Origin of the sequence: Rhodococcus sp. Leaf278 (assembly GCF_001426085.1) — a bacterium.
Classification (GTDB): Bacteria; Actinomycetota; Actinomycetes; order Mycobacteriales; family Mycobacteriaceae; genus Rhodococcoides.
The window spans coordinates 1-43,263 of record NZ_LMRR01000019.1; the positions used below are offsets into that span (position 1 = coordinate 1).

At 62.0% G+C, this 43,263-nt stretch carries 36 protein-coding genes, 1 tRNA gene, 1 rRNA gene and 1 pseudogene; 6 read left to right on the forward strand and 33 right to left on the reverse strand.

Going from position 1 to position 43,263, the window contains the following annotated elements:
* Together ASG84_RS16555 and ASG84_RS16565 are read right to left on the reverse strand one after the other, a co-directional pair.
* Positions 1 to 546: ParA family protein (locus ASG84_RS16555; protein ID WP_057478141.1), on the reverse strand; the 546-nt coding region annotated here is incomplete at its 3' end.
* Between the two features lie 1,170 nt (positions 547 to 1,716).
* The gene (locus tag ASG84_RS16565) at positions 1,717 to 1,914 is read right to left on the reverse strand and encodes an excisionase family DNA-binding protein (RefSeq protein ID WP_032368532.1); all 198 of its coding nucleotides are present in this window, start codon (positions 1,912 to 1,914) and stop codon (positions 1,717 to 1,719) included.
* 139 nt (positions 1,915 to 2,053) lie between these two features.
* Between ASG84_RS16565 and ASG84_RS16570 the strand changes: the two genes are divergently transcribed.
* A complete protein-coding gene (locus ASG84_RS16570; RefSeq protein ID WP_057478143.1) occupies positions 2,054 to 2,692 on the forward strand; it encodes a helix-turn-helix domain-containing protein in 639 nt (212 codons plus the stop codon).
* 31 nt (positions 2,693 to 2,723) lie between these two features.
* Positions 2,724 to 3,887, forward strand: coding sequence for a tyrosine-type recombinase/integrase (locus ASG84_RS16575; RefSeq protein ID WP_235581697.1), 1,164 nt, complete (start codon positions 2,724 to 2,726; stop codon positions 3,885 to 3,887).
* 364 nt (positions 3,888 to 4,251) lie between these two features.
* Here ASG84_RS16575 and ASG84_RS16580 read toward each other — a convergent pair whose 3' ends face one another.
* The 3 genes from ASG84_RS16580 to ASG84_RS16590 are packed head-to-tail and all read right to left on the reverse strand — an operon-like array spanning position 4,252 to position 6,854.
* On the reverse strand, positions 4,252 to 5,316 hold the full coding sequence (locus ASG84_RS16580; RefSeq protein ID WP_156399560.1) for a hypothetical protein: 1,065 nt from the start codon (positions 5,314 to 5,316) through the stop codon (positions 4,252 to 4,254).
* A 37-nt stretch (positions 5,317 to 5,353) separates the two neighbouring features.
* Complete coding sequence (locus tag ASG84_RS16585) at positions 5,354 to 6,082, reverse strand: hypothetical protein (protein ID WP_057478146.1); 729 nt, start codon at positions 6,080 to 6,082, stop codon at positions 5,354 to 5,356.
* The gene (locus ASG84_RS16590; RefSeq protein WP_156399561.1) at positions 6,069 to 6,854 is read right to left on the reverse strand and encodes a hypothetical protein; all 786 of its coding nucleotides are present in this window, start codon (positions 6,852 to 6,854) and stop codon (positions 6,069 to 6,071) included. Before ASG84_RS16590 ends, ASG84_RS16585 begins: the two co-directional genes overlap by 14 nt.
* 566 nt (positions 6,855 to 7,420) lie before the next feature.
* Here ASG84_RS16590 and ASG84_RS16595 point away from each other — a divergent pair.
* The gene (locus ASG84_RS16595) at positions 7,421 to 7,783 is read left to right on the forward strand and encodes a hypothetical protein (protein ID WP_057478148.1); all 363 of its coding nucleotides are present in this window, start codon (positions 7,421 to 7,423) and stop codon (positions 7,781 to 7,783) included.
* A gap of 227 nt (positions 7,784 to 8,010) precedes the next feature.
* Positions 8,011 to 9,255 (forward strand): DUF2087 domain-containing protein, encoded by a 1,245-nt coding sequence (locus tag ASG84_RS27035; RefSeq protein ID WP_162248353.1) that lies wholly within the window; start codon positions 8,011 to 8,013, stop codon positions 9,253 to 9,255.
* A 95-nt stretch (positions 9,256 to 9,350) separates the two neighbouring features.
* Here the strand turns inward: ASG84_RS27035 and ASG84_RS16605 are convergent, their stop codons facing one another.
* The 7 genes from ASG84_RS16605 to ASG84_RS16635 form a co-directional block, all read right to left on the reverse strand.
* The gene (locus ASG84_RS16605) at positions 9,351 to 10,205 is read right to left on the reverse strand and encodes a hypothetical protein (RefSeq protein WP_057478150.1); all 855 of its coding nucleotides are present in this window, start codon (positions 10,203 to 10,205) and stop codon (positions 9,351 to 9,353) included.
* Between the two features lie 332 nt (positions 10,206 to 10,537).
* A complete protein-coding gene (locus ASG84_RS16610; protein WP_156399562.1) occupies positions 10,538 to 11,374 on the reverse strand; it encodes a class I SAM-dependent methyltransferase in 837 nt (278 codons plus the stop codon).
* Entirely contained in the window at positions 11,371 to 12,108 is a 738-nt protein-coding gene (locus ASG84_RS16615; protein WP_156399563.1) for a hypothetical protein, read from the reverse strand. Before ASG84_RS16615 ends, ASG84_RS16610 begins: the two co-directional genes overlap by 4 nt.
* The gene (locus ASG84_RS16620; protein ID WP_057478153.1) at positions 12,101 to 13,282 is read right to left on the reverse strand and encodes an MFS transporter; all 1,182 of its coding nucleotides are present in this window, start codon (positions 13,280 to 13,282) and stop codon (positions 12,101 to 12,103) included. The genes ASG84_RS16615 and ASG84_RS16620 overlap by 8 nt, the downstream gene beginning before the upstream one ends.
* Before the next feature lie 85 nt (positions 13,283 to 13,367).
* Complete coding sequence (locus tag ASG84_RS16625) at positions 13,368 to 14,534, reverse strand: hypothetical protein (protein ID WP_156399564.1); 1,167 nt, start codon at positions 14,532 to 14,534, stop codon at positions 13,368 to 13,370.
* 69 nt (positions 14,535 to 14,603) lie between these two features.
* Positions 14,604 to 14,855, reverse strand: coding sequence for a hypothetical protein (locus ASG84_RS16630; RefSeq protein ID WP_156399565.1), 252 nt, complete (start codon positions 14,853 to 14,855; stop codon positions 14,604 to 14,606).
* Positions 14,852 to 15,292 (reverse strand): hypothetical protein, encoded by a 441-nt coding sequence (locus ASG84_RS16635; protein ID WP_156399566.1) that lies wholly within the window; start codon positions 15,290 to 15,292, stop codon positions 14,852 to 14,854. Before ASG84_RS16635 ends, ASG84_RS16630 begins: the two co-directional genes overlap by 4 nt.
* A gap of 204 nt (positions 15,293 to 15,496) precedes the next feature.
* Between ASG84_RS16635 and ASG84_RS16640 the strand changes: the two genes are divergently transcribed.
* Complete coding sequence (locus ASG84_RS16640; protein ID WP_057478157.1) at positions 15,497 to 21,748, forward strand: hypothetical protein; 6,252 nt, start codon at positions 15,497 to 15,499, stop codon at positions 21,746 to 21,748.
* A 13-nt stretch (positions 21,749 to 21,761) separates the two neighbouring features.
* Positions 21,762 to 22,388, forward strand: coding sequence for a hypothetical protein (locus tag ASG84_RS16645; RefSeq protein WP_057478158.1), 627 nt, complete (start codon positions 21,762 to 21,764; stop codon positions 22,386 to 22,388).
* A 136-nt stretch (positions 22,389 to 22,524) separates the two neighbouring features.
* Here ASG84_RS16645 and ASG84_RS16650 read toward each other — a convergent pair whose 3' ends face one another.
* From ASG84_RS16650 to rrf, 21 genes and pseudogenes are all read right to left on the reverse strand, one after another.
* The gene (locus ASG84_RS16650; protein WP_057478159.1) at positions 22,525 to 23,949 is read right to left on the reverse strand and encodes a serine/threonine-protein kinase; all 1,425 of its coding nucleotides are present in this window, start codon (positions 23,947 to 23,949) and stop codon (positions 22,525 to 22,527) included.
* Between the two features lie 151 nt (positions 23,950 to 24,100).
* Positions 24,101 to 25,226, reverse strand: a pseudogene (locus ASG84_RS28780) (integrase).
* Positions 25,227 to 25,676: 450 nt separating this feature from the next.
* A tRNA-Pro gene (locus tag ASG84_RS16660) sits at positions 25,677 to 25,750 on the reverse strand.
* 85 nt (positions 25,751 to 25,835) lie between these two features.
* Positions 25,836 to 27,284, reverse strand: coding sequence for a ribosome biogenesis GTPase Der (der, locus tag ASG84_RS16665; RefSeq protein ID WP_057478160.1), 1,449 nt, complete (start codon positions 27,282 to 27,284; stop codon positions 25,836 to 25,838).
* On the reverse strand, positions 27,281 to 27,964 hold the full coding sequence (gene cmk, locus ASG84_RS16670; RefSeq protein ID WP_057478161.1) for a (d)CMP kinase: 684 nt from the start codon (positions 27,962 to 27,964) through the stop codon (positions 27,281 to 27,283). Before cmk ends, der begins: the two co-directional genes overlap by 4 nt.
* Positions 27,964 to 29,127 (reverse strand): pseudouridine synthase, encoded by a 1,164-nt coding sequence (locus ASG84_RS27040; protein WP_082521045.1) that lies wholly within the window; start codon positions 29,125 to 29,127, stop codon positions 27,964 to 27,966. The genes cmk and ASG84_RS27040 overlap by 1 nt, the downstream gene beginning before the upstream one ends.
* Before the next feature lie 12 nt (positions 29,128 to 29,139).
* Positions 29,140 to 29,823, reverse strand: coding sequence for an SMC-Scp complex subunit ScpB (scpB, locus tag ASG84_RS16680; protein WP_057478162.1), 684 nt, complete (start codon positions 29,821 to 29,823; stop codon positions 29,140 to 29,142).
* On the reverse strand, positions 29,820 to 30,656 hold the full coding sequence (locus ASG84_RS16685) for a segregation and condensation protein A (protein ID WP_057478163.1): 837 nt from the start codon (positions 30,654 to 30,656) through the stop codon (positions 29,820 to 29,822). Before ASG84_RS16685 ends, scpB begins: the two co-directional genes overlap by 4 nt.
* Positions 30,653 to 31,615, reverse strand: coding sequence for a ParA family protein (locus ASG84_RS16690; protein WP_235581699.1), 963 nt, complete (start codon positions 31,613 to 31,615; stop codon positions 30,653 to 30,655). Before ASG84_RS16690 ends, ASG84_RS16685 begins: the two co-directional genes overlap by 4 nt.
* A gap of 110 nt (positions 31,616 to 31,725) precedes the next feature.
* Positions 31,726 to 32,640: a site-specific tyrosine recombinase XerD gene (xerD, locus tag ASG84_RS16695; RefSeq protein ID WP_057478164.1), complete on the reverse strand. Its 915-nt coding sequence runs from the start codon at positions 32,638 to 32,640 to the stop codon at positions 31,726 to 31,728.
* 5 nt (positions 32,641 to 32,645) lie between these two features.
* A complete protein-coding gene (locus tag ASG84_RS16700) occupies positions 32,646 to 33,278 on the reverse strand; it encodes an NUDIX domain-containing protein (RefSeq protein WP_057478165.1) in 633 nt (210 codons plus the stop codon).
* Positions 33,275 to 35,008 (reverse strand): CTP synthase, encoded by a 1,734-nt coding sequence (locus ASG84_RS16705; RefSeq protein WP_057478166.1) that lies wholly within the window; start codon positions 35,006 to 35,008, stop codon positions 33,275 to 33,277. The genes ASG84_RS16700 and ASG84_RS16705 overlap by 4 nt, the downstream gene beginning before the upstream one ends.
* A 139-nt stretch (positions 35,009 to 35,147) precedes the next feature.
* Positions 35,148 to 36,095 (reverse strand): copper transporter, encoded by a 948-nt coding sequence (locus ASG84_RS16710; RefSeq protein WP_057478173.1) that lies wholly within the window; start codon positions 36,093 to 36,095, stop codon positions 35,148 to 35,150.
* Entirely contained in the window at positions 36,092 to 37,276 is a 1,185-nt protein-coding gene (gene steA, locus ASG84_RS16715) for a putative cytokinetic ring protein SteA (protein ID WP_057478167.1), read from the reverse strand. Before steA ends, ASG84_RS16710 begins: the two co-directional genes overlap by 4 nt.
* A gap of 84 nt (positions 37,277 to 37,360) precedes the next feature.
* On the reverse strand, positions 37,361 to 39,130 hold the full coding sequence (gene recN, locus ASG84_RS16720; RefSeq protein ID WP_057478174.1) for a DNA repair protein RecN: 1,770 nt from the start codon (positions 39,128 to 39,130) through the stop codon (positions 37,361 to 37,363).
* Between the two features lie 2 nt (positions 39,131 to 39,132).
* Complete coding sequence (locus ASG84_RS16725; protein ID WP_057478168.1) at positions 39,133 to 40,098, reverse strand: NAD kinase; 966 nt, start codon at positions 40,096 to 40,098, stop codon at positions 39,133 to 39,135.
* Positions 40,095 to 40,916 (reverse strand): TlyA family RNA methyltransferase, encoded by an 822-nt coding sequence (locus tag ASG84_RS16730; protein ID WP_057478169.1) that lies wholly within the window; start codon positions 40,914 to 40,916, stop codon positions 40,095 to 40,097. The genes ASG84_RS16725 and ASG84_RS16730 overlap by 4 nt, the downstream gene beginning before the upstream one ends.
* Position 40,917: 1 nt before the next feature.
* On the reverse strand, positions 40,918 to 41,160 hold the full coding sequence (locus ASG84_RS16735) for a hypothetical protein (RefSeq protein WP_057478170.1): 243 nt from the start codon (positions 41,158 to 41,160) through the stop codon (positions 40,918 to 40,920).
* Positions 41,161 to 41,224: 64 nt separating this feature from the next.
* Positions 41,225 to 42,214, reverse strand: coding sequence for an HAD-IIA family hydrolase (locus ASG84_RS16740; RefSeq protein ID WP_057478171.1), 990 nt, complete (start codon positions 42,212 to 42,214; stop codon positions 41,225 to 41,227).
* The gene (locus tag ASG84_RS27045; protein ID WP_082322671.1) at positions 42,211 to 43,092 is read right to left on the reverse strand and encodes a hypothetical protein; all 882 of its coding nucleotides are present in this window, start codon (positions 43,090 to 43,092) and stop codon (positions 42,211 to 42,213) included. Before ASG84_RS27045 ends, ASG84_RS16740 begins: the two co-directional genes overlap by 4 nt.
* A gap of 74 nt (positions 43,093 to 43,166) precedes the next feature.
* Positions 43,167 to 43,263: ribosomal RNA gene (gene rrf / locus ASG84_RS16750) — 5S ribosomal RNA — on the reverse strand; the annotation flags it as partial.

The window sequence follows — 43,263 nt, forward strand, 5'->3', positions numbered from 1 at the left end:
CGGGTTGTAGCTGCGCTTGACTGCATCGATGGTGCGCAGCAATCGCGCGAGTCCATTGGCTGAGAACAGCGCGGACTGAGTCACGACGACGGCGGCGCGCGCTGCAACAAGGGCGTTGATAGTGAGCAGATCGAGGCTAGGTGGGCAATCGATGAGGATCACGTCGTACACGCCTCGTACGACGTCGATTGCGTCGCGAAGCCGCCGTTCTCGGCCGGCACCGGCGACGACCAATTGATCTCGGACATAGGCCAGGGACTCGTTCCCCGGCGATGTGGGTAGGAGGTCTACGCCAGGCCAGATGGTGGGGACGACAGCATCGGCGATGGTCGCGTTCGACAACTCGGCGAGTACGTCGGCAACACCGACATCGTCGCTCTCTAGCTCGGTCCTGGTCAGGACTGTGCTGGCGTTGCCCTGCGGATCCACGTCGACAACGAGTGCTCGCTTCCCGTCTTGGGCAACGGCGTAGGCGAGGTGAAAGACGGTGGTGGTCTTACCCACTCCGCCCTTCTGGTTGCAGAACGCAAAGATGTCAGCGGGCATCGTGGGTCTCACTTTCCATGGATGAATGGGACGAACTGGGGGTATAGCGGAAATGGGATGTCATGCACGCCTTGGAACCGAGGGATGTGTCGTGCCCCGTAGAAGTGTTGGATGTATCGCAAGGAAGGGGCTCGATTCGCGAGTCGCGCCCCAAAGGCGAAAGGCATGCCACAGTGGTATGAGAAGCGTTTACTACCAATACATCCCGGGTGTGAGTGACATCCCTTGTGTGTGTGGGAGGTGAAACCACCGCAGGACGTATGACATCCGTCGCCCGCGAGTCATCTGAGGCACTCTTTGCGGGTAATTCAGGTATGGGACTGGCGGGCAACGCCGCCGAACCGCTAGCGGGAGCGGCCTGCACCGGCGGGCTGATGCGCTCGTGTCCAAGGAACCAAGTGTTTTGCCCTGGTTGCATCTTCGAGAATTTTGCGTCCACAACGGATACGAGCAAGAGCGCGGCAAGGATTGAAAAATCGAGGTCTGAATGACGGTTCGCCATGCCAGGCAACTCAGTGATGTCAGCATTGCAGATGGGTCGAGAACTCAACTGGTACCTCCATAGTGGTGACGTATGAAAGACAAGGGACTTCGTTCATTCCCTCCGGACCCCCCATGGCCCCTGAGCCAATTTCCGCACCCGCGTTGTCCGCTCCACGCCCGATAGCCCCGCGCCTCGATGGGCGCGCGGCTAATCGGTATCGCCACCCGTTCGATGATCAGTCGAGCCGGTGGTGCCTCGGGGCCGGTCTCCGAGGATTTACAAAGGGTGCACAGGCCGGCGGCAGGCTGGTGTTACGTCGGGCTCTGCCAGAAAACGACGCTGCGACAGCAACTGCGGGCGGACTTCAACGACACGCTGGACCCAACCTGGGGTATGGCGTGACGCAGAGAATCCTGTAAACAGTTCGTACGCAGATGGATTCACCGAGACATGGGTGAATCCAGCCTCCACTCATCCCCGCTTTGCGTCGACAACATCTCGAAGCAGAGCGCGGGCATGAGTGCGGCAAAACGCCTTGTGAGGCGCGTCAGGACCGATTAGCATCCGTGGGAGAAACTCCTTCCTGCAAGGTGGGGATTTCGAGGACGCCCTCGGCACCGGTGCTCGTAACACCGGAACTCGCCGGGGGCGTCTCTAGTTCGTACGGGTCTGCGGTGAGAGGCATGTCAGGCAACGCCCGAGCTGACGCGTGCCGCCTCCTCCAGTCCGACGATGTATTCGTCAATGGCCGTGTCGGGAATCAGACGGCGCTTACCGACCTTGACGCTGCGAATCTCACCGGCCGCAAGCTTGTTGAACAGGTTGGAGCGTCCGAGACCCGTCCGAGCCATCGCTTCCTGGACCGAATACAACCGTCGAGACATGGTGTTTCCTTTCCGCATTCTGTGTGACGAAGCCACAATCGCGCACTCGATCGAGTCCCATCCATGTGGTTCCACCACAACGTAGCAATTCCGTAGCGTTGCCACAACACATACGGAAAATCGGCTAGACTGCGTTCTTATGACACAGGATTGGGCTGAACGGCTAGTAGCCCGCGTCGCCGGTGAAGTTCGGCGACTCCGAGGCAAGGACCACTCTGGGCTTTCAGCAGCGAAACTTGCCGACCGGACATTCGACATCGGCTACGGCATCTCCCGTTCAGTGGTAGCCGACCTGGAGACTGGGAGAAAGAAGAGCATCGACGTGGCCGAACTATTGGTTCTCGCAGCGGCTCTTGGGGTGTCACCAGTGCAACTCGTATTCCCCGACCTTCCAAAAGGTTCAGTCGAAGTACTCCCCGGCCTTGATCAAGAGTCACACGACGCGCTTCGCTGGTTCAGCGGCGAGGCTGGCCTGATGAAACCGTCGAATGGTTGGGCCGACTCTGAGAGCCAGGAACCCGTCGAGGTATGGGCTCGTGAGCAGTTCGACCCAAAGAACGACCGGGTTGGCATCACGCGTGAGTGGCTTCAAGCACTGCACTCGATGCGCCGTGCGCGGGTTCAGCTGCGAAATGGCTTGTCCAAGAAAGAGTCTGCAGAGCACATCGAGACTATGCAGATGGCTTACGAGGATGCGCGAAGACGTTCGGAGGAGCTATTTCGTGAGATGACGGACTTGGACATGGACACCGCGAGCGAACCCGATGAGTACAGCTAGGAACCGCCTTCCGGCCGGAATCAAAAAGGTGATGGTTCTGGATCGGGCGACCAAGCAGAAGGTCGTCCGGTATCAAGTGACCGTCAACGCCGGCGTCGATCCGAACACCGGTAACCGGCGGCAGATTCGACGACGCTTCCGCACGGAAAAAGAAGCGCGTCTTGCGCTGTCGGAAACTCAAGTTGCCGTCGACCAAGGAGCTTTCGTTCCGCGGACCGACGTCACCCTCCGAGAAGCTATCGACGCCAATTTGACAGCCCGCCACGGCCTTCGTGAATCGACTCTCGCTGGGTACCGAGACATCATCAAACCAGTCGCTCAAGAGTATGGGCACCTGAAGGTCCAGGCTTTGACAAAGCATCATATCGTCAAACTCATCGCAAAGCTGCGCGCCGGCGACTTCGTACGGGAGAACGGGAAACGTTCGAGGCCGTGGGGTCCGCGTTCCGTCAATCTGATGCTCACTGTCCTGTCTCTTGTGCTCGAGAGTGAACAAAAGCAGGGCCACATAGCGCGCAACGTAGCCACCCTGGTCGACCGCCTTCCGCGTGAACGTCGAACCATGGATACCTACACTGCCAGCGAAGTCCAACAGATTTTTGCTTACACCACTGGTGATCGCATGCAACATACGTGGCACCTCGCACTCTCTGGCTTGCGGCGGGGCGAAGTTTGCGGGTTGCGCTGGAAGGACATTGATTTCGAGTCCGGGACAGTGTCGATTGTGAACAACCGCGTCATGGTCGGCGGGCGAGTCGTTGAGAACCCACCTAAAACGGACTTCTCAGAACGGGTACTACCTCTCACCGAGGAGCTGGTTTCCGCACTGACATCTGCCCGAAAGAGGCAGAAAGTCGAACGCCATCTGGCAGGCGAAGCTTACGAGTCGGGCGAATACGTGGTGTCGGACGAACTCGGCCGCCCAATTCGCCCCGACCTCGTCTCGGCTGCATGGGGTCGGATGACCGTCAAAGCGGGAGTACGGAAGATACGCTTTCACGACGCTCGCCACACCTGCGCGACGCTGATGCACCTCGAGGGCGTTCCCATTGCCGTCATTTCAGCTTGGCTGGGCCACACCGACGCATCCTTCACTATGAAGACGTACACCCATAGTCAGAACCCGGCGCTTCTCCTAGCGGCGACGCATCTCTCAGCAGCAATGTCAGGACGCAAAAGTAGCGATCTCCAGTGATGGACAATCTCTCGTCAAACGACATCGAAGATCCAACGCCATCGCAAAAGCGCCAGCAGAGCACTGCCGCCTCAGAGCAAGGGTCCTTTCCTGGGCGGCAGACCTGAAGATGATCACCGATCCGTCCGGGAGACCGAACGATCCGCAAGACCACACCTTGGGGGTGCCCAGACGCAGGCGGAGATGTTGATCGAATCGCTACCCGTTCGCGGTGCGCGTTGCATAAATGCAGGTCAGGCGCGTCTAAGTTTGGAGCAGTGAGGCGACGACATAGCCCGGAGGATCGGGCAAGTGCCGTTCTTATCGAGCTGTAAACGGCAGTTTCCGCACCGTCAAGGAACCTTGACGGAAATTTGCGTCGACACTACCCCCGCCCGGCCCAAGGAGCACGTACGTCACCGATACGTCCGTAGGCGACCATCTCGGTCCAAAATGCGCACAGTCCGGACGCCCATTGCTCGGCCGTGAGGGGAATGACCGGCGGGTAGTATCCGTACTGCTCGCCCCACGTTCGGTCAGTCGGCGGTACGCGCAGTTCCGGTTCGGTCGGAATGGGTACGTGGGCGTCGTAGAGAGCGGGGCTGCCGGTGAGCTGGTAGACCAGATTTGCAGTCCTGCCCTCGAGGTCGAGCGAGAGCGGCACGAAGCGGGTGTCCACCACACCGCGGATACGGAGCCTGTTCGCGAGAGCAGTGAACGTATCGAGGGTGCCGGGGTCGGCGTTGCGGCTGTCGACACGGACTCGCCATCTACCGTCGGGAGTCGTGCTGGGGTCGAGATAACGGGAGGTGGCCGCGTACGGACCGAATTCCGAGAGATATTGTTGCAGCACCGCATTGCCCGCACTGGCCGCGAGTTTGCGAACGCCGTTCTCGGTCGGGCCGTCGATCCGAGACCAGTCGAAGTTATCGGGCGCGAGCATCGGCGCGGCGGTGCGGTCGAGGATCACCCCGAACCTGAACGCCGCCGCAGACGCAGTCGGCTCTCGGCCGTCACCGTATTCGTAGGCGTAGTCGGCCCACCGATCACCGAGCGCGGCACGGACCCACCCCTCTGCTTCGGTCACCGGAATCGGTGCGTCCGGAGGACCGATCGTCCGCAGCGGAGGTTCCGTCGGCGGTAGTCGTCGACCGGCAACACGCACCCGTACGAAGACCGGACCGGTCTCGGGTGGGAAGGTGCCGAGATCGTCGGTGTACGGATGAAAACTGCACGCGACGACGACGCGGATCGTCTCGTCCCGTGATGCTGGTCCCTGGAGCCGCTCGTGCGGGCCCAGGCGGTCATCGGAACGGCCTCGAGAGGTCACCAACAGCTCAATGCGATTGCGCAGTCTGGTGATCACGACGGGATGGCTGCGCCGCACGAATTGCGCAACCATGCGAACATCTTCGATCTGCGAGGCGGTCAGATCGCCCGGAGCGATCACCGCCCGCAGGCTAGACGGATCGTTCGGACGAATCCCGTCAGTCATGGCGTCGACCTCCGGCGCGGCGGTGCGGGAACTCACGCACCAGTTCCGGGTAGCACCCACGCAGATACAACCCGGTCACAGTGACCGCGTCGTCGGCGAGCCAGTGCCAACTCCCCCGCGGCCACGTCGCGGCCTCGGCGCGCGCATCGGCAACGGTCGTCACACCGGTGTCGCTCTGCCGCAGGATCACCGAGCCGTCGTCCCAGTCGATAGATGATGCGCGAGCATCGAGAGGACCATGGGCAGCGATGATCTCGAGGTCAGCGTCGATCTCGAACGCCTCGTGCTGAACCCGCCTCCGAAACGCACTGTCCAACAGCGTGTCCTGCGTCAACGACACCACCAACCACGGGCCATCACCGCCCCCGGCCTGCACCAGCAGCGCCGACACAGCGCCCACCACACCGACGTGCCGCCGCATCACAGGCGCAGTGACGATCGCCAGACCGTCGTCGACCAGCACAACCGGCGCATTGTCGAGACCGAGGCACTCCCTCGAAGTGGTAGGCACCCCGAAGTATTCGTCGCACTGCCCGGACAACAACTCGTCCAGCAGAGGACCTGTCGCACGGCGCGCCACAGCCCACCGATCCTGCCGGTCGATCGCATCGACGAGTTGACCAACAAGAGCGATGAAGCCTCCCCGGCCGGTACCGGAGCCCAGACGGTTCGGCGTCACAGCACGATCACCGAGTACGACGCCGGCCTCATACCGGGCCATCGTCCGCATCGACCGAGGCATGATCACCAGAACGAGTACCCTCGGCCCCGACGGTGCCCGCCCCCTCGGGTGAGCGTACGTACCACCCGTCGGAGCCCCCGGCAGCCATCGGTGCTTCGACCCCCGACCAGCCCACACACCTTGCGGCGGTGAGTATGTCGCGTTCGGTACGTGGACGTTCGGTCGGGAAGTCGCGCCACGTCGCGATGAGTGTCCGTACGGATTCGAGCACGGTGATCTCGGGGCCGCTGTTCGGTTGCGCCATCGGTGCGGCGGGGACATCACTCCACAGGTGCGCCCCAATCGCCGGGTGCACGAACCCGTCTGCGATGCGCGCCGACAACATCCTGCTCTGCGCCCGCGCGCCCGCCGCGCATACGCCGTCTCCACAATCAGCACCTAGATCGAAGAACAACTCCTCGGCAAGTCGATACTGTTCCTGGTTGATGCGCGACCCGTCCGCGACGCGCTTGTCACCGGATCTGAACCGTGTGAATCGGGAGAGCACCCCCGTCACCACGGCCGCGGTGTCGGGCGGGATGAGCGGCGGCACCAACGCCAGGTCACCGTGGACAGCAGACATATAGCCCATACACGCAATGGGAAATCTGCTCCAGTCGCTCTCCCCCACCGCCACCGCCGACGCGGTGAAGACGAAGTTGTCGAACAGATCTCGGTGGAACGGCGGTAATCGGCGCATCGCATCTGCATCGGCCAGTGACACACCGTCGTAAACGAAACGTTCGAGGGTTCGACCCTCGACTTCCTGCAACCACATATTGAAGCCCGCGCACTAGGGGGCCGCCGAACGAAGCCGACGGGCGCGAGATCACCAGGCACCAGTAAACACGCCCGGACTTCCGAGCACAACGACAAGCAGTGCATGTGCAGCCTCGACGAACGAAACGTCATGTACTAAGGGCGCACCAGCACAGCGTTGTCGGCGCTAGTTCCACCAGACCCCAGCCATGCCTTGATCACAATTCCGGCTGCGACAGAACGCTAGTCGGCCAGCTACCGCGACTCAGAAAGTATTGTGTTGCTTCGGGTTCCTCTGTGTACTCCAACAGGTTACCCACCTTTCGAGCCAACACCTCTCGTACTTGGCTAGGTTCGGCGAAGAAGAATTCACGCCTGAGATTCGTAGCCGTCAGTTTCAGCGTGAAGCAGCATCCGTCTCAATCAGCTACCGCAAGGCCACTGGAGTTTCGCCTGCGCGGTTACTGGTAGCTCTGCTTCTACGATGCGCGCGAGGATGTCAAGCGTCGAACGATTCCTAGAAGGAACCCTCATGCTGGATTTACGTCGGTGTCGGTGTCTGGTTCTATAGTGCCGCGTGTGAGCGAGAACGAGCCCGTCGGAGTGGAATCGGTGCCCGATCGTGTGCTCGACGAGCTTGCCGACGTCCTGATCGACAGGCTTGATCAACTTCTCGATCGGTTGACCGACCGGGCGTTGGCTTCGCCGAGGCCCGGGTCGGCGGGATGGGAATTGGAGTGGAACAACCGCGAGACGGCGAACGGCCGGGTTCGAGCCCGCGAACGCTCGCGGGTTCGAACGGAATTAGTGCGACGCGCAGGTGCCGGCCTCGGGATGGTCGACTTCGCTCCCCCATCGCCCCTGCAAACGCCGGTGGTACGAACGCGCAGGGCACGGTCCGGTCGTGATCGCTTGGACGAGGCACAGCTGGCGTTCTTCTGAGAACGACTGGTGTGGTGCATGTTTCGCCCCATGCAATCGGAGTTGACAATGCAAGGATGGCATTAAGTTGCTGTATGTCGGGATCAATCCGCTTCGAGATCGTTGGATTCGAACTCGGACGTTCGCCACATCGATATAGCTCTTGTCGGGCCGGCGCTGCGCAATCTTGCGTTCTACCCTGTCGTTGCCCAGGGGGGTCCGTCGCGTCCGGCGATATGGTGGATCCAATGAGCAGCACGGCGAGCGACTCCGGGGCATCGGGCAGTACTTCCCGTCCGTCGCATATGGATGACCCGGGAGGCGTTACGGCGATCCTTGTTGGGCTGGTAGTGGCATTGAGGCCTCACGTAACGGTCGAACTGGGTTGGAGTGAAAGCACCGTTCGGTTCGCGGCTGCGGTGCACGAACTGGTTTTGTCCCCGCCAGCGCAACCGCAGACAGCACCACAAGAAGGGCTGCAGCATCCTGAAGGCCGATCTTTTTACAGTATCGACCCTCGGCACTCCCATCCAGGCTTCGACAAACCCGGTGAAGCGTTCGAGCCAGGCTGCGGCGACCGCATCCGACGAATAGGTTCGACACTGTACGACCTTGATCCTGCGCATCTGACACGCCTCGGACCCATCGACCTCGCGTATGTGGGAGCGGGCACCGTCGTGGATCATTCGCGAATTTTGCGACTGTTGTGGCCGCGAATCGCCGAAGGCGGTGTGATCGCATACCTCCGTCCGCCAACGGCGGGAAAGACGGGTGAATCAGCAGCGGCGACTGGGAGCGAGCCGGCAGCCATCCGGGACACGTTCTGGACGGCTGTGCAGCACTCTCATCCAGAGCGATCTCAAGTGCTGCTGTTGGGTCCTGTTGACGGTAGCCCCAGGGGTGGAGTCGGACTGATCCGTAAAATGTCCCACGGTGAGACGACGTCTGACCCGGGTAACTTCACCGACGAACTGGTTGCTCGCGGCGGTCCCCCTGTACGGTTCGCCAATCTCGGATTTCACACCCCGGATCGGCTCGACGACAAAGCTGCACGCATCTTGCGTCTTCTTTCGGACGCACAAACTCGTTCGGTTCTTTTCGCAGTGGGGGGCCGATGCAACTCGATCGATGATCTCGAGGAGGAGCTCGGTTACTCGCGGCGAGCCATTGCCAAAAGTCTGGCAAAGCTTTTCGAGGCGGGGGCATTGGTCGACGACGGTAAGAATCTAGATACTTCGGATACCTTCTGGTCTCAGTTCCTCGAGCTGACGACCTCTATCCCACCCGCACCCCACCGTGCGAAACGTATTCGAGGTCAGCACACCGTTCTGGCAGCGATCGCAAATCAGCTTGACCCAGATGAGTGGGTTGGAGAGCACCACGTGAACGAACTATGCCTGACTGTCGACGAAGACTTCGCCACGCTCCGGCGCGAGCTCGTGGACCGCGGATACTTGGTGCGAAGCGAGGGCCGATACAGGCGTGCTCAGTGAGGCACACAGCTCAGGCGTAACGCGTGCTGTCATGATGCAAAACAGGCTTGTGTGTCGTGCAGCGAGATCCGTGACCGACCCAAAGTGGTGTGTTGTCAGATGATGTCGTCATCGAGTGAGTAGTACCCACTGCTCAACCGGGTCCACTCGGAGCATTCGCCGCTGGTGTCGTCGTAGGCGAGAAACGATCCGGGTACGTTGACCAGTTCCGACACATGTCCGGGGTAGACGAAGATCCGTTCGCCCACTTGCGGCACACGGCGTGCTTCGACCGGTAGCGACATTGAATGGCAAGGGCCTGTCGCCGTGAAGGTGATCAGACCATCCGGAGTGGCTGCGCTGACCGGCTGTTCGATTCCCGGATAAGGGTCCCACCGTCCGAAAGTGGCCGATCCGGCATCAATGGTCACAGTGTTGTCCTCGACTGCTACAACTGTTGCCGCGACTCCGACAGCGATGTCGGATGTTTCGCACAATCCCAGCTGCGCCAGGCCCCAATCGTTGAGGACGTAGCTCGCACCGGCTACTTCGTCGACTCCATCGGCTGCCATGGAACCCTGCGCGATCGCGGTACTACCCGTCAAGACTCCGAGGTGATGGCAACCGAGCCGAGACTCGATGGAGTCACGCAGGTCTGCGAGTAGTCGGCCTTCTTGCCGGCCAATGACATCGAACGGTGTCCAGTTCCGAGTTTCGTCGCGGGCGTACAGACTCCGATACGCGGTCAGACCCCACAGTCTCAGGTGCGGCGAAGTCAGCGCTGCTGCACACAGCGCGGCGGCGTCAATGGGCCGGCACCCACGGAGCCCCGAGTCGACTTGGACGCGAAGCGTCACGCTTGTGCCGAATTTCGCTGCGGCTGCTTCGTATCCGCGCAGCAGCTCGATGCTGTCCACGTCGGCGAACACGGTGTGCCCGTCCGAGTTGAGTCGGGCGATCTCGTCCCACACACGTGGCTTGTAGTGGATCCATGACAGGACGAAGTCAGTGTCCAGTCCGGATCCATCATCATCTGAATCTCGCGGACTCGTGACACTTCGAAGCCGGGTGCACCCAGTTCCAGCTGGCGCTCGGCCAGAGCTACGGTCTTGTGGCCCTTGAAGTGTGGGCGGGTTTGCTTGCCTGCCTGGGTCACTTGCGACTGCCAGCGCTCGATGTTGGCATGCGCTAACTGGGTATTGAGCACGACGACAGGCGTGGTCGGGAGCTCTGCGGACAGGAGAAGTCTGTCATGCCACATGTTTCCGTTTATTGTCATTCTCATATGTTTCGGTGGGTTGCTTCAAAACTTCAGTGTGGAGAGATCGTCACCGGTGTCTTGGGTGCGAAGGAGACGCTGGAGTGCTTTGACTTCCGAGTCCATGGAATCGAATACAGGTTGCAATACTTCTGGACCGGAGAGCTTGTGGATGACCAGTAGCCCACCTTGGCGAACCTTGTGTACCTCGGGCATCACCACGAACTCGATGCGCGAACCGTCATCTTGGTCGTATGTGGACCTGATCAGTTGCCTGACCACAGGCACCGTAACCGGGCGAACTGCCGTTGTGCCGTCGGCGAGCTGCACAGGGATCGTGAGAGTTGGCTCGTGCATGAGGATCCAGGAATCGGACGCCATATACGGCAGGAGGGTATTGACGAACCGGATGTCTTCAATCGGATCACCCGCATCGAGCCAGGCAACGTCGACGGCCGCCGTCAAATCCGCCAGGATGCGGGGCCCATCGTCGAAGAAATTCTCGCTTACGAAGTTCAGATACGCGTCCCACCCTTTGGCCTGCGCGATATCGACCACTCGATCCGCGGCCGACGGTTGAACCGAGAAATCCTCGAAAACGGTCAACGACGGGTGATACGGGGTGAGCGCGACGCGTGGAATGAGCAGAGATTGGCGTTCGGGGTCGTCGATCTGGCCTTGCACTATCTGTGCGTCGCGATGTAGTTCGGCGGCGACGTCCGAAAGCGCGGACAGCATGCACAAGGTCGTGTAGCCCGCTCCGATTTCGAGGAGCTGGGTGGGACGTGTCATCTTCACCAGGGCTTCCAACACCGAACCCACGTTTTCCGTGCCCATCCCTGTGCGTAGCGCCTGCGCCCGTTCGTGGTCAGTCAAGTTCACCCAACGTCACCGCGTTCCATGTGAATAAAACCTCCGGCGAGTAGCCGCTGCAGAAAAGCGTCGTTCCGGACATCGATCGTCGCCACGGTTGATCCGTCCACACTCCTCCATATCGCCGCCGCCCCGGCAGACAGTCTGAGACGGTCACCGGTGGCAAAACAGAACAACCGGAGTTCATCGGAGTCCGGTTCTACATACTCGAACACGGCACCGGACTGCCACATCAGCAGATCGGTAGGTTCTGCAGGGATCGACTGCAGGTCACTGGCGGCTCGGCCGTCGTCGACGATGTCGACCATTTCCGCCGCCGCCATTGTCCGAAGCACTGCATGCACCGATCCTGGCATCGAATGGTGGTCGATCTCCGCCCATTTTGCTACGACACCCGCCACGCGACACCCGGTGAACATCACCTCGCCAATATCGGGAGCTAGTTCGACGACCGTGTTCGTGGCAGGCATGAACACACCCATCACACACATCTGCGGGGTTCTGTACTGCAGAGACGGCCCTGCAGGGGAGGTCAAAGCACGACCCGACATCCGAATAACCGTATCGAGGTGCAGTGCGAGCAGGGGCTCAGTGGATAAGTCCTGCGCTGGAGCGAGGTCCGAGTGACCATAACTTGTGACGGCCGTGTCGCTTGGCGGCAACCACAGAAATTTCCATAGGTCTGGGGTGCGAGCACCACTGAACGGTGCGTACGCCGGCATGAATGGATCGCGTTCAGGCATCGACGTGGGCTTTCTGACGATTTCGTAACACATACCCCAGGGCTAGCAATGCACTGACTGCACTGAATGTGGAAGCAGTGATCAGACCGGCGCGAGCTCCCGTAGCGGGGAGGAAGCCGGCCACCATCAGACCCGCCACGCTTCCTGTTTGTAGTACCGCAAGGTAGGCGGCGGCAACCGATCCGACCACTGGCCGCGGGGAAGCCACCAGTACCGCCGAACGCATGTAAATATTCTGCAGTGCATTGCCCGCTCCACCGACGATGAACGCCATATAGGTGAACCAGGGCGTCGCCAAGGCTGCTGCGATGCCGAAACTGGCAACGTGGACTATCGCGAATGCGACAGCGAGCATGGTCGAGTCCGCGACGCGGTCACCCTGGGGAAGTGCTCGTGTCACGAACGGCCCGACAAGAAGGCCGATGCTCCACATCGTCAACAATGTTCCGTAACCCGCGGCACCTAAATTCAAATCTTCGACGACAAAAAACACCAACAGCACGTCGAAGACTGCAGATCCGGCAACAGCCAACACCACGGCAGCCAACGGCACAAGTACCTCCGGCTGGGAGAAGAGAGTCTTGAACCCGACCAGCAGGTGAGGGGTTTCCTGCTCGGCTCCGTCGTCTGCAGTGGCCTCGCCGTGCGCGTGAGTATTTGGAGAACGCAGCGACAACATGAACATCACAGCGGCGGCGATGTAGGCGGCGGACATACATGCGAGAGCGACGCGGTAGCTCAACGTCGATATCAAGAGCGCGGCCAATGGTGGCGCTACCAGAAAGCTGCTGCTTCGTATCACTTCGAGCGCCGCGTTGGCCCGGGCTATTGACCACCGAGTGCCTTCGACCAGGCGAGGTACGGCAGCGATCAACGCGGTGCTCACCACGGCGGCCGCGACACCCAAAGTGCCTACGAGCGCGATTACCATCCAGAATGGCTCGACAGCGCCGAGAACCAGGACTACGACGCCAGCGGCAGCTACTGAAGCTGTGATCGACACCCGTGTCGGATGTTTATCGACAAAACGGCCGATCCACGGTGCCAGGACGATCGATGGCACGGTTACAGCGATCATGAGACTGGACACGCCTGCCACAGAAGAGGTCTCGAGAGCCAACGTGAGCGTCGTCGCCACGACAGTTACTTCGTCGCCGATCGTCGCAACGAACACCGCGAAGACAAGACCCGTCGCGAAAAGTACCGCAGCGATCGAAGTTCCTGGTCGCGCAGATATCGAGGTCTTTGGTATCTGGCTATCAGGCACTCTCGACCCCGCCCCATTCGTGAAGTGTGCCGAGAACCTGCGTGCCCTCGTCTTCGGGTGGGGGTTCCACGATCGATCCCGTTGCTAGGTCGTTGAGAAGAGTTTCGATGAAAGGAGTCTGCGCTGCAGCGGCGACGTTTACGTCGCACGAATAGAGGAGCATCGAAGAATTGCTCGGATCGCTGGTGTACAGCAATCGAGCTCCAGAACGCAGTCGCACGCGGGAAGGTAGGGCTGAGGTGGTCGACGTGAGTGGTCGTGCGGCGTCCAATCTGGCGGACGTCGACGATCTAAGCCAACGCGCCACCGAGATTCGATGTGCACTTCGGTCAGCGAGCATCTTTTCGATCTGATCGAAGGCGCTGAGAACAGCGGCAGGGTTCATCGTGGAGCCGTCCCCCCGCCCCCGAATCGGTGCGACTGGATTGAGGAGCGACCGCACAGGCATTAGAGCTTCCTCCAATGGGTCACGTGTGACCTCGAAGAACACAACGTTCAATGCGATTGTTGCTGCGTCTGGTGATTCGCCGATGTGAAACTCGTCCGGCGGGAGGTAGGTGACCCCGCCTGGCTTACCGTTCAAAACAACTGCCTTGTCAAGGAGATGCTCGTATTCGGCCGATCGGGCGGGAAGGAGATCAGCGCAGTCCGGCGGCCAGGTCACCAACCGCTTCGGCCCTCGCAAAGTGAGACTCAAATTGTGAGCGAAGTCCTGATGGATCCCAGCTTTGGTCGATTTATACCTGCCGATAAACACATCCACGTCTGTTCGACCGATCGGGACCACACCGAGGTGGTCTTCGACGTGGGAAGCGAGTTCGGCCGCACGATCCCACAATGGGACTGACACGCGCTGTAGTCCGGAAAAGGCACATGACCACCAACGACCCGCGGCGCGCTCGTCGACGCGGCGTAGATATTCATCCAGGCCACCATCGGAAGCCGCGGGCAGAAGCCAATCCGGCGTCTCAGTAGTCTCGGATCCTTCCAACGACGCCGTCACAGAGACACCCATCGCGGGTCCACCAGCTGCGGCGCAAACGATCGCCTGCCAAATGTCAGCTTCGGCCGTCTCGACACCAACAGGTGATGCCTGCACCTCCAACGGCGCTTTATCCCATCGGTCCCGTAGAACGGCCCAAAATGCTTCAGCGTCCACGAACTCCCCTATCAAAAAGCAGAGGTGGCACCATCCCCTAAGGGATGACACCACCTCAGCCGGCCGATGTTATGCGAATGCGACCTTCGCTGCCTGGGGTGCGGTGGCGTCGTCGGCGAACGCGACCTTCGCTGCCTGGGGTGCGGTGGCGTCGTCGGCGAACGCGACCTTCGCTGCCTGAGGTGCGGTGACATCATCGGCGAACGCGACCTTCGCTGCCTGAGGTGCGGTGGCATCATCGGCGAACGCGACCTTCGCTGCCTGAGGTGCGGTGGCATCATCGGCGAATTGGATCGACATGACTCTTCTCGTGTCACTCATCGTTTGTCGTGAACCTCTCGACCAACATACCGGACGTTCGGAATCTCGCAAGTGAGATCGTCCTGAACGTCTGAGCTCAAGAGTGCTTCGATCGCACTTCGACAACTGTGCGCGTCGAAATGGAGGCCACCGTGTCCGCGCCAACACGGCATCGGGCCGGAATCTGCGTCGTCTTCGGGATGGCTGCTCGTGATGCGTGTGAAGAGCGCCCAGCCCACGCTCCGACTGTCAGGGTCGCTGGGCGAGTCTGCTGAGTTCCAGCAGTAAAGATCGACGCCGTCGACACCGTCAAAAGCACGCCCGACGATGTTGTCGCATTCTGGACAGACGACCTCGACGATGCATCGGGTCCAACGTTCTACGTCAGGAGCGCGCAGGTCAAAGCCGTAGCGCGGACCTTGCTGCGTCGTCCAGAACATATCGAAAATATAGGCCACCTCGACCCACCCCATCTGATGGGTCGAATCTGCGGCGGAACCTGAGGCCAGAGGAAGGTAGGGGTAGCGCAGAGATTCTGTAGGCGGCCACGTCGGTAGGGGTGCTGAGAATCGGCGACGATAGACGGTCGACCGTTAGATCAGGTGACGCCACACCGTCTCACAACCCTGACTGGACTCGTCTCGTACGGTTTACTGGCTGCGATGGCCGACACCGACTTGCTCCGCTCTTCACGAGACGGCGACCAGTTTCACTACTACTGGGCAGCGCGCCGTTGTCTGGAAATGCTGCGCCCTGGTTCGGATCTGGTAGCGGTTTCGATCGAAGGAGTGGCCGGAAACGAGTTCGACGAGTTCCAATCCGATGACGGGCTTGAGGTCATCGATATCGCCGAATACCGGGGTTCGGAATCTGTCGCCGCAGCCACCTCCGTGGTGTATAGCCAGCTTAAACATACCACTGTGAGGCTCGACGACGAGATCACCATGTCGGAACTGAAGAAGACACTCCGGGGATTCGGTAAGAAGTTCCACCACCTCATTCAGAATTACCCAGCTGTGCTGTCGAAGGTCCGATTCGAGATGGTCACCAACCGTCTACCGACAGCGAAGGTGCGCACAGCGCTAGGCGATGTCGCGGTCGATAATCCTGAACCAGCCGATCCTCTGCAGGTCTCGCTGCTCAAGAGCTACCTGCAACTCGATGACGTTGAATGCCAGGCCTTCTGCCAAGCGTTTCGTTTCGACGATCGCGCTCCCGACCTGCTGCCACTGATTCAAACCTTCCACATCGACGTCACCAACCTGTTGCCGGGCTCCCCACCCGATGGCCCATTGCGACTCAAAGAAATTATCGCGGTGCGCGCGACCACCCGTGGTGCCGCCGTGCCCGAGGTCCGTGTCGACGACGTCCTCCTTGCACTCGGCACCGACCTGGGCTCGCTACTCCCCGCGCCGCCGTGCTTCGACACCCCTAGGGAAGTGGTCGAACGCGTCGAGTTCAAGGAAATCGCAGCACAAATAGTTTCTACAAGTGAAAACGTGATTGTTCACGCTGCAGGCGGGGTCGGGAAAACAGTACTCACAACTTCACTAGCCGAGCTCTTGCCGATCGGTTCGCAGTGCGTCACGTACGACTGTTTCGGTGCCGGCGGATACCGCCGCTCGAGCGAACCCCGACATGAACACAAGCAAGGGCTCATTCAGATCGCAAACGAGCTTGCCAGCCGTGATCTGTGCAACGTGGTTCTACCGAGCGCAAGCGCATCGGCCCAGGACTACATGCGCATCTTCATGGCTAGGCTTCGCGAGTCGAGCAGAACCCTAGATGCGCGTTCACCCGGCGGTCTACTCGTCATAGCAATTGATGCTGCCGACAATGCCGTCATGGCAGCAGCTGAATTCGGAAGTACACAATCCTTCGTCGTCGACATTCTTCGAGAGCGTGCACCGACGAATGTCCGGATCGTGCTGCTCTGCCGCACCGAGCGACGCAGCCTACTAAAACCACCTGCCGAGGCTCTCCACATAGAACTGGACGGTTTCACATCCTCGCAGTCCGCAGCGCACCTGCTGAAGACCTATCCACAGGCGAGCCTCGCTGACACGCGCGAATTTCATGACCGAACCGGCGGAAACCCGCGCGTTCAAGCGCTCTGTATAGATGAATCAGACAGCGTGAACGAGTGTCTGATGATGCTTGGTGAGCAGCCATTGCCCCCACAAGCTGCGCTCGACCGGCTCATCGATCTACAAATTCGGAAGATTCGCGACACCTACCACGCAACGTCGAGTCGGGATATCGATTCGATCTGTCAAGCTCTGGCTTCTCTCAGGCCAAGGTTGCCCGTAATCGTCATCGCGCAGCTGTACGGGATCGATCCGGCCACAATCCGCAGTTTCGTCGCAGACCTCGGTCGTCCACTGATGCTCAACGTCGACGTGCTCCAATTCCGTGACGAACCAACGGAAACATGGTTCAGGGACAACTACAAGCCCAGAGGTGCAGACCTAGACCAATTCATCGAGCGCCTACGGCCACTCGCAGAAGCGAATGCCTACGTAGCAGCATCTCTACCTCAAATACTTTGGGATGCGAGACGATTCGATGATCTGGTGGCCATAGCGTTGACACAGGACGGCCTCCCACACACGAACGACATCGAACGCGCCGAGATTGAATTCCAACGAACCCGCTTTGCCCTCAACGCCTCGCTGAGGGAAAGTGACGACTCTTCGGCCACGCTCCTTGCTCTGAAAATCGGGTCTTTGACAGCGGGGAAGACCCGGCGGACAAAGCTGATAACGCAGAACACCGATCTAGCTGGTGCCTACTTCGACGAGCAGTCCGTCGAAGACCTCGTCGCGAACCGCACTCTGCGAAGCGACTGGCCGGGCATGAATCAAGTGTACGAAGGCGCGATTCTATCGGTAAGGGCATCTACAAGGACCGCAGCGCGCAACCGCCTGCGCAGCGCGCACGGATGGCTAGTTGCATGGACTCGGTTACCTGGAAGTCTGCACAATGACCAACGGATCGAATCTGCTGACATTGCCGAAGCCGCACTCGGGACGTTGAACGTCGATGGTCCGCAGGGTTGCGCAGACTATTTGCGCCGGTGGTTGAGACCGGCGGATGTAGCATTCGAACCTGGCCTGATAGTCGCAGCCAGGCTGATCGACGCGGGTAGATTCCAAGAGCTTGATCGATTGGTCGACTCGTCTGTTGACCTGGAATACCTTCAGCTTGCGATCGCCGCTCGGGCCGGGCGATCTGGCTACTACCTGAGCTACTCCGCGACGTCGGTCATTGTCGGCATGCTTCAGGATCGGACCGACGCGTTGCCAAGCCAGTCAGGGCGCAATAGGCAGACGCACCACATGCTTTCCGCGATCGTATGGACACTCGCCTGCGCAGAACGCCATGCGTTGCTGACCGATACAGACGCTCTCGCCATACTCGATAGCTATCTGAATGATAAGGCACCGCAGGGAATTGCGTCCCGCTTGAACGACGAGCGTCTCACGACGGTCAAGGCGTGGGCACTGCGCAAAATGCTCCAGAACACCGAACTCGATGTAGTCGATCTCGCGAGTCCAGATCTCGTTCAAGAGATGGACGCTAAGAGCGGACGAACACAACGACTTTCGGAATCCACCGACAACATAACGCCACTGATCCCATGGGCGCGAGCGTGGGCAAAGTCGACTCGAAACCAACAAATCGACCTCCGCGCGCTATTCGAGAGCCTGCCGAAAAGGCGACCGCGCAGTGGAAACTACAGCCTGCCCTACAGTTACCTGCGTGATGTTGCCCACCTCGGTGCCGAACTACTGGTAAACCAACCGAATAACGACAACCTCAGCGCATACACCGAGTGGCTCAATACCTTTCGTGAGAGTCTCCCCATCGATACCCTGATCGATGTGATCCGACTCGCCAGCCGTTCACAGCCGATGGACGACCTACTCTATGCAACGGCACGAGCAGTCTCGACCGCAATCAAAGACACGCAACTGGACGCCGACGAAAGTACAGCCTCGTTCGTCAACCTTGCCAGGGCTATCCGAGGCCACGACGCCGACGAAGCTGGGCAGTACTGGGCGAAAGCCGTCGACACCGCCGACCGGATAGGCGACGACGCCTACGAGCGATGGCGGGTTATTCGCAACCTCAGTGAGATCGCATCAAAGGCCGTACGAGCGGATCACTCCGCCAGACGCGCCTACCAGGCGTGCCAACTGATCGAAGCCCTCTACCCATACTCGGGAGACTCGCTCGATTTCTCCGACGCCATCCGAATGGTCGCAAGATTCAGCCCAACCGCGGCCGTCAGTACCGCCTCACGGTGGACAAATCGAAACGTGGGTGTATTCACCCGGGTCTTGGATGGTCTTGTCAACTATCCAGACAGCGCACTGTGCAACCATCCACTCGAAGCTCTGGCGCTCACTCCGCTCGCGCCCAATTCCGACATCAGCAGCCTTGTCGGTCCTGCACTCCACGCAGCTGAATCCCCACAAAATCTGCTCGAAGCCTTCAGCGCACATGACCGGGCCGCAACACACCCGACCACCTTCTTCGACACAATCGACGAACTCGCGGCCAAATTCCAACTCGACCTCAGCACGACCGTCTACGGTGCCAAGACCCGACACGTCTACCAGAGCCAGGAGTATCCACCGACTAGGTCTTCGATCTTCCGCAACGACACGAGCGATGTCGACCATCGGCGCGAGAGGGCGGAAGCACTGATAAAGGCCCTCGATTTGACGAATCCGGCCGACCTGGATCGTGCGCGCGCCATAAGTGAAGAATCCGGCCGCGCGTACGACATGTCTAACCTGGCCGACGAGATCATCTCGCAACCCCGAAGAACCTGGGCAACCACGATCAACGGAATCGCCGCCAACACCAGAATCAGCTTCTACCACAACCGCCAACTCGTAGATGCACTGCTGAACGTGCCTGACCTGCCGGAAGCAGCCAGCGCAGCCTGCCGCCGACTCGTGGACACCCTCGTACACCGCTTCGCCGAAGAGATACTCACCAACAGCTGGGGACCTGCAGCACTGGAGCCTCTATCGAAACTGTCACACCGAGCTCCCGAGGACCTCATGGCGGCAGCTGTGCAAGATCTTGGCACTCGAAACAACACGTTGAACAGTACCCAATATTTCACGTTGGCCGGTGTGCTCGGCGAGGGTCTGTCCCCCGATGACGCGCTGATGGCGTACAACGTCGCCGTGGCCGACCTCGAATATCTGATCGAGCCTGAGACCAGCGACGGGCCATGGACCGACGAACTGGTACCACCCAATGACGTCGTCACCTCCCTTGCGGGCTACTTATGGACATTGCTGGCCAGTCCAGATGAAAAAAATGGCTGGCTTGCAACACATTCGGTCAAGCTGCTCGGCGAGTTCGAACTTGACCAGGCGCTTACGGAACTGAGCCACTTTGCATGTGGTGCGCCGATCACAGCTTTCGTAGATCACCGTTTGCCGTTCTACCGAAAGCACGCTGAGCAGAGATTATTTCTTGCTCTGGAGCGCATTTCGACTTCGCGCCCTCGCCAGCTGCAACCATTCGAGCAACTATTGCGCGCCGCAACGCTGGGGGGTGACGAGAAGCACGTGCTCCTCCGAGAATCCGCGCGCCGGACTTTGTTAGAAGCCCACGCTCACAACGCCATAAGCCTGACAGGCCCCGAGCGGCTGCGCTTGCAGGAGATCAATCAACCTTCCACTGCGCCAGTCGCGAGCTCTCGCCACCAAAGACCACACTCTCAAAACAACTACATGAACGCCCCAGAAGTCGACTTCCATTTCATGACGGACTTTACCGAGCACTGGATCGAGCCACTGGCAAGGTGTTTTGGAGCTGACCCTCATGAAGTCGAGCGCCTGTGCAGCGATCTGATTGCGGCTGAATGGCCGCACTACGATGGACGCGCCAGCGGCGATCCACGACACCAACTGGACTTGTTCGCAGACAGCAAGACACACCTTTTCAAGTACGACCGTCCCAGCACGCACGACCTCAATTTCTATTTGTCGCTACACGCGCTGATGACGGTCGCCGGGGAACTCATAGACACATCGACGGTCTATCGCGAGTCCTACTCCGACGTTGATGACTTTACGCTCTGGCTCTATCGAGAACGACCCACTCGCAACGACGGCCGATGGTTGGCGGACCGCCGCGACGCCACCCCCTCCGATCAATTGTCTCTTACGGCGAGAGCAACAGAAGATGCCAGTTGGCTCGAGTCTGCAGGTTCTCCTGCGAAATTGCTTTCGCCACCGGGGAGCGACCTGCTCGTCGTATGGCAGCACGCAACCCAGGCCGCGGGGAAAGGAGGAGAGATCACAACGATTCAAAGCGCGCTAGTGTCGCGATCCAGAGCGAAATCGCTGCTAGCAGCAATGCAAACGGCCGATGACTCTTACGACCTCAGCCTACCCAGCCATGACCCTGACGACCTGAGGAACATCAGCAATTCGGCGTTCATACTACGCGCCTGGATCGATGACAGAACACAGGAACCCAGGGCCGACGGTGCCGACCCCCGCTCCGGAGGGATCACCTACCCCAGTCCTCGGCCGGCACCATACATACAGGATCTCCTCAACGTCACCCCCGATGAAGACGAACGCATCTGGACACGAACGCAATCCGATCTACCGGTATTCGTAAGCGCTGTCTGGGACGATCGCACAGATGTAGGACACGGAAGATCACACGGACCCGACGGCAGTCGACTAGCGATCGACCCCACAGTCCTGTCCACAGTCCTGCGCGATACTGGGATGAATCTGATAGTCAAAGCAACAATCGAGAGATACCGAGATGACGACTCCGGGAGAAGAATCCGCGGCGACGACGACACCCCAATCGATCGAGCCTTCGCAATTGTCGTCATCGACGACAACGGAGCTCGGACAGAATTATGAATCTACGCTCCAATTGGGAAAAGAGATCGCGTCCACGCTCCAATCGCACGACATCCTCGGCCGGTGGATGGCACACCACATCGCCGAGATGATCACCCGGTTGGACGACGTGAGCGCCGCCGAACGACCAGCGCTGGAGCGTGAATGCGCACACGAGATACAACAGCTGTGGACGCTCCGTAGGCACTACCCGACCACACCCCGCCCAATGGAATCCTTCGAGGCGATCTACCGGACGCTAGAGCGGCTTTCACCAGATCAGCCGCAATGGAGCTACTTCAATCACTTCGGGGATGACCCACCTCAGGGCAGCGACCAGAACATCGAGCTTCTTAAAGCCGCAAGAGAACTCGAAACGGCTGCCCGCGACGTCGCACGCACGCTCGTTGTGGAAGCAGCAGCAATAGCTGAAACCAGGGAAGCCAAGTGGATCGAAGCGGCATCCCACATCGAGGACGAAGAGTCAGGTGTACTCGCCCAGATAACGCGAATACGGAGGACTTATTCATCGAGTCATATCGAAGACGATCCACTGACCCAAACCGACGAGGCAACTCGTGCCCTCGACAGGGTGATCAGGATCTGTTCACACGCTAAGACAGTACTTGCTACGAATCAGTCCAACCAAGAACCGCAATAGGTGTGCTGCCGCCGAGGCGACGGGATCGCGAGTTTTCCTCGCTCATACCGTGCAAGCTACGTCTGGCGGTATGCGGATACACCGGAGTCGGTCGAAAGCAGCCACTGCGCTCTCCAGCCGCACTGTGCTGCAATAGCTATTCAAGAGCATTCACCGCGTCGGTTAGCAGGCGCAATGCCTCGTCGGGGGTTAGGGGGACGTCGTTCGTCACATAGTGACGCATCGTGACTACGTAAGCGGTCTCGCGTTCTTCGATGATCGGTGGGTAGGTTCTCTGATCATGACCTCGTGGTCCGTCTGACCCGGAATGGTTGAAGCGTTGTACTACCCAGCTTGCCCTTTTTGACTGCGCGTTGAACACGAATGCGATGTTGGCGTCCGGTTCTGCCCTCGTAAGAGACGTGTACACAGCACCCCCAAACAGGACGTGGGTGCCCTCCAGTTTGTTCGACAGCGCCGCGTGCGAAGTCCACGGCCAAATCACGAATGTGACAATCGCACGCCCCAGCCCCAGATGTATCTGCGCTCCGTCATCCCACAGCTTGGCCTCGGGATCTGCTGCTTGTGCACCCTCCTCCGCTTCGCTCAGTATGCCGATCAGATCCGCACCGGCCTGTACTCGAAAATCGTCAAGAAATTGAGTGTGGGCGTTCGCTTGAGCAGTTCGCGCTTCAGCCTCAGAGGCCCTCTGGCTTTGCGCTGCAGCGGCGGACGCCAGCTCGTTCTGCGAGGCGGACAACGGTGCAGTTGAGCGTTCCAGCATCTCAAGCACGGCGCGTGCGTCCTGCGGTCGCTCATGAGGACTCTTCGAGAGCAGTCGCGTCGCCAATCGGCGGAAGACCGGGGGCACACCGTCAGGCAAGTCTGGAGGCGTTAAGTTGAGATGTTGATTGCGATAGTCGTCACTAGCCGGACCGACAAAAGGCGCTTTGCCTGAGACTAACTCGTGAAGAATGATACCGAGTGAATAGAAGTCTGACTTGGTGGTCTTCGGGTCAAGCTTCCAAACTTCCGGTGCCATGTATGCGGGTGTACCCAAGCCGTGCAGACTATGTGAAGCGGTCAAGGCCGCCAAGTCTCGGGAAAGTCCGAAGTCCGACAGCACCCAGTGAGAATTAATCTCTAGTATGTTCGCGGGCTTGAGATCTCGATGAATAACGCCCAAAATTTGCAGCTCCTGCAGTCCCCTCGTGATATCCATGAGAATGTTCACAGCCAGGGGGCGGTCGACTGGACCACTCTTGAGATAGTCCTCCAGTGATCTCGCAGCTCGCGGCATGACAATGTACAAGCTTTTGTCGTGGAAGATCGCCGAATGCGGCCGCATCAGATGGTCCGTACTGGACGTCGCGGCCCGTATTACCGTCGCAATTTCGCCCTCGCGCAGTAGTGCGCGGTCCAGGTCTCGATCGTCAACCAAGATCTGTTTGATTGCCACGTCCACACCGCTGTCGGACACGCCTGCGAAGACCTGCCCGTAGCCGCCGCGGCCCAGACGCGTGCGTCTGTCGATGATCCACTGAACGCCGGTATCCGGATCCGTCAACTGCTCGCCATGCATGAAACTACTACTCTCTACTAATGGAAAGGAGCACAAAAAGAAGTCGTGCTGGCCGTAGGAATGCCAGTACCCGGCTCTTACGTGCAGCTTGCAAATTCTGTATCCGCCATCCGCGCAGATGCACCGAACGCAATTCCGTTCAGTTTGGTCGCTACAGCCCGATATTCGTGACCGCGTTGCCGACCAATGGTGCGTGCTCACGACGGTAGACCTCGACGGAATCGAGGCTGGCGTGACCGGTCTGTCGGGCAATGTCGGATCCGTCGGCACCGTTGCGTGTGCCTTGGGTGACGAAGCCGGCGCGGAGCGAGTGCCCGCCCAGTTTGGTCAGCGCGGTGGGGTCGTACCCGGCGTGTTCTGCGCGACGGCGGATGGTCTGGTGAATCGCGGCACCGGAGAGTGCAGCACCAAGGTTGCCGTTCTTCGCAATCGCTCTGAGCAGGGGTGCCCGTGCTGAGGTGGGGGGTATTCCCCCGCGGCAAACGTGTTCGGTGAACGGTTCCCGTTTCCGAAGTAGGCGGATCACGGACGGTCGGCCGCCGGTATCGAACGCGGCGACGACCTGGATCCAGCGGACGTAGGCGCAGGGCGGGCAGGTCTCGTGGAACTCGGTAAACGGCAGAGCTTTCACCGCTCCCCTGCCCTCCTGATCGGTCTTCGATTTCCGTAGCCGGATGTGCAGGCCGTCGTGCCGATGTACGGCGACGTCCCCACACACCATCTCTGACAACTCGCTGCGGCGGTACGCACCGGCAAACCCGAGTAGCAGAATCGCGGCGTTCCAGGACCTCGTCGGGCCAGCCGCAGCACCGCCGTCGAGCAGTGTCCACAAGAAGTTTGATGTCATCGACCAGCAGAGGGTCCCGTGGGGTGCGGGGTCGGTCACCCGCTGCGGCGTACTCCCGCCGGATCCCGGACAGCGTAGCGGTCACGAGTTCATGCGCGGAAGGAGACAGATGCCCGGTTGTCCGGTGTTGGTAATTGATCGCGGCGATCCAGGTGCCGAAGGTGGCGACGGCGTAGGCCCGCTCCCCTGTTTCGGTTCGAGTGTCGGCGGCGTCGACGAGGTAGGCGGCGACGGTGATCGGGTGCGCCGGCATCGTCACGTGACCATTCGTCTCGCACCAGCTGGTGAAGCGTCTCCACGCGGCCGCGTACGTCCTACGGGTTCCCTCGGAACGGGAGGATTGCACAGCGCTGGCGATCCGCTTCGCGACAGCAGGCGGGATCTCCGGCTCGACAGCCACCGACCCGACGCTCGCGGGGATGCCCACGATACCGGGTGTCGCAGGCGCTCAGCCTGGTCGGGAGACCATGCGAGCATTTTAGCGCAGGTCACCGGCACGTCTGCAGAGCAAAACTGTGCTGAACTGGCGTTTTGCCCTAGACGTTGCGGAAAATGCAATTTACGAGGTTGACATCGGCCATTGCTAGGTTGACTGAACCACCCGGCATTGGGGTCCAGATCGCTCGGTGCGAACGCGCGTGACTAACCGCTGTCAGGGCTCGAACGGTTCCCGCAACAGTTTGATCCGGGATTGGAGATTCACCCCGCTCGAAGCGTCCGAAATCTCGGCTCAGTCAGCGCGGTCGAGGCGGACGCCTATGGACATCGAAAATCGACTAAGGAACGAGTAGTGACACTGAGCGGCACGGAACCCCATTTTGAGCCAACAAAGGCGGTCTCGGATTTTTCCGAAACCGCCTCTGACCTGCATCTATCTGTGTCGGGCTGACAGGAATTGAACCTGCGACCCCTTGACCCCCAGTCAAGTGCGCTACCAAACTGCGCCACAGCCCGCCGCGCCTCGAAAGGCGCTTGCTGAGATTACCCCAGCCCCACCCCTGAGAGGAAATCGCCTGCTCAGGGGCAAGGCCGGGAAACGTCAGCGGTTGTTGCCCTTGCCCGGCCGTTCCCGCTTCTCACGGATACGCACCGAGACGCGCACGGGGCTGCCATCGAAGTTGAACTCTTCACGCAGTCGCCGCTCGATGAAGCGGCGGTAGCCGGCCTCGAGGAACCCGGTGGTGAACAGTACGAACGTCGGTGGCCTCGTGCTGGCTTGCGTCGCGAACATGATCCGCGGCAGACGTCCGCCACGCATCGGCGGAGGAGTGGCCGCCACGACCTCCTTGAGCCAGGTGTTCAACCTGCCGGTGGGCACACGCTTGTCCCACGATTCCAGAGCCGTCTCCAGGGCGGGAACCAGCTTTTGGACGGCGCGGCCCGTCTGCGCCGAGATGTTCACTCGTTGCGCCCACGGCACCCGAGCGAGATCGCGATCGATCTCCTTCTCGAGCTGCTGACGACGATCGTCGTCCACCAGGTCCCATTTGTTGAACGCCAACACCAGCGCGCGGCCGGCATCGGAGACCATGCTCAGCACCCGCAGATCCTGCTCCGAGATCACCTGTGAGGCATCGATGAGCAAGATCGCGACCTCGGCGGCTTCGATAGCGGACTTCGTGCGCAGCGACGCATAGAACTCGGCACCACTGGCATGGCTGACGCGTTTGCGCAAGCCTGCGGTATCGACGAATCGCCATGTCTTGCCGCCTAATTCGACCAACGAGTCGACGGGGTCGACGGTGGTACCGGCAACGTCGTGCACCACCGAGCGCTCGTCACCCGAGAGCTTGTTGATCAGCGAGGACTTGCCCACGTTCGGCTTACCGACCAGAGCGACACGCCTCGGTCCCCCACCGGGGATACCTTCGCGTGGTGTCTCGGGCAGTGCCTCGAGCACACGGTCGAGCAAATCGCCGGTACCGCGGCCGTGGGTGGCCGAAACCGACAACGGCTCCCCCAGACCCAGAGACCACAGTGCGGCAACCTCGGACTCGGTGCGACCGTCGTCGACCTTGTTGGCCACCAACAGAACCGGAGTCTTCGACCGGCGCAGCACGCGTGCCACAGCCTCGTCCGTCGTCGTCGAACCGACACGAGCGTCGACGACCAGCAGGATCGCGTCGGCGGTGTTCATAGCCAATTCGGCCTGCCGCGCAACGGATTGTTGCAGGCCCTTGGCGTCGGGCTCCCAACCGCCGGTGTCCTGCACCAGGAAGCGTCGACCACTCCAGTTCGCCTCGTACGACACGCGGTCGCGGGTGACGCCGGGAACGTCCTCGACCACTGCTTCGCGGCGGCCGATGATGCGGTTGACGAGTGTCGACTTGCCGACGTTCGGTCGGCCCACCACGGCGAGAGTCGGCACGGCAACGGCATCTTCGCCGTCTTCGCCCTCGTTGAGGTCGACGTACTCCCACTCGCCCTCGTCGCTCCACGTTCCGTCGCCCGCGGTTTCCGCTGCGCCGGAGAAGAATTCTTCACTCACTGCACTGCTCCAGTTCTGTCATTGACCACAAGCAGCAAACGCTCCATCACACCGTCGAGATCCAGCTCGCTGGTATCGACGATCACCGAATCCTCGGCGGGACGAAGCGGTGACACTGCTCGTGTCGAATCTGCATGGTCACGGCGTTGCACATCCGCGAGCACGAGTTCGTAGTCGTCGCCGCGACCTTGCTCTATGTTCTGCTTGTTGCGACGCTCCGCCCGCGCTTCCGGGGACGCCGTGAGGAACACCTTCACGTCGGCGTCGGGAAGCACGACGGTACCGATGTCTCGACCCTCCACCACGATTCGCGTCGACGAGCTCGCAAGGTCGCGCTGCAGCTGCACCAACAGTTCACGCACCGCAGGCACTGCGGACACCGCCGAGACGGCCTTGGTGACGACATCGCCGCGGATTTCGCCGCTGACGTCCTCACCGTCGAGCAACACGGTCTCGGACAGTGGGTCCTTCCCGATCTCGAGAGGCAGGGCCGCAACAGCTTTCGCTACTCCGTCTGCATCGGTGGGATCGACGCCCGAGCGCAGTACCCACACCGTCGCGACGCGGTACATCGCGCCGGTGTCGAGGTAGCTTGCTTCGAGTGCCGCCGCGAGCCGACGCGATACCGACGACTTACCGGTGCCCGAAGGCCCGTCCATCGCCACGACGAGCGCACTCATCACAGGCCTACGGATTCGTAGAGCTTGCCGATCTCTCCGCGGCCGAGAACTCGCAGTGTTCCTGGACGCTGATCGCCGAGCACGATGTTGCCGACATCGGTACGTACGAGGCGTCCGACCGGGAAGCCGACCTTGTCGAACAACCGACGCACGATGTGCTTGCGGCCCTCGTGCAGGGTCACCTTGACGAGCGACTTGCCGTCCGAGATATCGAGCAGCTGGAAGCCGTCGACCTTGACCGGGCCGTCGTCGAGAGTGACGCCCTCACGCAGCTGCTTGCCGAGTGTGCGGGGAATGGTGCCGAACAGCGTCGCCAAGTAGGTCTTGGAGACCTCGAACGACGGATGCATCAGGCGGTGAGCAAGGTCACCGTCGTTGGTGAAGAGCAACAGCCCCTCGGTGTCCGCATCGAGGCGGCCGACGTGGAACAGTCGCTGCCCGGCCTGGACGCGCTCGGAGACGATATCGCCGACGCACGGGCGCCCGAGATCGTCGGACATGGTGCACTGCCATCCACGAGGCTTGTTCATCGCGAGATGAACAAGCTCTTCCTTCACGACGACGCGGGTGCCGTCGACACGGACCACAGCGATGTTCGGATCGATACGGATGCCCTGTTCGGTGACGATGCGTCCGTCGACCTCGACGCGGCCGTCGGCGATCAGTTCCTCGGCCGCGCGACGCGATGCGACACCGGCCTGCGCGAGCACCTTCTGCAGACGAACACCTTCACCGGCAGGCACATGCTTGCGAGGTGAGGAATCGGTGTGCTGGTGCTTCGCCGGCTTGGCGTTGCTGATCGTGGTCGTCGGAACCTGCTTCTTCTGCGGCTTCGGCGGCTTGGGACGCGACGGCTTCTTACGGGGCACCGCGTCGTTGCTGCGGTCGTTGATGCCCGTGTCGGCAGGCTTGTAATCGAACTCGTCCTGCTCGACGCCTCTGCGCGGGGCCGGTCGGCCACCGGCGCGAGGTGCGCCTGCGCGGGGTCCTCCGGTTCGAGGTGCACCGGTGCGGGGGGCACCGTCACGGGGCGCGGCGTCGCGGGTGCGATCTCCTCGGCGTGCGTCACGCGGAGTGTCCGACCTACCTGCGGTCGGCTTCCTGCGTGGGTCTTGTCTCTTGTTACGGTCCGGTGTGCCATCACGGCGAGCGGGCTTGTTCACTTGTCTTACCTATCAGTCGTCCGAGTCGAGCTCGGCTGCCGGATCGGGTTTCGATCCGCGGTTCTTGGTGGAGCGGGTCATTCTCGGGTCGGTGTCCATGCTGTCACTGATCTCGTCGATCAGGTCCACTCCAGGCAACAGCGGTGCCAGTTCGGGTAGGTCACCGAGCGATGCGAGCCCGAGCCGTTCGAGGAACAGCTCGGTGGTGCAGTACATCGTTCCGGTCGTCTCCGGGTCCGTTCCTGCTTCGGAGATCAGTCCACGGGCGAGCAACGTACGCATCACTCCATCGACGTTGACTCCACGTACGGCGCTGACTCGTGCGCGGGTCAACGGTTGACGATAGGCGATCACGGCCAGGGTTTCCAATGCTGCGCGTGTGAGCTTGGACCGAGCGCCGTCCAGAAGCAGCCGTTCGACGTAGGGCGCGTAAGCGGTTCGGGTGTAGAAACGCCACCCGTCACCGGCGTAGCGAAGGTCGATTCCGCTGCTTCGTTCGGTCAGCGCTGCGGCCATCTCGTTCAAGGAGGCGCGCACTCGAGCGACCGATGCACCCACTGCGGATGCGAGCTGCTCGTCCGACGCTGGGGTGTCCACGATCAGCAACACAGCTTCGAGCGCCGACGCCAGGTTGGCGTCGTCGAGCTCCTCGGACTCGTCGACGTCCTCGAGCTCGAGTTCGGGGTCGGCACTCATGCGTAGTCCTCTTCCGTGACCACGATGGGTCCTTCGTCCTTGCCGGTCCAGCTCACTCGGAGATCGCCCAGCGGCTCCGGTTGTTCGAACGCGATCACCTGTTGACGGAACAGCTCCAGCAACGCCAGGAATCGCGCGATTATTTCGACCTGCACCTCGCAGTCCTGCACCAGCTCCGAGAACGACGCCCATTCGTTCAGGCCGCGGCCTTGCAAGTTCTCCAACAGCCACTCGGCCTGCTCGGGAATCGAGACGGCGTGCTGATGGATGTGATCGAGCCCAACCTGCGGAATCGGCTTGGGCCGAAAGGCGGCAGCGGCGATGTCTGCGAACCTTGCGGGGTCGACGCCGAGCAACACCTCCGGGATCAGATCGGCGTACCTGTTCTCCACCGACACCGATCGCGGATACCGCCGCAGCGCAGCAGCTTCCAGCTCCCCGAACAGCAAGGCCACCTGCTTGTAGGCGCGGTACTGCAGCAACCGAGCGAACAGGAGATCTCGCACTTCGAGCAGCGCCAGATCCTCGGCATCCTCGACGTCACCCGACGGCAGCAGACGAGCTGCCTTGAGGTCGAGCAGAGTCGCGGCAACGACCAAGAACTCCGTCGTCTGATCCAGTCCCACATCGGCACCGAGAGACTTGGTGAACGAGATGAAATCGTCGGTGACGGTGTGCAGCGCCACTTCGGTGACATCCATGCGGTGCTGACTGATCAAGGACAGCAGCAGATCGAACGGACCCTCGAAGTTGAGCAACCGAACCCGAAATTTCGAGGGATCCGCGTCGGCGGGAACCTTGATGGGGGCCTCGTCGGCAGCGTCGACGGTCACGGACCCGACCGGTAGATCACCTCGCGCGCGAGAGCGCGGTACGCCTGCGCGCCGCCGGATTTCGGAGCCCACGTGGTGATGGGTTCACCGGCCACACTGGTTTCCGGGAACCGGACAGTTCGAGTGATCACCGTGTCGTAGACGACGTCGCCGAACACCTCGACCACCCGTGTCATCACCTCGCGAGAGTGCAGTGTTCGGGCGTCGAACATCGTGACTACGATGCCGGCCAGCTTCAGCCGAGGATTGAGGCGATCGCGTACCTTCTCGACGGTGTCGTTGAGCAGTGCCAGACCGCGGAGGCTGAAGTACTCGCACTCCATCGGAATGAGTACTTCGTCGGCGCAGGTGAGCGCATTGACAGTCAGCAGACCGAGCGAGGGCTGGCAGTCGATGAGCACGTAGTCGTAGCGATCGAGGATCGGGTGCAGCACCCGCCCGAGCGTCTGCTCGCGGCCCACCTCGGTCACCAGCTGAATTTCGGCGGCCGAGAGGTCGATGTTGCTGGGCATCAGATCGAGGTTCTCGACGCGAGTCCGCATGATGATGTCGTCGGCAGAGACCTTTGCCTCGACGAGAAGGTTGTAGACCGTGAGATCGAGTTCGTGATGTGCGACGCCCAAGCCCGCGGAGAGGGCGCCCTGCGGGTCGAGGTCAACCAGCAGCACTCGACGGCCGTAGCCGGCCAGCGATGCACCGAGATTGATGGTCGACGTCGTCTTGCCGACGCCGCCCTTCTGATTGCACATCGCGATGATCTTGGCCGGGCCATGACTGGCCAGCGGTTGCGGATCCGGAACCGACCGCGTCTTTCGACCGGTGGGCCCGAGTTCGTCGGGAGCTGGAATGATGTCGCGCGACTCGCGACTGGACTCGGGTTGACGCGTATGGAACAGCGCGCCTTCGAGGTGCGCACGATCCGAGGCTGACTCCGCCGCTGGCGGCTGCGGTGTCGACACGTTCCAGCGCTCCCCTGTCCCGTTCGTCTTCGAGTAGTTCACGCAAACGCTACCGCTTGAGACACCGTCGCTGTCACCGGACACGCTGACAGGCAGGGGTCGACCTCGTGCTACCGCGCCCGCGGATGCGCTCCCGCCCATACTTCGCGCAGCGTGGTGACGGTGACGAGAGTGTAGATCTGCGTCGTCGTCACCGACGCATGCCCCAACAGTTCCTGCACCACGCGGACGTCGGCGCCGCCGTCGAGTAGATGCGTGGCGAAGGAGTGCCGCAGAACATGTGGCGAGACGCCGGAGGTGATCCCGGCCCGCTCGGCCGAGTCCTGCAGTACCTGCCACGCGCTCTGCCGAGACAACCTGCCGCCGCGCACGTTCAGAAACAGGGCCGGGTTGGAGCGCGCAACCAAGCCGGGTCGCCCACGCACCAGGTACGCGTCGATCGCCTCGATCGCCGGCCTACCGACCGGGACGATGCGATGCTTACCGCCTTTTCCGCGCAGCAGTACCGAGCGTGACTCGGTGTCGATATCGTCCACATCCAGCCCTACGGCCTCGGAAATTCGGGCACCGGTGGAATACAACAACTCCAGCAGTGCTCGATCACGCAGTCCGCGTGGAGCATCGGGCCCTGCGATCGACGCCGATTCGAGCAGTGCCACCACTTGGTCGATGGGAAGCGACTTGGGCAGTCGCTTGGCAGGCTGTGGGGGCTTGACCTCGCTCGCTACGTTGCGCTCGACCATCCCCTCGGCCAGAGCGAAGCGGTGCAGACCGCGCACGGCGATCAGCGTGCGTGCGGCCGAACTCGCTGCGAGAGCAGGGAATTCGTCATCGCCGCGCCGGAGATACAGCACGAACTCGGTGATGTCGTTCTCGGTGACCTTGGCCAGATCGGCAATTCCGTAGCCGCTGAGAAACCGCTCGTACCGCACCAGATCACGACGATAGGACGACACCGTGTTCTGTGCCGAACCGCGCTCGACCACCAGATGGTCGAGGTACGTCTGAATCTGCTGGCCGATCACGGTGGCTACTTTCGTGAACTCTTCCGCTTCTCGAAGGCCGTGGGCAGGTCGGGCCACGAGGCGTCGGCCGGGCGCAGCTCGGTGCCCGCGGCGCGGGCTGCAGCGAAGGCAAGCACGCCCGCCACCGCGGACGCATTCACGATCTCTCCCGCCAATGCGCGACGGACGGCCTCGTCCATCGGTACGAAGGAGAGTTCGATGTCTGCTTCCTCGTCGTGCGCTTCGGGCCGATCCACCTCGGTCAGGTCCTGTGCGAGAAAGATCCGCACGGCCTCGTCGGTGAACCCGGGCGAGGCCAGCACGTCGACCAATACCGACCAGGTACCGGCCGCAAGGCCGGTCTCCTCGGCGAGCTCACGCTGGGCCGCCAGTACCGGCTGCTCCCCCGGCGCGTCGAGCAGGCCGGCCGGCAATTCCCACAGGCGTCGCCCGATGGGATGCCGATACTGCTCGATCATCGCCACACGGTCCTGATCGTCGACGGCCAGAATCCCGACCGCGCCGTGATGCTCGATCACCTCACGCTCGGCCGTGCGACCGTTCGGCATCGCGACCTGATCGAGCCGGAGCGCGAGAATGGCACCGGAATACGGCACCGACGAGTCGAGGGTGGTGAACTCGTGCCGGGGCTCGCTCATCCGACGGTCTCGGCAGTGGCGTCCGACTCCTCCGCCGCGACGGTATCACCGTGAATGTCGACCGGCAGACGCTCGGCGGCCTTGTACTTCAGCGCCGCATTGATCAACGATGCGAACAACGGGTGCGGGCGGGTAGGCCGGCTCTTGAGCTCCGGGTGCGCTTGGGTGGCGACGAAGAACGGGTGCACCGAAGCGGGCAGCTCGACGAACTCGACCAGGTGGCCGTCCGGAGAAGTACCGCTGAACACCAAGCCGCTCTTGGCAATTCGATCCCGGTAGTCGTTGTTGACCTCGTAGCGGTGACGGTGACGTTCCGAGACGTTCTCGGTGCCGTACGACGCCGCGACGACCGAACCCTTCTGCAGTGTCGCCGGGTAGGCACCGAGGCGCATCGTGCCGCCGAGATCGGCGTCACCGGCGACGGCATCTTCTTGATCGGCCATCGTGGAGATCACCGGATCCTTGGTGTCCGGATCGAACTCGGCGGAATTGGCATCGGTCAGACCGACCGAACGAGCCGCCTCGATGACCACGCACTGCAACCCGAGGCACAACCCCAACAGCGGAATCTTGCGCGTGCGTGCGAACTCGATGGCTCCGAGTTTGCCCTCGATTCCTCGGATGCCGAAGCCACCGGGAATGAGCACGGCATCGACATCACCCAACGCGGCCTGCGCCCCCGCAGGCGTCGAGCACTCGTCGGACGGGACCCACTTGATCTCGACCTTGGCGCGATGAGCGAACCCGCCGGCACGCAACGCCTCGGTGACCGAAAGATAGGCGTCGGGCAGGTCCACGTACTTGCCGACGAGGCCGACGCGCACGGTTTCGCGCGGTTGGTGGACGCGCTCGAGCAGTCCACCCCAGATGGTCCAGTCGACATCGCGGAACGGGAGACCGAGTTGACGGACGACGTAGGCGTCCAAGCCTTCCTTGTGCAACACCTTGGGAATGTCGTAGATCGACGGCGCGTCGGGCGTGGAAATGCAGCCGTCGACATCGACGTCGCACATGAGCGCGATCTTGTTCTTCAGTCCCGGCGGCACATCACGATCGCAACGCAGGATCAATGCGTCGGGCTGGATACCGATGCTGCGAAGGGCAGCCACGGAGTGCTGGGTGGGCTTGGTCTTGAGTTCACCGGACGGGGCCAGGAACGGAACCAGGGAGACGTGCAGGAAGAACACGTTGTTACGGCCGACGTCGTGGCGAACCTGGCGCGCTGCCTCGAGGAAGGGCTGCGACTCGATATCGCCGACGGTGCCACCGATTTCGGTGATCACGACGTCAGGCTGGTGGCCCTGCAGATCCGGCCCGTTCATGGCCAGAATTCGACGCTTGATCTCGTCGGTGATGTGCGGGATGACCTGGACGGTGTCGCCCAGGTACTCGCCGCGACGCTCCTTGGCGATGACCGTCGAATAGACCTGGCCGGTGGTGACATTGGCGAATCCCGACAGATCACGGTCGAGGAAGCGCTCGTAATGACCGACATCGAGGTCGGTCTCGGAGCCGTCCTCGGTGACGAAGACTTCACCGTGCTGGAACGGGTTCATCGTGCCGGGATCGACGTTGAGGTACGGATCGAGCTTCTGCATGGTCACGCGCAAGCCGCGTGCGGTCAGTAGCTGGCCGAGGCTGGATGCCGTCAGACCTTTTCCGAGCGAAGACGCGACGCCTCCGCTGACGAAGATGTGCTTGGTGTCGGAACGCGACTGAAGGCGTGACAATGAGGCTCCCGTGACAAATCTGCAGGGCTTGCTCCTACCAGGGGGCTGATAAGAGAGGTAAAGCGTAGAAATTGGGCCTGCTACCCACGGGACTTCACGGTAACACCAGTACGTACCTCACCGCCAACGACACGCGCGATCAGCTCGCGGGAGCTCCGACCGTCACGGCGTTCGCGTTCGCGCCGGTTCCATATCGACCCGAGGCCCCGTCCAGCTGCTCCGCCAGAGCGAGAACGGTGGTGATCCGTCCGGCTTCACGGTCGACGTTGTCGACCGTGCTCAGTGACGACGACAGAGCCGAATCCGCCCGTACGACGGCGATGGATCCGTTGCCCTCCGCGGCGCCGGATCGTCCCGCCAAGACCGTGCCCGCACCACGCGAGTCGAGAGCACCGGCGAAGCGAGCGACGATGGCACCACGATTGCCGTCCTCGACGTCTGACGTACCGGCACCGGTGACGACCACTGCCAACTGAGCGGGTGCCACGGCACCGTTGTCGTAGGCGATGAACCCGCCGCTGCGCAGCGTCTCCAGCGCGAGTGAGAGCTCCTCGGGCGTCGACTGCGGCTGGGCCGTCTCTGCGTTGAGCAGCAGCACCGATCCCAGCAGATCTCCCGCCAGGCTGCCTTGATCGACCGCCCCGGTGCGCAACTGCACGCCCGCCGGAATGACGTTGGTCAGGCGCGTCCGCAGATCGTCACCGTTCGCAGCGGAGACGAACGCGTCGGTCAGCGACACGCGGCCGGTAACAGTGGCCCCCGACGCTCCGATCGAGCGTGTGACTCCGTCGACGTCGCCGGGATCTGCGTCGGGGGTGGTGATGACCACGACCGAACGATCGAGCAACGTGTCTCGCACAACCCTGCCTGCCACTGCGGCGTCGAACCCGTCGGCAGAATTCAGCTGCTCGCCGAGCTGATTGTTGGACGCCTGTAGATCGTCCACCTGGTTTTCGAGACCGGTCTTGTCGTCCCGAAGACCGGAGACCAGTCCGCTGGACAGCAGACCTGAACCGAGCACGATGCCGATGGCCAACGCGACGAACACGGCCGCCAATGAAATGGCATGTTGGCGAAGCGAAATCACGGAAGCAACCCCTGGAACCACACAGCGAACCGGTCCCACAGGTCGATCGCCCAGTCCAACGATTCACCACCGATGTTGGACACGGCCAACGCCACGATGACGGCAACGAGGGCTGCGAGAATCAGCAGTGCGATCGCGCCACCGGACACCCGGCTTCGGTACAGGGTGGCCACAGCTTTGGCGTCGACCAGCTTGGCTCCGACCTTCAGACGCGTCATGAATGCGGCCGGGTTGGTGTTGCGACGGCCACGATCGAAGAATTCGTCGAGGCTGGCCGGGCTACCGACCGACACGATCAGCGAGGCCCCGTGATGATCGGCCAGCAGCATAGCGAGGTCGGCAGCGGCACCACTCGCGGGAAAGGTCATGGCACCGATTCCGAGGTCCTGAATGCGTTCGAGACCTTGCGCGTGACCGTCCGAATCGGCCGGAAGTACCACCTCTGCACCGCATTTGAGCGTCTGAGCGGTGACGTCCTCGGGGTCGCCTACGATCAGGTCAGGGCGGTGACCGGCCTTCATGGCGGTGTCGGCACCCGCGCCGACGCCGATGATGACGGGCGAGTACTCCTTGATGAACGGCTTGAGATTCTTCAGATCCTCGGCGTGACCGGGTCCGTCGGCGACGATCACCACATGACGACCCTTCAGGTCGATGTCGATGTCCGGCACACCGACGCCGTCGATGAGCAACGGACTCTCGGTCCGGATGAACTCGATGGTGTTGCCCGAGAACGCTTCCAGATGGTCTACGAGACCGGTCTTGGCCTCGATCATCTTGTCGGAGATCTCGGCTTCGCTCTGCTCGTCACCCTTGGCGAGGCGGCGATCTCCGGTGTAGACACCGCCGTCGTTCAGACGAACCTTGGTTCCGTCCTTGATCTTCTTGAAGATCTCGGTGCCGGCCGAGTCGATCAAGGTGATCCCGTTGGCCACGATGACCTCGGGACCCAGGTTGGGGTAACGCCCGGAAATCGACGGCGACGCGTTGACGACCGCGAGCACCCCCGCCTCGACGAGCGCATCTGCCGTCAGACGATCCAGGTCCAGCTCGTCCAGGACGACTATGTCGCCGGGGCCGACCCGTTTGAGCAGCTTGGCCGTGTTGCGATCGACTCGCGCGATCCCGGTGATTCCGGGCAGCGAATCCTGACTACGTGACAGCAGAGCCGGCATCTTCATGTGGACCATGATGACCCGATCGACACGCCCGGCGGCGGAGGCGCGCCGAAACAACTACCACACTGATCACATCAGCACCAAAGGTTACAGGGCAGCTCGATCGGCGTTTGCAGTGGCCAGCAGCTCCTCGGCGTGCGCACGACCGGTCTCCGTGTCGTCCAGACCCGCGAGCATTCTGGCGAGCTCGACGACCCGCTCCGACGACGAGAGCGTCCGAACTCCACTGTTCGCCGCGCCCTTCTTCGCATCGGTCTTGTCGACCACCAGATGTGTGTCGGCGAACGCTGCGACCTGAGGCAAGTGGGTGACGACGATGACCTGATGGGTGCGAGCCAACCGGCCGAGCCGACGCCCGACCTCGACGGCAGCGCGACCACCGACTCCGGCGTCGACCTCGTCGAAGACCATCGTCGCGCCCTTGTCCGAGCCCGCCAGCACCACCTCGAGCGCCAACATCACCCGTGAGAGCTCACCGCCGGACGCACTCTTGCTGATCGGCAGAGCCTGCGCACCGTCGTGGGCGGACAGACGAAACTCGACCTCGTCCACGCCGTTGCTCCCGGCATGCAGTTCGGTGCCGTCGACGACGATCGGAGCGGTGTCCGACGGTCCGGCGGGCAACGCTCGAACATCGATCTGCAGCTTGGCCTTTCCCATCGCCAACCCCGCCAGCTCGACGCTGACCGCCTTCGAAAGCTTCACCGACGCCTTCGTGCGGGCCGCACTGAGCTTCTGTGCCGCCGCCGCGACGTCGACGGCAGCCGCGTCGACCTTGGCACTCAATTCAGCCAAGGCGTCGGCCGAAGTGTCGATGTGCGAGAGGCGCTCGCGGGCATCCTCCGCCCAGGCGATGACACCGTCGACGTCGGCGGCGTACTTGCGCGTCAACGACTTCAGTTCGGCCTGGCGGTTCAGGATCGCGTCGAGCGCATTCGGATCGGACGGCAGATCCGTCAGGTACGAGGTGAGATCGGCACCGATGTCTCCCACGATGGCCATCGCGTCGTTCAGTCGCGGCAGCAGCTCCGTCAGAGCAGTGTCGTCGGCGTGCTCCAAGCGAGAACGAGCCTCGCCCAGCAGATACAGTGCAGACGCGGTGTCCGACGCCTCCTCGGTGCTCCCCACAAGGGCCGCCGAGGCACCCTCCGCGGTCTCGCGCAGCGAATCCAGATCACCCAGCCGACGGACGTCCTCGGCCACCGAACGATCCTCCCCCGGCTCCGGTGCGAGAGAGTCGATCTCCTGCAGACCGAATTGCAGACGGTCGGCTTCCTGCGCCAGCTCGCGACTGCGTTCGGTGCGGTCGATCAACTCGTTGCGCGCGTCGAGCCACGTCTTGCGTGCGGTGCGGTACTTCGAGACCAGGGACGCCACCGCGTCGCCGGCAAATCTGTCCAGAGCACCGAGTTGCTGGTCGGGCCGAAGCAGGCGCAGCTGGTCGTTCTGACCGTGCACCGTCAGCAACGAGTCGGTGAAGTTCGACAGAACCGATGCGGGCACACTGCGCCCACCGAGGTGCGCACGAGAGCGACCGTCGGAGTTGACAGTGCGGACGGCAATGATCGAATTGTCCTCGTCACGTTGGCCTCCCGAGGACTCGAGCACCTTGTCGACGTCGTCGATCACCTGCTCCGACGCGGTATCGGTACTGAATCGCCCTTCGACCACAGCACGCTGCGCGCCCAGCCGAACCCGGCCTGCATCGGCGCGGGCACCCGACAACAGGTGCAGGCTCGTGACCACCATGGTCTTGCCGGCGCCGGTTTCACCGGTGAGTACGGTCAGCCCCTCGTGAAACTGTGCGCTGGCACCGGAAATGACTCCGAGGCTGTCGATCCGAATCTCTTCGAGCATCCCTACCTCGCTCTCCCCCGCCACCCTGTTACGGGCAGTTCGAATTTCTTGACCATTCGGTCGGCGAACGGCGCCGAATCGAGTCGGACCCATTTGATCGGTGACGCGCCCCGCACCACCTCGACGCGAGCACCGGCCGGAAGGCTCAGCGTGCGCCTGCCGTCACAGAATACGAACCCCGCATGTCCGCCCGCATCGATCTCGACTGCGACGATCGACTCGGGACTGGTGACGAGCGGTCGCGCGAACAAAGCATGTGCATTGCTCGGAATGACCAGTATCGCTTCGAGTTCCGGCCAGACCACAGGTCCACCGGCCGAGAAGGCGTATGCCGTCGAGCCCGTCGGTGTGGAGACCAGGACTCCGTCGCAGCCGAAAGCGGAAACCGGTCGACCGTCGACTTCGAGCACCACCTCGAGCACTCCGAGCCGGGACCCGTTCTCGATACTCGCCTCGTTCAACGCCCATCCGCGATCGACCACCTGATCTCCGACGCGAACAGCGATGTCCAAGGTCATGCGCTGCTCGATCCGGTAATTACCGGCAATGACGCGGGCCAGAGCATCTTCGAGATGGTCGGCCTCCGCCTCGGCGAGAAAGCCTACGTGGCCGAGGTTGATGCCGAGAACCGGAATGGAGGCTGCTTGCGCGAGTTCGGCTGCGCGCAGAAAGGTTCCGTCACCGCCCAGAACCAGGACCATCTCGCAGCCGACCGCCGCGTCGGGGCCGAATTCCACGACGTTGAGCTTCATGTCCGCCACGAACACGTGGTCGTGCTCTTCCGTATCGGAGGCTTCGATCTTCGATGGCTCGACCTCGTCCACCAGCACGCGCAGACAGATGCCTGCTTCGTCGAACACTTTGCCCACTCGGCGTGCAGTCTCGGCGATGTCCGGTCGACCAGGATGAGCGACGAGAAGAATCTCTCGCGACGACTCCAGTTCCGGTGCTGCGTGGGACGGAGTCACTGTGGTCCTTCCTCGATCGCGAGCCGTACGAGTTCCGGGATGTCGGAACTCGGCAGATCCTCGCCTGCACCTGCGCTCAGCCACAAAAAGTACTCGACGTTGCCCGACGGGCCCGGCAGCGGGCTTGCCGCCACCGCGCGAACAGTCAGATCCAGGCCGACGGCCGCGTTCGCCACGTCCTCGACGGCCTCGGCTCGCAGCGCGGGATCTCGTACGACGCCGCCGGCACCCACGCGATCCTTTCCGACCTCGAATTGCGGTTTGACCATCAGCACCATGTCGGTGCCCGGCGTCGAGCAAGCGACGAAAGCCGGAAGGACGAGTTTCAGCGAGATGAACGACAGGTCGGCCACGATCACGTCCACGGGTCCACCGATCGTCTCGGCGTCGATCGACCGGACGTTGGTGCGGTCGATGACGTGGACACGATCGTCGGACTGCAGCCGCCACACCAGCTGGCCGTACCCGACGTCGACGGCAACCACCTCGCGTACTCCTCGACTGAGGAGAACATCGGTGAATCCACCGGTGGACGCACCGGCGTCGAGGCAACGAGCATGCTCGACGGTCAAACCCAGCGGCCCGAACGCGTCGAGAGCCCCGAGCAGCTTGTGGGCACCGCGTGAGGCCCAACTTACCTCGTTGTCTTCTTCGGCCACCAGTAGCGGGGTACCCGGCTCCACCGCCGTTGCCGGTTTGGAGGCCACGGTCCCGGCGATCTTCACCCGACCGGACTCGATCAATTCCGACGCGTGTTCGCGAGATCTCGCCAACCCGCGGCGAACCAACTCCGCGTCGACGCGTGCGCGACGAGCCACGTCAGGTCTTGTCGACGGTGGTCAGGGCGCGTACGAGCACCTCGTGCGCGCGATCCAGCAGACTTGCGTCGCGCGCCAGTGCGTCCGAGTCGACGGCCTCGGATTCGTCGTCGGATACCGACTCGATCGTGAGCTGACTCAACAGCGAGGAAACCTCGGCGCGGATGGCGTCCGGATCGGCCGACGACTCATCGCCGACACCGCTCGGCCGGTGCTGCCCTGGTAGTGGAATAGACGTGCTCATCGCCCTTCACGCTATCGGATGGGTACGACGAATGCCCGATCGCCGCCGCTCTCCGGGCCCTGGGTCAACACCCGAGCAGCGACTGCAGATCGCCTAGGCGATTTCCCTCGAAGCGCACCTCCGTGAACTCGGAGCCCGACCACGCAACGTGCAGCACAGCCAGAGCGCCTTCGAACACATCCGGCTCCGTGTCGCTGTCGAACCGCACCGACAGCACTCCGCCATCGATATCGACCGTCCAACCGTTCTTGCTGCCGACGCGAGACGCGGACTCGTCCTGGTTGAGCACCCCGAGGTCAGGGCCGATGTGAGTGGGTCGCAGATGCTGGGGAGCACCGAGCAGCTCAGCTGCAGTGCTCACCCCGGTCAACACCAGTAGTGACGGCAGCCCGATTTCATTGGCTCCCGCGATGTCTGTGTCCAGGCGGTCTCCGACGACCAACGCCGAATGCGCTCGGCTGCGCTCGATGGCGTCGTGCATGATCGGCGCGGCAGGCTTGCCCGCAACGATCGGCTCGACGTCGGTGGCGTTGCGAACCGCTGCGACCATCGAGCCATTTCCCAGAACCAGCCCTCGCTCGGTCGGCAAAGTGGCATCGGTGTTCGTTGCAACCCAGAGGGCACCCGCTCGGATAGCGAGGACTGCCTCGGCGAGCATCTTCCAGCCTGTATCGACAGAGTGCCCCTGCACCACTGCGACCGGGTCTGCGTCGGCAGATCTGACCGGCTCGAGGCCGACCTTGGATACCTCGTTCGCCAACGCGTCGGTACCGACCACCAGTACGCGCGAACCCGCGTCCAACTTGCCCGCGAGAACACCCGCAGCGGCCTCGGAACTGGTGACCACGAACTCCGCAGACGTGTCGAACCCGAGACTACGAAGGTGCTCGGCAACGTCCTGAGGGGCACGACTGGCATTGTTCGTCACGAAGTACTGCTTCTCGGAACCACCCGAAAGCGCTTCCACTGCACCGGGAATGGGGTCCTTGCCGGCGTAGACGGTGCCGTCGAGGTCGAGAAGCAGGACGTCGTGGGCGTCGCGCAGCAGCGTCACTGACTGCCTCCGGACAACTCCTCGACCCGCTCTTCTGCGTCGGTCTCACCATCGACATCGGCCGCAGCGGCATTGAGGAACCACTTGACGCCCTCGTCGACGCGACCTGCCGCCACGAGCGCGTCGGCGTAGACGTAGAACAGGCGAGCCGCAGCGGTTCCCGAGCGCGAGGCGTCGAGATCCGGGGTCTGCAGAGTGACGACGGCCTGGTCGTACTGGTTCAGGTCCATTCGGGCGCCAGCCACGACGATCCGGAGCTCCGACGCTTCCTCGCCGGTCAACTCACGAGCCTCGTCGCTGCGACCGAGTTCGATGGCGCGCTCGGGACGGCCGAGTCCGCGTTCACAGTCGGCCATGACAGCGATCAGACCTGGCCCGCCTGCCATACGCCGGGCGGCGCGGAGCTCGGACAGGGCTTCGGCCCACTCACCGGCGTGGTAGGCCGCGATACCCGCAGTTTCACGAACGACGGCGATACGACCTGCTCGCTGACGAGCAGCGCGCGCATGCAGCAGCGCCAACTGCGGATCGTCGTCGAGGAGCCTGCTGGTCATCACGAGGTGACGGGCTACAGCAGTAGCGTTGTTCTTGTCCAAGCTCAGCAGGTCACGACGCACGGCCGGCTCGAGTTGGCCGGCTTCGACCTCGTCAGGCAGATCCGGCTCGTCGGGGCGCGGGGGTCGACGGTCGGAGGATGCACTGTTACCGCGGCGATCGCCGGAGAACCCACCTTCACCGCCACGCCTACGGGGAGGACCGTCCGAACGACGCGGGTCGCCGCGACGGTCCTGAGCGCGGGGGTTGCGATCTCGGGATTCGCTCGGGCGGTTGCCGCCATCGCCTCGAGAGGGGCGACGATCGTTGTTGTCTTCCGACACGGGCGTCCTTTCGGATTTTGGATACAAAACGCAAAAAGGGGACCCACCAAGTGGGTCCCCTTCTTACAACGGGTGTTCGGCGGTGTCCTACTCTCCCACACCCTGTCGAGTGCAGTACCATCGGCGCTGGAGGGCTTAGCTTCCGGGTTCGGAATGGGACCGGGCGTTTCC

Coding starts and splice junctions, on each gene's coding strand:
- ASG84_RS16565 (WP_032368532.1), bottom strand. CDS start 1,914: ATGTCTCGACGGTTGTATTCGGTCCAGGAAGCGATGGCTCGGACGGGT.
- ASG84_RS16570 (WP_057478143.1), top strand. CDS start 2,054: ATGACACAGGATTGGGCTGAACGGCTAGTAGCCCGCGTCGCCGGTGAA.
- ASG84_RS16575 (WP_235581697.1), top strand. CDS start 2,724: ATGGTTCTGGATCGGGCGACCAAGCAGAAGGTCGTCCGGTATCAAGTG.
- ASG84_RS16585 (WP_057478146.1), bottom strand. CDS start 6,082: ATGGCCCGGTATGAGGCCGGCGTCGTACTCGGTGATCGTGCTGTGACG.
- ASG84_RS27035 (WP_162248353.1), top strand. CDS start 8,011: ATGAGCAGCACGGCGAGCGACTCCGGGGCATCGGGCAGTACTTCCCGT.
- ASG84_RS16615 (WP_156399563.1), bottom strand. CDS start 12,108: ATGCCTGAACGCGATCCATTCATGCCGGCGTACGCACCGTTCAGTGGT.
- ASG84_RS16630 (WP_156399565.1), bottom strand. CDS start 14,855: ATGAGTGACACGAGAAGAGTCATGTCGATCCAATTCGCCGATGATGCC.
- ASG84_RS16640 (WP_057478157.1), top strand. CDS start 15,497: ATGGCCGACACCGACTTGCTCCGCTCTTCACGAGACGGCGACCAGTTT.
- ASG84_RS16650 (WP_057478159.1), bottom strand. CDS start 23,949: ATGCATGGCGAGCAGTTGACGGATCCGGATACCGGCGTTCAGTGGATC.
- cmk (WP_057478161.1), bottom strand. CDS start 27,964: ATGAGTGCGCTCGTCGTGGCGATGGACGGGCCTTCGGGCACCGGTAAG.
- scpB (WP_057478162.1), bottom strand. CDS start 29,823: ATGAGTGCCGACCCCGAACTCGAGCTCGAGGACGTCGACGAGTCCGAG.
- ASG84_RS16700 (WP_057478165.1), bottom strand. CDS start 33,278: ATGAGCGAGCCCCGGCACGAGTTCACCACCCTCGACTCGTCGGTGCCG.
- steA (WP_057478167.1), bottom strand. CDS start 37,276: ATGAAGATGCCGGCTCTGCTGTCACGTAGTCAGGATTCGCTGCCCGGA.
- recN (WP_057478174.1), bottom strand. CDS start 39,130: ATGCTCGAAGAGATTCGGATCGACAGCCTCGGAGTCATTTCCGGTGCC.
- ASG84_RS16735 (WP_057478170.1), bottom strand. CDS start 41,160: ATGAGCACGTCTATTCCACTACCAGGGCAGCACCGGCCGAGCGGTGTC.